Here is a 47,765-nt window from a genome sequence, read left to right as displayed (position 1 = left end):
ACCCGGGACAGGTCGTTACCACCCGCGATCCGCAGCGCCTCCAGAACCCGCAGCACCCCCATACCCGTCGTCTCCCCCGTCAGCTCCGCCTGCTTCCAGGACAGCCCGACGAACGAGATCGCGCCCAGGTTGTACACCTCGTCAGGCTGGGAGATCTCCACCGCNCCGATCAACGACGGAAGATCCGTCAGGTCACCCTCCAACAACACGACCCCCGGCACCAGCCGCTCCACGGTCGCCACCTTCGGGTTCGACTGCCCGCGCACCAGCCCGAACACCTCATAACCCCGCCCAACCAGCAACTCCCCCAGGTACAACCCGTCCTGGCCGGTGATTCCCGTAATCAGCGCGCGAGGCACGATCATCCCCCTGTCTGCGCCCGGTTCGACCGGGACGCTCTCCTCCGTCCGGAGGAGTCGGTTGGCCGTGTGATCCGCCCGGACGTCAGGAGGGTCAGGGTCGTCCGGGCGGGTGGATGGCGGTACGCGGTACGCGGGCGGCGTGTCAGCCCTGGCCCGTGCCCTGGCCCGTGCCCGGTCCCGAGCCCTGGTCCGTCTCCTCGAGCCAGGGCACGGGACCGGGCTCGCGTGGCGCCGGCACCCCCACGCCGCCGCGCGGATCATCGTCACCCGCACCCCCCGCCTGGTGCGCGGCCCCGGTGCCCAGGCTCGCGGCGGCGGCCAGCACCGCCCGGGACGACATGATCAGTTCGGTCGTCACGTCGTCCCGGCCGCCGCGGCACATCTGCAGGAAGGCGCGCGCCGCCGCCCGGTGGCCCTTGTCCTGCGTGCCCTTCCAGACCGGTTCGCCGTCGACGAGCAGCTCCCGGAAGTCGTCGATCCGCAGGTGACGCCGGCCGGCGAGCGCCTCGACCGCCTCCTTGCGGCACTCGCGCGGCCGGGCCGAGCTGTAGGCGATGGTCGACAGCGTGCCGTCGACGTGCCGCAGCGTCACGGCCAGGTCCTCGGCGAGCAGCGCCTCGCCTGCCCGGCCGGGCAGGGCGGTCACCGCCTCGACCCGGCTGCCCGCCAGCGCGGCGCAGGTGTCGACGAAGTGGCAGACCTCGCCGAGCAGCCGCCCGCCCTCGGCCCGGTCCCCGTACCAGTGGTCGGCCGGCACCGGGCCGGCCGCGATCCGGTAGACGATGCTCAGTGGGCCGTCGCGTTCGGCGGTGCGCCGCCGGGCCTCGACGACCGCCGGCGAGAACCGGCGGTTGAGGCCCACCATCAGCACCCCGCCGCCGGACGCCGCCGCCTGTTCGACCGCCCGCAGCTCGGCCGGGTCGAGGGCCAGCGGTTTCTCGCACCACACGTGCCGGCCGCGTTCGAGCGCGGCGACCGCCAGGCGGGCGTGGGTCGAGTGCGGGGTCGCGATCACCACCACGTCGATGTCGTCGTCGTCGAGCAGCTGGTCGACCCCGGCCGCCGTCCCGGTGAAGCCGTGCCGGTGCGCGAAGGCCCCGGCCGAGCGGCCGCTGGCGGAGGTGACGCTGATGAACCGCTCGAAGCCGGCGGCCCGGAAGGCCGGCAGCAGCACGGAGGCGGAGAAGTTGCCCGCGCCGATCCAGCCGACCCGGTCACCGCGACGGGCGCGCGGGCGATCCGGCCGGCGACCCGGCGCCGCGCCGGCCGGATCGGCCCCGGCCCCGGCCCCGGCCCCGGCCAGTGTCTCGGCCGGATGCGCCCGCGGGCGGGGGTAGTCGAAGCGGATGGCCAGGTACGGCTCCCGCCGGGACGCGACGAGGTCGTAGGCGGCCGGGGCCTGCTCGATGGGAAAGGCGTGCGTCACCAGGTCGGCGACCCGCAGCCGCCCGGAGCCGAGCAGGTCCAGCACGGCCTCCTGGTTGCGGCCCTCCGTCCAGCGAACCTGCCCGGCCGGATAGTCGACCCCCCACTGCTCGTAGCCGCGCTCGTACCGGCCCGGCCCGTAGGAGCGGGCGACCCGCAGCGTGAGCTCCTTGTCGTAGAACGGCCCGCGTTCGAGTTTCAACGGGACGTCGCCGACGACGACGAGACGGCCGCGGTCCCGGGCCAGCTCCGTCGCGCGCATCACCGGGTCGCCGGCGCCGCCGGCCGCGCAGACCAGCACGGCGTCCGCGCCGCGGCCCCGACTCCACTCCCGCGCCGCCGCCGTCGTCGCGGCGCCGGACTCCCGCAGGGCGAGCACGCCGGTGGCCCCGGCGGTGCGCAGCGGCAGGTCGGCGAGGTCGACGCCGGCCACGTCGCAGCCGCTGGCCTGGGCGAGGCGGGCGGCGAGCTGGCCGACGAGGCCGAGCCCGATGACCACGACCTTCGCGCCGGGACCGACCTCGGCGAGGCGCAGCCCGTGCAGCGCGATCGAGGCGATGGTCGCGAAGGCGGCGTCGGCGGCGCCGACCCCCTCGGGCACCCGGGCGCACAGCAGGCCGGGTACCGCCTGGTACTCGGCGTGGTTCGCCCAGCCGCCGCCACCGGTCGCGACCAGATCCCCGGGACGGATGCCGTCCACGGCCAGCCCGACCTCGACGACCCGGCCGCTGCCGCTGTAGCCCAACGGCATGTCCGTGGCCAGCCGGGTACGCACCCCTCGCACGGCGTCCAGGACACCGTCGGTGCGGGCCTTGTCCACCACCCGGCGGACCAGGTCGGGGCGGGCCCGGGCCTTCGCGAGCAGCCCGGCCTGCGCCAGCTTCGTCACCGCGCGTTCCGTGCCGGCCGAGACGACGGTGGCCGCGGTCTCGACCAGGACCTCGGTCGGGCCGATGGACGGACGCGGCACATCGACGACCCGGACCTCGCCACCCCCGGCTGACTGCACCGCCTGCCTCATCGGACCTCCGCATCGTCGGTGACCGGGAAACGGGTCCTCCCGCTACCGATCACAGCGTGACAACACGGAGTGTAATTGAAGCATTACGTTAAGCCCGCAAGGTCGCTCACACTGTGTTCTCGCGGCGGGACGACCCGAGAACACCCCGAGCTCCCGGGAACCCGCCCCACCGGGGTGGTCAGGAGCCGCCGGGCGCCGACCCGGCCAGCGGCGAGCGGGGTCGGGCGGGCACCCCCACGGCGACCACCTCGGCGGGCAGGTCGCGCACCACGACCGCCCCGGCACCGACGACGGCGCCCGGCCCGATCCCGAGCCCCTGGATCACGGTCGCCCCGGTCCCGACGGTGACCCGATCGCCCAGGGTGACGGTCCCGCTGAGCCGGGCGCCGGGGGCGAGCGTGACGTAGTCGCCGAGCCGGCAGTCGTGCGCGACGGTCGCCGCGACGTTGAGGTGGACGTGCCGACCGGTGCGCACGTTGGTGGTGACGCTCGCCAGCGCGCAGACCACGCTGCCCGGCCCGAGCGTGACGGCCCGGCCCACCACGGCCCGCGGGTGGACGAGCGTCGCCGGGTGCCGGCCCCACCCGGTCGCGGCGAGGTCGATCGCCCGGCGCGCGTTCGGGGAGCCGATCCCCACCACGTACTCGGCGTCCAGCTCACACAGCAGGCCCACCGGGCCCAGATGGGACGTCCCGGCGGCGGCGAGGAGGTCCGGGTCGGGCCGGGCGTCGTCCAGCACGCCGAGCAGGCGGTACCGGGGTCGCCCCGCGTTCACCGCCCCGACCAGTTCCACCAGCTCCCGGCCGTGCCCGCCACCTCCGACGACGACGAGATCCCGCACCCCCGCTCACCTCCCGTTCCCGTGTCGCTACAAGACCCTTCAACTACTCTCTGTAACACTGCGCAGCGTGAAAGCGATCGATGATCTCACTCCTTCGGACGAGAGATACGGCCGATCGGACGTCGCCGCGGACCCGCCCGGACCCGGCGGCGACAGCGTCGCACCGCCAGCCTGGTCCGTCCCGCGGCAGCGCGGGGACGACCCGCCGCGGACACCGGCGAGGCCCGGTCCGGGCGGGTCGATCCGGGCGCGGTACCGGCGCGCCCGGGCCGAGCTCGATCCCGAGTCGGCCCGCTGCGGCCGCTGCGAGCACCGCCACCGCCGGGTGAAGCGCACCGTCGACGTCTCCGGGGCACTGCTGGGCCTGGCCGTGGGATCACCGCTGTTCCTGGCGGCCGCGGTGGCGATCCGGGCGGAGGACGGCGGGCCCGTCCTGTTCCGCCAGGAACGCATCGGCGAGCACGGCAGGCCCTTCACCATTCTCAAGTACCGGACGATGGTCTCCGGCGCCGAGAACAGGGGCACCGGGCTGGTCACCTACCGCGGTGACCCACGGATCACCCGGGTCGGCGGTCTGCTCCGCAGGACCAGCCTGGACGAGTTGCCCCAGCTGCTCAACGTGCTGCGCGGCGACATGAGCCTCGTCGGGCCCCGGCCCACCGTGCGCCGCCAGGTGGAGCGTTACACGCCGTTCCAGCTGCGTCGGTTGTCCGTTCCCCCCGGAATCGCCGGCTGGGCGCAGGTGAACGGCCGGAACAGCATTCCCTGGTCCCGCCGGATCGAACTCGACGTCTGGTATGTCGAGCACCGGTCCACCCGGCTGGATCTCGCTATCCTTCTTCGCACCGCCCACATCATGCTGCTCGGTGGCGGAACCTACGGCGTGGGCGGCGTGAACCACGATCTCGACGGCGCCGACCAGGAACTCCCGCCGGTGGCGGTGCCGGAGACCGCGCCGCCCTGAACCGACAACTCTTCCCTGAACCGAAACCGTCCTGGGCCAAGGCGACTTCTTTGGGAGATTCGTTGCCATCTCGGCTTCACATGTCCGGCCTGCTCGCGGTCGACGGCGGAATTCCGGTCCGGTCGACTCCCTTCGCCCCCTGGCCGAGTTTCTCCACCGGCGAGATCGACGCCGTCGGGGAGGTGCTGCGCGGCGGCCGGGTCAACTACTGGACCGGTGAGCAGGGCCGCGCCTTCGAGCGCGAGTACGCGGCCGCGGTGCGGGCCGACCACGGGATCGCGCTCGCCAACGGCACCGTCGCCCTCGAGCTCGCGCTGCGCGCGCTCGGCGTCGGGCCCGGCGACGAGGTGGTGGTGCCCAGCCGTACCTTCCTGGCGTCGGCGAGCTGCGCGGTCGCCGTCGGCGCCCGGCCGGTCTTCGCCGACGTCGACCGGGAGTCGGGGAACCTGACCGCGGACACCGTCCACGCGGCGATCACCGGGCGCACCCGGGCGGTCGTCGCCGTCCACCTGGGTGGCTGGCCGGTCGACATGGACCCGCTGACCCGGCTGGCGGCGCGGGTGGGCCTCGCCGTGGTCGAGGACTGTGCGCAGGCCCACGGCGCGCTCTACCGGGGCCGCCCGGTGGGCGGCTTCGGGGACGTCGCCGCCTGGTCCTTCTGCCAGGACAAGATCCTCACCACCGCCGGCGAGGGCGGGTTCGTGGCCACCGACGACCGGGCGCTCTGGAAGCGGGTCTGGTCGTACAAGGACCACGGCAAGGACCCGGACCTCCTGGCCACTCCGCACGACGCGGCCGGGTTCCGGTGGGTCCACACGTCCGTCGGGACGAACGCGCGGATGCACGAACTCGCCGCCGCGGCCGGCCGCGTGGCACTGCGCGGCCTGCCAGCCTGGGTCGCCCGGCGCCGTGAGAACGCCGCGGCGCTGCTCGAACGGCTCGCCCGCCTGCCCCAGCTCCGGGTGCCCACTCCCTCGGCGGACCCGACCCTGCGGGCCTCCTACTACCGCGCGTACGCCTACGTCCGGCCGGACGCGCTGCGTCCCGGCTGGGACCGGGACCGGGTCCTGCGCGCGATCCGCGCCGAGGGGGTGCCCTGCTCGGTCGGCAGCTGCGGCGAGGTCTACCGCGAGCGGGCGTTCGCCGCCGGCCCGCTCCCACCGGGCCGGCTCCCCGTCGCCGCCGAGCTCGCGGACACCTCGCTCGCCTTCCTGGTCCATCCCACCCTCACCGGCGACGACATGCGGGACACCGCCGACGCGGTGGAGCGGGTCCTCACCGCCGCGGCGGCCTGACCAGCCAGGTCGGCCCGACCAGCCAGGTCGGCGGGGAGCCGGCTGGCGGCAGCCGGCTCCCCGCCGACGGGCGTCAGCTCCGGGACAGGCCGTCGAGCAGCTCCTGCAGGCGGCCGCCGAGCGCGGTCCGTGACCTGGTGCGCGTCATGTAGTCCCGCCCCGCGGCCGACCACCGGGCCCGCTGCTCCGGCCCGGCGGCCACCAGCTCGCGCACCGCGTCGGCGATGCCGGCCGGCTCGCAGCACACCCCCGCGCCGGCGTCGGCCACGATGCCCGACACCTCGCCGGGCGTGTTGGTGATCACCGGGAGCCCCGCGGCCAGGTAGTCGAACAGCTTGTTCGGGCTCACCCCGTACCGGAACAGCTCGACGTCGGCGAGCACGTGCAGGCCCACGTCGACCGCCCCGAGGAGCGCGGCCATCCGGTCCTTGGCGACCGGGTCCCGGAAGACGACGTTGTCGAGGTGCCTCGCCCGCGCCTGCTCGACCAGCTTCGCCTTCACCCCGCCGTCGCCGACCAGCAGGAAGCACACCTCCGGGAGCTCGTTCGCCAGTTTCTCCGCCGCGTCCAGGACCAGGTCGAGGCCGTTCGCCGGGCCGTGCGCGCCCGTGTAGGCGACCACGAACCCGGTGAGGCCGAGCTCTCGGCGCAGCTCCTCCCGCGACGCCGGCGGATCGAAGTCGGCGGGATCGGCGCCGTTCGGGACGCAGACGATCCGGCCGGCCGGCACCGACTCCTCGGTCTCCAGCACCCGGCGCACCCCGTCGGCCAGCACCACGACGGCGTCGGCGTGGCGGTAGAGGAAGGTTTCGACGGCGCGCAGCAGCCGGTGCGTCAGCGAGCCCGCGCGGAGCTGGCCCATGTCCACGAGTACCCGGGGCCACAGGTCGCGGATCTCCAGGACGAAGGCGGCGCGGCGCAGCCGGGCGAGCGCCCAGCCGGTGAGGCCGGTCAGCAGGTGCGGGGACGAGGCGTAGACGACGTCCGGGCGCGCGCCGCCCAGCCCGGCCACGAACGCGCCGGCCGCGTAGCTGGCCCAGTTGAGGATCCGGGTCAGGCCGCTGCCGCTGTAGGGGGCCGTCCGGACCGTCCGGTACCGGGTCGACGTGGGGCGCGCGCCGTCCCGGGGCTGGACCTCCCGGGTGGGCTGGACCTCCCGGGTGAAGTAGTTCCGGTCCGCGGCCACGATGGTGCACCGCCAGCCGGTCAGGCGGTCGGCGAGCTCGACGTGCCGGGTCCCGCCGGGGGCGCCCCGGGGCGCCGCGAAGTGGTTGAGCACCAGCAGGGTTCTCATGCCCCCTCCTCCACCCGGACCCGGACCCGGGCCGGCCGGCGCCGGCGTGCCGGCAGCCGTGGGCCCGGCCACTCCCCCGCGCCCGGCCGGGGCCGCGGCCGGGGGATCGAGCTCGGCGCGGGCCGCGCGGACACCGCCTGCTCGTGCTCGCCACGCGCCACCAGCCGCACCCGGTCGACGCCCCACTCGACCCGCAGGACCGTCGAGCCGAGCGTCAGCTCCCCGTCGACGCACGCCGCCGGCGGCCGCGGACCGGTGTGCGCCGCCCAGAGCACCGGCCCGGGAACCGGCCCCGGGACCCGCCCGGCGAGGCACACCCAGGTGGCCGGCCGCACGGTGCCGTACGTGCGGCTCCACCACCCGGCCCACGGCTCCCGCTCCCCGCGGACCGCCGCGGCGCGCGCCCCCTCCGGCAGGATGAGCCGCAGGACGGCGCCGCCACCGGTCCGCAGCGTCGCGGCGGTCAGGTCCACCTCCGCCGTCGGCGCCAGCGGGAGCGTCAGCCGCCAGTCCACGCCGGGCGGGCCCTCGACGAAGTCGGCGCAGGCGACGCCGTCCGGGCCGGTGACGACGACCCGGGCGACCCGCCGCGCCGGCCGCAGGCGGGTGTAGGCGTCGTGGAAGCCCCAGCTCACCACGGCGTCACCGATCCGCAGCGGGGGGCCCACGTGCCCGTGGGCGGTGTGCGCCCAGCGGAAGACCCGGTGCGGGACGAGCTGGTCCTGCCCGGCCAGCCGCAGGACGCTGTGCGCGGCCGAGGAGCGCAGACCGTTGCGCTGCTCCAGCGCGCCGTTGTAGGTGCCGGTGCCCGGGTCGCCCACCACCCAGTGGCCGTCGTGCAGCACACAGGTCGAGCCGAGGTCGGCGTGCCCGTGCGACGGGCCGGAGCCCACCTTCAGCCACGACGTCCACAGCCCGCGCGCGGCCCGGGCGATCCCCCCGCCGACCTCATGGCCGTCCGGCTCGGCACGCTCGGGCGGAACGGGGATGCCGGGCCCGGCGTACCAGGCGCACTCGTCGTGCCCGGCCCGCCAGTCCACCGGCGCGCCGGTGCCGGCGAGGGCCAGCGCCACGGCCACCGAGCCGCCGATCTCGCCCGGATCGCCCGCGGTGCACAGCAGACGTCCCTCGTCCCAGTCGCCGAGCTGGGGAACCGGGCCCTCCAGCGCGCCGAGCCGGCTCAGGAACTGGGCCGCGCGGACGAGGGCCTCCCGCACCGGCTCGGTCGGGTCCGCCAGCATCCGGACGGCCAGCATCTCCAGCACGAAGCGGTGGTAGGAGAGCGAATCCTCGATCATGGAGCCGTCCGGCCGCAGCTGCCGGCGCAGCTGCGCGTCGAACAGGGCGCGGGCCAGCCGTCGGCACGGCGCGGAGAGCCGGTCCTCCGGCAGCACCCGGTCGAGGACCAGCAGCCCGAGGCTGTCACCGAGCCAGTGGTTGTTGCGCATGCTGCTCGCCGTGTAGGGAAGATCGGCGAGCAGGTGGCGCCGAGAGTGGCGCAGCTCCCGCTCGGTGCGCGAGCGTAGCCGGTGCCCGAGTGCCTCGCCGGCCAGTTCGTGCACCTGGGCGAACGCGAAGGCGCGCAACGCGATCTCCAGATTGGAGTACCAGTGGATCCCCCGCTCCGGGGGGTTCTGGTCGAACCACGACTCCAGCTCCGAGCGCAGCCGCTCCAGGGCGGCCTGGTCCCCGCTCTGGCGGACCGCCCGCGCGAGGAGCACCAGGTGCCGCATCCGCCCCAGCTCCCAGGCCCACTTGACGTCCCCGGGCCGGGCGTCGCCGCGGATGTCGACCCGCCACCAGTGCCCGGCCGGCCACCGGTGCGGCCCGTCCAGGACGGCGTGCCAGTCGGTGCGCGGCCCGAGATCCACCCGCCGGCCGAACAGGCGTACCAGGCCCTTCGTCGCGTCGGCGGCGTACTCCACGCTCGGGGTCGGGGCCGGGCGGGGCAGGCCGAGGGTGCGCAGCCCACCGGTCCGGTGCGGGAGGAGCTCGATCGCGCCGAAGACCAGCGCGTGCCCGCCCATCCGCTTGGCGGCCTCGTAGGCGGCGCGGGGCACCGCGCCGCGGCCCAGCGCGGCGGCGTCGGCGACGGCCGTGTTCAGCATCCGCCCCGCGGAGTTCCGCCCGCCCGCCCGCCGCCGGTCGGTCGGCCGGCCGGCGGTGCCGCCGCGGCCGGAACCAACCGGCACAGTCATCACACTCTTCAGATTCACATGACTACTTTAAGTGACGAACGTCGCGGGCCGGCGCTCCGTCGAACGTGGCGCCGGAAGGTCCCGGGCCGGGCCGGGGACGCCGGAGTGGCCCGCGGGGTGCCGGGCGGATCCCGGCGCCGGCCCGGCCACGGCGAGGCGGGCGGCGGCGGCGTGGACAGCCGCGTCCGCGCCGGCACCGGCCCGGCCGCTCGCGGTGAGCACCAGCAACCCGATCAGGATCCACAGGAGAAGCCCGACGCGGTTCGCGGTGAACGTGGGGATGCCGGCCGTCGCGCCCACGGCGAGGGCGATCACGGCACCGGCGAACGGCCGCTCCGGCGACGCCCGGTCCGGGCTTCCCCGCAGCCACGCCACGACGATCACGGTGACGGCCAGCGCGAGCAGCAGCACGCCGACGAGCCCGCCGACGACCAGGGCCTCCGTCCACGAGCTGTCGTAGGGCAACGTGAGGCCGCCCGCCCCGTAGCCGAACCACGGATGGGTGTCCAGGACGAGGTTCCAGCCCACCTTGAGGATCCCGGACTGGCCGAACCGTTGCGCCGTGTACCGGGTGGCCAGGTCACCGCCGTCGCCGCCGCCACCGTTCGGGAGCAGGGCCGAGAGCATCCACCCGCCGCGCCACTGGGACAGGCCGGCCTGCATCGCGATCACATAGCCGACGCCCAGCACGGCACAGATCGCCACCAGCCGCCGGACCAGGCGGCCCTGCCGGCTCGTTTGCCAGAGCGCGAGCGGCACCCCCAGGAGGAGGAACACCTTGGAGACGCAGAGCACGCCGCCGGTCACCATCAGGGCCACCGCGATCCCGAGCAGGATCGGGCGGTCCCGGCCGGGCCGCGCGAACAGGTACACCGCCGAGAAAAGACCCAGGGAATAGGCGATCCCGGCCTCGGCCGGCTGATTGAAGATTCCACTGAGCCGGCCGTTCCCGAAGGCGAGTACGGCCACCGTGTCGGTACCCGCCGCCCCGCCGTCCCAGAATCTCTGGAGTATCGGGGAGAGATCGAACAGAACCTGGGCCGCCGCGATCAGGCTGTTGACGCAGAGCGCGGCGACCATTGTCCGGCAGACGAGCTCGAGCAGCGCGGTCCGGTTGTAGCCGGCCGATCTCCAGCCGGCCACCAGGAGCAGCACCGCGACCGGATAGACGTAGTTCTCGATGCCGGCCAGGGTGCTGCCGGGCAGGTACGGCCCGACGACGAGGACGCTGCCCGCGTTGATCGTGACGAAGGCGGCCGAGACGGCCCAGATCCCGAAGACCAGGAGGAACGCCCGCCCGATCCACAGCCGTGGGCTGATCGCCGGCAGGGTGCACAGCACGGTGGTGTAGACCGCGAGCTGCTCCGTCCGGAAGCCGGCGAACAGGTAGGGCCCGAAGGCCGCGACGATCACCGTGACCACCCGGAGGCGGGCGCCACGGGGCAGCCAGGTGTCCTCGGCGCCGGCCGGAGCCGGTGTCGTCACCGGCCAGCCCGCGGCCCCCGGAGATCGGGGCGCGTTCACGCCCGGGCCGCGTACAGGGCGTCCCGGTACACCTCGACCGTCCGCTCGGCGGCGGTGGCCCAGCTGAGTTCCGCGGCCCGGCGCCGGCCCGCGTCGATCAGCCGGGTCCGGGCCACGTCGTCGCCCAGGAGCTCGAGCATGGCCTGCGCCCAGGCATCGACGTCCATCGGCTCGAGCAGGCGGCCGCCGGCACCGACGACCTCGGGCAGCGCCGTCGCGTTCGCGGCGAGGACCGGCGTGCCGAGGTTCATCGCCTCGAGCACCGGCAGCCCGAAACCCTCGTAGCGGGAGGGAAAGGTGAGCGCCACCGCGCCGCGCAGAATTCCGATCATGTCGGCCCGCGGGATCCGGCCGGTGCGCACGACCCGGCCGGCCAGCCCCAGCCGGTCGATGTCGCCGCGGACCGCGTCCTCGGTCTGGGCCGGCCCGCCGGTCAGCACCAGGCTCACCTCCGGCTCCTTCTCCGCGACCTGGGCGAAGGCCCGCAGGAGCGTGGCGTGGTTCTTGTGCGGCGCCGTGACCGCGTTGAAGGCGAACCAGCGCCCGGGCAGGCCATAGCGCCGCCCGGCCTCGGCGGCCGGCACCCCCGGCCCCGCGGCGCCGGCGCCCAGGGGGACGGTGCGCACCCGCGCCGGGTCCACGCCGAAGCGGTCGATGACGCTGCGCCGCGCGAACTCCGACGGCGTGATCACCAGCCGGGCCCGCCGGGCCGAGCCCGGGGCCACCGCGCGCAGGTAGGCGGTCTTGATCCGGGAGAAGTTGCCGGGCAGGTCGAACGGCTGGAGGTCGTAGACCGTCACCACCCCGGGGACACCGGGCACCGGTGGCAGCACGTTGCCCAGGTGGTGGAGCAGGTCGATCCCCGAGCGGCGGGCCTGGGCCGCGAGCCACGAGTTCTCGGCGAGCACCCGCAGGGACCGGGCCCGGCCGCTCACGGGCAGCGTCCGGACGTCGAAGCGGGACACGATGTCCGGATGTTCCCGGGGAAATCCGTCGAGACAGAAAAGAACATATTCGAGGTCACCGGGCCGCTGGTTCGCGAGCTCGTCCAGCAGCTCGACCGCCGCCGTCTCGGCACCGCCGACCATCCGCGGAATAACCGACAGAAGGTTGAATCCGATGCGCCTGACCGCAGCCACTGACACCACCTGGTAAAAGAAAGGAAGATCTGGGCCGCGCCGTGGCCCCGGTCCGCGCGGACAGTCGGAATTCTAGAACCGCGACGGATTTTCACTCAAGCATCTGAGACGCCGCGTCCGTTTCGTTGGCCGTTTTGACCGGAGTCGCGGATGGCGGCTCCCAGGCTCCGCCTCCGTGCGGACCGCGCTGCCGGGGCACGGCCACCGCGACGGCCGCGCCCTGCCCGCTCGCGCCCTGTCCGCTCGCGCGCCGGCGCCGGAGCAGGCCGGCGACACCGGGAGTGGCGTGCTTCAGCCGCAGCGCGGGCGCCTCGACGGCGTACCAGCTCGCTACGGAGACCGCGACGGAGAGCAGCAGGCAGGCCGAGAAGTACGCCACCACACCGTGCCGGTGCACGCCGTACACGGCCATGAGCTGCTGGATGGGAGACGTGTAGATGTACAACCCGTAGGAGAGGTCGACCCGCGAGCCGACCCGCCGGAACGGCAGCCGCAGCGCCAGCCACAGGCACAGGTAGGCCAGCGGCGGGTCGATCAGGACGTGGGGCTCGGTCAGGAAGCCGCCGGCGGCGATGACGACCACGCAGAGTCCGGCGAGCGGGCCGGAGAGCGGGATCCGGTCCCCGTACAGGTAGAGGAGGGACCCGCAGAGGAACAGCGGGCCGATCCGCAGCACGCCCCCCGCCAGGCCGCTGCCGAGAACACCGAGGACACCGGAGGCGTCCGGGACGAGCCAGTGCGCGACGAGCGCCGCCCACAGCACGGCGGCGATCGCCACGACCATCCGACGCCGCCGCGGGATGACCCCCACCAGTACCAGGAACGCGACCCCGAGATAGCACACGAACTCCCACCACAGGCTCCACAGCGAACCGTTCCAGGCGGCTGTCGGCCCGATCCGCGGGGGCGACAACGGAACCCCGGTGGGGGTGCCGAGGATGTCGTAGAAGCTGATCTTCAGGGTGCTGTTCGCCACGATGTACCGGAACGGCCCGTGCGGGGCGCCCCCGAAGTAGCCGTCCAGCGAGCCGTGGTCGTGCAGCCACGCGAGCGGGGCGATCACCAGTGCGACCACGGCCAGACACACCCAGAAGGCCGGCAGGATCCGCAGGCTCCGGTGCCAGAGGTACCGCGCGGTGGAGGGCAGCCGCACCCGGCTGTAGGTGATCAGAAAGCCACTGATCACGAAGAACAGGTCGACGGCCAGCGCACCCGGCTCGTAGCGGCCGAACCGGGTCAGCCCGAAGCCACCGGCGCTCCAGATGTGCTGCACGAAGACGACCATCGCCAGCGCGACGCGGAGGAAGTTGAAACAGTTCCCCCCGTCCGCGAAGGCCGTCCCGACGGTCGCTCGCCGTCGCTTGTGCCGCGGCGACGCCCGCCCACCGCTTGATGTCCGCCCACCGGCCGACGCCCGCCCGCCCGCGAAGCTGAGCCGGGTCATCGCGCCGCTTTTCTCCAGTAGACCCCGGTCCAGTCGATGCGGACGATCTCCTCCTCGATGCCCGCGGTCCGCCGGAAGTCGTCCACCGCGGCCCGACACCCCTCGATGGCGCCGTAGTCGTCGACGACGCAGAAGCCGCCCGGCGACAGTTTCGGATAGAGGCCGCGCAGCGCGTCGACGGTGCTCTCGTACATGTCGCCGTCGAGCCGGAGCACCGCCAGCCGGTCGATGGGCGCCGCGGGCAGGGTGTCCCGGAACCAGCCCTTGAGGAACCGCACCTGTCCGTCGAGCAGGCCGTACCGGCGGAAGTTGTCCCGGACCTCCTCCAGGGAGACGGCCAGCGCCCGGTTCTGGTGGTGGGTGTCCCCGGCGTCGGCGGCGTAGCGGGCCGGGTCGGGCGGCGGCAGGCCCTCGAACGAGTCGGCGACCCAGACCGTGCGTTCGGTGTCGCCGTAGGCCGCCAGCACCCCGCGCATCAGGATGCAGCTCCCCCCGCGCCAGACACCGGTCTCGATGAGGTCGCCCGCGACACCGTCCCGGAGCACCTGTTCGACGCAGTACTGCAGGCTCTCCATCCGTCGGACGCCGGTCATCGTGTGGGCCAGCCGCGGCCAGTCCCGCCCGTCGCCACGCTGCCCGGCGACGGTCCGGACGATCTCCACTCCGGCCCGCTGGGAGAACAGGTCCGCGAGCCGCCGCACCGCGGGCCGCGGGGCCCAGGCAGTACCGTCGCGGCCGTCCCAGAGCGAGAAGGTGAGGGTCGACCGCAACAGGTCGAGATACCGTTCACGAAGATCGTGGGGGGCGTTCCCGGGAGCTCCGGCGGCTTCTTCCGGGACTTGCGAGACGGTCATGTGTCCTCCTGGTCCAGGATCGTGGTGATCGGGCGCGTTCTGATCGACCGGTCGGCGACCGGGCGCGGGGAGTCGACGTCACGCTGGCGCTGGCGCGGAATCCGCGGGGCGCCGTCGACGGCGGACGGCACCCCGGCGGACGGCACCGCTCCGGGGCTGGTACCGGTGACGGGGCGCGCGGTGCCGCCGGTCGTCAGGCGCAGCACCGCGCTGAACAGCAGCAGCGCGGAGAAGGTGTAAGTCACCGCGGACACCGCCGCCACCCCGACCAGGTCACCGCGGCGCACCGCGGCGGCGAGCAGCAGGATCGTCAGCGCGGCGACGGGCGCCTGGACCTTGGTCACAGCCCGCGGCGCACCCAGCCCCAGCAGGGCGTGTATCAGAAGGTAGTCGGCCGCGAGCGGTATGGAGGCGAGCAGCAGCACGCGCGTCGCGCCGACGGCCGGCGCGAACTCGGCGCCGTAGATCGCTCTGATGCACAGCGGGGCGAGCAGCGCGAGCGGGACGGCGATCGCGGCGGCGACCGTGAGACTGAGTGCCGTGCCCTGGCAGACGAGACGTCGGCTGCTCTCGGGCGACGCTCCGCGCAGCCGGCTGAACATCACCATTCCGGTGGACTGCGCCACGGCCGCGCACCCGCCGGCGACCGCGGTGGCCACCCCGTAGAAGGCGACCTCCCGGCTGGCCAGGCAGACCGCGATCACCAGCACGTCGAGCCGGTAGATGACCTGGGCGCCGATCACCGAGACGTAGGCGCGCCGCGCCGTCGCCGCGAACCCGCGGGGCGGCAGCAGCCGGCGGACCCGGGTCCACGGGGAGGCCGCGGGCGCCGGCCCGAAGCCACACGTGGCCAGCTGGCCCAGCGCGATCGCCGCGCTGGTGGCGCCCAGCACCACCAGCCACAGGTTCGGGTCATGCCGACCGCCGAGCACCAGCGGAACCGTGGCGGCGGACCCGGCGAGCGCGGGGACTATCCGCACCGCCTGGAAGGCCCCGGACATCCGGCCCTGCCGCTGCGCCATGCCGGTCGCATGCGAGGTCGCCACGGTGCCGGCCGTCATGCAGGCCGCGCCGAGCACCCCGGCGGTGGTCAGCCACGGTTGCAGGCCCAACGCCACGAACAGGCCGAACAGCACCAGCCCGCCGCCCAGGGTGAGAACCGTGTGTGCGAGGAGCGGGGCGCGCAGCCGCGACGCCTCGGCACGATCGATCACGATCGCCTGGGTGATCCCGAAGGTGAGCCCGACCCCCGTCGTGGCGGCCCAGCTCTGGGACGCGATGAACTCGCCGCGCAGGGTGGGGCCCAGGCTCCGGGCGGCGACCGCCCCGTTGGCGGTGGCGATGAACAGCAGAGCCACGTTGCCCGCCGTCACGGCGAGCGTCGCGGGTATCCGCGCCGGCCGCGTGCGCCGGTGCCGCGTGTCCCGGGGCCGGACGCCCCGGTGCCGTCCGGTCATCCGAGCCGTCCGGTCATCCGAGCCGCCCTGTCACCTGAGCCGTTCCAGCTCCGCGTCCAGCCGCAGGGTGAGTTCGGCGGTGGCGGCCAGCGCCGAACTCGGGTCACCGGGATCCCCGCCGGTGACCCGGGTGCAGATGGAGCGGTACATCTCGGGATAGCTGTGCTGGCGGTTCAACCGGTGCCGGCGGAACACCCGGCGGTTGTCCTCCGCCTCGTAACGCGTCCAGTCGACGATCCGCACGGTGCGGCCGTTCGCGCGCAGTTCGGTGTACTCACGCTGCCCGTACCGGCTCCCACCGGCGCTCGTCAGAGTCAGGGAGAGCACGGAGTCGTTCACCAGCTCGACGGCCAGCGTGACGACGTCGCCGCGGGCCTGGAAGACGGACGTCCGGCGGACCGCGGCGAAGTCGTTGAGCCACAGGAAATGGTCGATCCAGTGGCACCCGTTGCTGACCACCCGGCTGCGCGAGATGGGCCAGCGGTACCAGTGCCGACGCGGCAGCGGCTCCTCGAAGACGACCGCGCTGTAGCTCAGCGGCCCGGTCCTGTCACGCAGGCGCAGATCCTGCCGGGCCCAGTCGTTGATGGGCGAGTGGCGGCGCTGGAAACACGCGAACAGCCGGCCGCCCCGGTCGACAGCCTTCACCACCTGCTCGAGATCGCTCTCGCAGGTCACCACGGGCTTCTCGACCACGGCCACCGATCCCGCGGCGAGCGCGTCGAGGGTCAGCGGCGCGTGCGTGTGGTGGTAGCCCGCGATGAGCAGGACGTCCACCCGCTCCCCGTCCCGCAGGCCGGGAGCGGTGTCCCAGCAGACGTCGCGCCGGCGCCGGTTGCCCAGCTGGGTGGGATCCAGCTCGTGGACCCGCACGACGTCCAGATGCGGCGCCACGAACGGGAGCACCTGGGTCTTGGCGTAGTTCCCGAGCCCGAACAGCGCGGCCGTCGGCCGGGCCGGCACCCGCGCGGGACGCGGCAGGCGCGGCAGCGGCAGCGGCAGGCGCTGCAGCGGCGGGCGCGGCGGGTCGACCTCGCGCACCGCGGTGCCGACCGACAGGACGCGGTCGCCACCGGCGGAGGGTGCCGCCACCTCGCCGGCGGCCCAGGCGGCGAGCCGGTCGACGGCGGCGGGCTCGACCCGGGCACCCGAACTCGGCGACCAGCCGACGAGCCCGGAGTCCACCACCGGACCCGGCGACACCGGCGACGGCCGGTAGACGACGGGTCCGCCGGCCACCCGCTCCGCCGCCGGACGCACGAGATCGCGGTGCAGCACCACCCGTTCCATACAGGCCGGATGGCAGGGCGCGACGAAGAACACCGCGTCGGACGCCCGCTCGCCGGTGCGGTCGGGCGCCCCGACGACCAGCCCGAGGCCGACACCGACGAAACGCTCGTTCCGGCTCCGCTCGCGGTACCGGCTGACCACCTTGCGCGCGGTGGAACGCACCCCGACCTGGCGGACGTAGGTGGCGAGCATCCGGGCGTCCGCCGACCGCACGAAGTAGAGGTCGTCGATGCGGTCGAGCCGGACCCAGAACACCGGCGCGATCCGAAGGTGCTCGGGCGGGAGGGCCTCGTCCAGGAAACCACCGGTCCACCGGTCGGCGATCAGGATGCGCATCGGATCTCCTCCGGAGCTGTCATCGGGCCGTCACCCCCACCGCGACCAGCGCGCGGCGCGCGGCTCGTCCGGCAGCGGCGCGTCGTCGGACGGCAGCCGGGTCAGGCCGTCGAGCAGGCCGTGGAAGACGAGGACGGACAGTGCCGTCCCCCGACGGCGCAGCAGATCCAGCGCCACCGTGCGGGGCAGCACCACCAGCCCGGACCACAGCGCGATCAGGGCCGCGCGTACCCGCCACCCGGACATCCGCGCGAACCAGAGCTGGTTGCGGGTGTAGTAGTAGCCGTACGCCTTCGCCGGCAGCGTCGCGCCGCCGGTGTGCCAGGCCCGGGCCGGGCTGAGCAGGACCCGCCAGCCCGCCCGCCGGGCGCGGCGGCAGAACTCCAGGTCCTCCCAGCCGAGGAAGAAACGGCAGTCCATCGGCACCTGCCGGTGGCACCGCGCCTTGACGAACATGACGGCGCCGGTCACCCAGTCGGCGTCGTGGACGTCGCCGGTCGGCGGTACCCGCAGCACCCTCGGCGCGCCGAGCACCCGGGTGGTGACCGCCGCCCCGGACTGCAGGCCGTCGGCGTTGACCAGCGTCGGCGCGACTATTCCGACGTCGTCTCCGGCGAGGGCCCGCAGGCATTCCGCGATGGTCGCCTCGTCCAGCCGCACGTCGTTGTTCAGCAGGATGTACGTGCTGGCGGACGGATACGCGTCGGTGCCGCACCGGAACCCTCCCCCGAAGCCGAGGTTGCGGGGCGGCACGATCCAGGCGACGCTGGCGGGGAGCTCGGCCGGGCGGCCCGTCAGGTCGTTGGCCACGGCCACGACCTGGTCGACGGCGGGGCTCGTGTCGAGACGGGCCGCGAGGCTGACGGTCGGGTCGACCCCGCCGTAGTGGACGATCACAGCCACCGTCTTGCCCGTCACCACGGGCTTGCCCGTCACCGCGAGCTCCGCGGGTCGGCCCCGGCGAAGTCGCGCGGCTGCTCGGCCGCGGTCCGCTGGACGGGTATGCGCGGGTGCTGCGCGCCGCCGCCGAGCTCGCGTCCGGTCAGCGTGCTGAACACCCGGCCGGTGTAGTCCTGTGGCCGGGTGGTGGCCTCGGCCCACTCGGCCGCCTGCCGCCCCAGCCTGGCCAGCCGCGGCCCGTCCGCGAGCAGGTCGATCAGGACGGCGCTCAGCGCCTCGGCGGACTCGTCCCGCGGGGTCACCCCCGTCAGCCCGTCCTGGTAGGCGTCGCCCGAGCCACCGCGGGCCGGGCCGACCACCGGACAGCCGGCGAGCTGGGCCTCCAGCAGCACCATCCCGTACCCTTCGCCGCCGTACGGCGGTCGGGGCCTGGTCCGGGTACAGAGCACGAACAGATCCGCCGCCGCGTAGAGCCGGGCGAGGTCGGCGTCGCCGGGAGTCTCGTGCACGATGACGTCCTCGTGCGCGCGGATCAGGGTGAGCATGTCCTCGGGCGCCGGGCCGTGGCCGGCGACGACCAGGCGCACGGCGCCGAGCGCACGGCGCACCGTCGTCAGGGCGTCCAGCAGGACGGGCAGGCCCTTGCCCTCCCAGGCGGCGAGGCGGAACGCGGTCAGCAGCGTCGGCACGCCGGACGTGCCACCCGGGGTGGCCGAGGCGGACCGACGCGCGCCCTGCGCCAGCAGCTCGGCCCGCCAGGACGGGGCGAGGCCGGGTCGGATGATCGGCCCCTGGCTGGTCGCGGCCAGGACGCCGGCCCCATAGGAGCTGATGGCGACCGGCACGAGCGCGGCGTCGCGGTGCAGCAGCGCCCGGTCCCTGCGCCGCATCGCCCAGATGTCGTCGCCGTAGCACACGACGAACGCCCGGCGGGCCACCGTCAGCCGGGCGACCGCCGCGGCGACCGGAATCAGGTTGGGATGACCCGCCACGACGACGTCGGGTCGCCACTGCCCGCGGGCGGCGGCCAGTGCTCCGATGACGAAACGGGCACGAGGAACGGGGAAAGTATCCCTGCCGGGACGGCGCATATCCAGCCGGTGGACGTCGCCGCCCCCGCCCCGGAGGCATTCCTCAATGGTCCAGAGATAGCGCTCTATTCCTCCACCGAGACCGTTGGACGGAGCGAGCAGCAGCACCCGGCACCGGTCGGTGCCAGGCAGGGCTGGCACCGACGGATGCCTCTTAATCCGATGCACGAGGCGGACCCTAGCACCGGTTCCGTATCGCCAGTTCGTTTCGCCGTCCGTGGCGTCGCTGCCTGTGGATAAAGAAGGTTCACAGCCGTAATACCGCATGTTCCGGCGACATCACCCGGGGCTTTTTTCGGGAGCCGCGAGGATCGGCCGCGGCACGGTTCTTGTCACGGTTCCGACAGGGTGCTCCTGGTCCGACGCCACCGGCACCGCCGCCGACACACCAGCGCAAACCGATACGCCGCGCGGTCGACGAAAAGCGACCATCACACGCAGGGCGTCCACCAGGAGCGACGGCGCGGGACCGGGGATTTTTCTGTCAACCGCGGGACGGCAGGATGCGACTCGCCTATCCCGCGCCAACGCCTGTGCCCACGCCCGTGCCACACCGAGACCTATCGTCTACCTCCGGCGCACAGAAAAACGATCACAGTGTGGCGGCTTTGTTCTCCCAGCGGCGGACTTCGAGCGAAAGAGATCGGCTGCCCACTGCCTGCCCAGGAGCGCGGATGATGACATCACTCGGTCGGTGGTCTCGCGACCGGAGCCACCACCGACCACCCAACCGACCGGCACCGGGCCGACGGCCGCCGGGTCGACCCTCGTGGGGCCGACGGTCACGTGGCGCGGCGGGCCGCGACGCCTCGGCCGGCCAGTCCGTGACGCTTGCCCATGCCTTCGTCGCCCCGAACAGCTTCAACGCGCTCAGGATGGGCCTCGCCTGCACAGTGATCATCGTGCACGGCATCGCGTTCGGCGGCTACTCCACCCGGATCGGGCCGGACTACGACATCGCCGCCATGGCGGTCGACGGGTTCTTCGTCATCAGCGGGTTCCTGATCGTCCGGAGCCGGATCCGGTGCCGGACGACGGCCCGGTACCTGTGGCACCGGGCCGTCCGCATCCTGCCCGCCTTCTGGGTGTGTCAGCTCGTGGTGGCATTCGTCGTCGCGCCGCTGGGCTGGCTGTACATGCGGGGCACCCTCGCCGGCTACCTGACCGCGAGCCCGCACGGCCCGATCTCGTACGTGCTGCACAACCTGACCCCGCGGATGAGCTTCTTCGACATCGCGGGAACCCCCAGCGGAGTCCCCTTTCCGCCGGCCGATTCGGGTATGCCGGCGCTCTGGAACGGAAATCTGTGGACCCTGTGGTGGGAGGTTCTCTGCTACCTCGGCGTCGCGGCACTCGCCGTCTTCTCGCTGCTCCGGGGCCGCGTGGTGCTGACCGTCCTCGGCGCGGTGCTGGCCGTACTGGCCCTCATTAGGCTTGATCCGGGTCGTACGGCCCAGCTGCTCGGCCCCGTTTTCGAGTCCGGCTATGGCCGCTTCGCGCCGCTCTTCCTCTCCGGCGCCCTGCTGTCCGTCTACGCCGAGAGAATTCCGTGTTCCCGGATCCTGGCGGCCGCCAGCGCCGTTATGGTGGGGATAGCGTATTACGATCCCGGCACCGCGCTCCGCACGATCAGTGAGCCCTCCGGGAATTACCTGCTCGGCGCGCTGCCGATGGCCTATCTCTGTGTATGGCTCGCCATCCGCCTTCCCTTCCAGGGCTTCGGCACGAAGGTCGACCTGTCCTACGGCGTGTACATCTACGGATCCCCGGTGCAGCAGCTCGCGGCCGTCTACGGCCTGTACAAGATGGGGCCGTTTCCGTATGTCATCTCCACCCTGGCCGTCACGTTTCTCCTCGCGACGGCCAGCTGGTTCGCGGTGGAGTCACGCGCGCTGTCGCTGCGGAACTGGACGCCCAGGACACCAGGGGCGATCGCCCGCGCCGGCGCCCGCGTGAGCGGCCGTGGGCCCGCGGTCACACGGCGGACCCAGGTGGCGGTCGACGGGCTGATTCCCCGGCAACGCCCCGCCCAGCCGGCCGAGATCACCCAGGTGCTCGACCGGGTCCTGCCGGCAGGCACGACCGAACCCGTCGGCACCGCTGGGCCGGCCGGCCCAGCCGGCCCGCAGGCGCTCCCATCAGCCTCGCGGCGGTCAGCTGGGGGCGGTGGCCGCCAGGAGAGCGGCGAGTAGCCGGTCCAGCGACTCAAGGGCGGCCTCGATGGCATCCGCGCACGCGCGGAAGTCGTCGAGGCCACCGCCGAGGGGATCATCAAGGTCGTCGTCAGCGGGATCGTCCGGGGGCGCCACGCCACGCGCGCCCGCGCTCGCCACCCCGAGTGCCATCCCGGCGGCGCGCAGCCGTCCGCTGGGATGACGACCGGCGACCTCGGCGGCAAGCCTGTCGATACGCGACGGTGTCACCGCCTCCGCCAGGCGCGCGAACTCCCGCAGGGTGAAGGTCCGCCGGACGGCGCGCGGCGCCATCTCGACGATGCGGACCCGATGCGCCCGCGTCGCACAGAGCACGATGTCGGCCGCCGCCACCATCGCGGGGGTGACCTGGCGCGAGCGGAACCCGGTGTCGTCCGCGCCGCGTTCGCGCAGTACCGCCGCGGCCGTCGGCTCCATGGGCCCGCCGGTGAACGCCCGCACACCCGCGCTGCGTACCAGCACCGAGGGCTCCGGTGCGCCCGGCAGGCCCGCCGCCACCGTGAGGCGACCCAGGCGAGCCCCGGCCAGGCGCTCAGCCATCGGCGAACGGCAGAGATTGCCGGTGCAGACCATCAGCACCGACCAGTCGGTCCGCTCCCCGATGCCATCCGAGCACCTGGCCATCGCGCTACCCGCCCATCCTCGCCGTGCCGCCTGCCCGCGACCCCACCAGCCGCCTACGACGTCAACTACTTACAGTGCTCGAATGGATACTATCCATCCAGGATGGGTCCGCTCGAGCGCACCACCGGCGAAGCGCACGACCAGATGCCGCGGGCCGAAGCGATCATCTCGGCTAGCCCGCCATACGCCCGTCCTGAACAGGCTGGGCCGGCCGTCGCGGGTTTCCCCGTTCACCACGCGATGACGATGACGGCGACCGGACTCCGGCCTGCCACAGCGGGCCGGTGGCGGCCGGGACGGCCAGCACCGGCCGCGGCGACGCGACGGGGGCGCCCAGCGCCGCTCGCGCTCCGCGCCGGGGCGTTGATCGTCTCCCACCCGCCGTGGTGGCGCCGCTCCCGATCGGCGCGACGGCTCCCGGTCCGGCCACCGGCGCGACGGCCCCGTGGGCGTCGGGTCTGTCACCCAGGGGCCCCTGGGTGACAGACCCGACGTTGATCGGGCCCGTCGCGGGGGCCTCGCCCGGCGAGGGCAGCCGCCGGAACCGGTCGCCCCACTCCCGCAGCCAGCTCAGCACCCGCTCGCCACCCAGCGGCCGGGAGATGAAGTACCCCTGGACCTCGTCACACTGCCATTCGGCGAGGTGGTGCCAGGACTGTGACGTCTCGACCCCCTCGGCGACGATGCGCAGCTGTAGCGCGTGCGCGAGTGAGACCGTGGAGCGCACGATCGCGGCCGCGGACGTGTCCCGGTCGATGTCGCGCAGGAATCGTTGGTCGAGCTTCACCTCGTCGGCCGGCAGCTCCCGGAGGTACGCCAGGGAACAGAGACCGGTGCCGTAGTCGTCGAGACTGACCCGCACACCATGGTCACGCAGGCCGGCGAGGGTTCGCTGCGCCTTCTCCAGCACCGTGATCAGCCCGTCCTCGGTGACCTCGACGACAAGCGCCGCCGCGGGCAGGCCGTGGCGTCGCAGCGACCTGCGGACCAGGTCGACGAAACCGGGATCGACGATGACCGACGCCGGCACGTTCACCGAGACCGCCAGCTCGGCGCCGGCGCGGTGCCAACGGGCACAGTCCGCCAGCGCGATGTCCAGCACCCGCTGGGTCAGCCGGCCCATCAGGCCGGCACGCTCCATCTCGGGCAGGAACATGTCCGGCGGACGTACCCCGTCGGTCGGATGGCGCCAGCGCACGAGCGCCTCGACACCGCTGATCCGCCCGCTGCGCATGTCGGCCTTGGGCTGGTACCGCAGCTCGATCTGGCCGTCGTCCAACGCCTCCCGCAGATCGGCCCGCAGCCCGAGGCGGGTGCGGTTGCCGAGCTGGCAGTCGGGGCCGTAGACGCGCTGGCCGCTGCGGGAACGCTTGGCCTCGTACATCGCGGCCTCGGCCCGCCCCATGAGGTCCTGCACCCCCCGGCCGTGCTCGGGCGCGTGCGCGATGCCGATGCTGACGTCGGCCTGGACCGGCAGATCGTCCAGCTCCACGGGCAGCCGGAGCGCTTCGCGGATCCGTCGGACGACTCCCTCAGCGCCGGAGAGGTCCGTGCCCGGCAGCAACAGCGCGAACTCGTCACCGTCGACCCGCGCGAGCAGGTCGGTCGGGCGGATCACCGAGGACAGCCGGGCGCTGACGCTCGCGAGCAACCGGTCTCCCTGCTCGTGACCGAGCGCTCCGTTGATGTCCCGCAGGCGGTCGAGATCGATCAGGATGAGTGCCGCGGACGGCGGGCCGCCGGCCCGGTGGCCACCACCGAGCCAGCGCGAGGCGGTCCGCACGAAGTACCGGCGGCCCGGCAGACCGGTGAGGCTGTCGGTGTCGTTGCGGTGGCGCCGGCCGAGCGCGACGGTCCGCCCGCCGAGCCCGAACGCGGGCAGCCACGCCACCGCGGCCGCCGCCAGCGACATCCGCACCATGGTGCTCGGTATCAGCGCCCGGCTGGCGAGGTACCAAACGAGGATCACGGTAAGGACGGCGACGGCGGCGGCGACGCGGCCCGAGGCCACGGCCCACGGCCCGGCGACCTCCCGGGCCGAAATCGACACCGACGCCGAATACGGAGTTGTCACCGACCGTGAATCCGGGATCACACCAGAAACAGGTCGGGGTTTTCCCTCAGTGCCGGCCGGTTTATCGACAACACCGCCGTGAGACACCGTCGCCGCCGGGGCCGATTCCCGCCGCGACGACACGGCACGCGACACGGTGAGGCGCCGGAGCCGGCCCGCACGCGCCGACGTCGTCACGGGCCCTCACCCGCCGGACCAACCAGAGAACTGACTTGCCTGACCATACGATTTGCCCCCGAAGTCGAACCTGTCCCGCCCGGAACGAAGCTCCCCTTCGCTTTGGCCGCCGCCCGATGGCGGCGGCCGGCGGATGGTTCGTTCGTCCCGCGGTGTGCGAGCGTAACCCACACGAGTCGGCAGATTATCCGACGCCCGGCATTTCCGGACCGGGAGGAACCGGACCCGGCCGCACGCTTCTCCGCGGGAGGAACACTCACCGACCGAATTTCGGACCAGCGGCCGTCGTTCGGCGACACAACGCCACGACATTGGCGTTCGTGGTCTGCTTGTAGTCTGCCCCGACCAAAGGGTGCGGAGGTGTCGGACCGCACCCATGCCACACGGAGCAACACCACCGCGCCTTCCGCGGCTAGTCGCCGACCGTTACTCTCGTAGCAGGCAGATGCGGCTCGACCGCCGGAAATACGACGAACAACAGGAACGCGACAGTCAGGAGCAGCAGGAGCCCGGCGAGCGGGATCCGAACCCTCCCGGACCCTGGCAGGTGTCGGTAGATCCAGCCGTACATTCTCGTTCCCCCTACTCGTCCGCGAGCACCGGAGGTGGTCCGTCGGTCTTGTCCGTGGTCTCGTCGAGCTCGGCGAAGACGATGAGTCTGCTCCGCGCCGAGAATCGCGGATGACAGGTCGTCAGCGTCATCATTGCGCTGGTGGGAGCAACCCCGGGGTGTTCCGGAACGGGATAGGTCACGTCCAGCCGATGTGGGTCGACGACCTCCGACCGGGTCACCCGGTAGGTGAAATACCGATCGGCGACCTCCACCACGATCGGATCGCCCATCCGCAGCTCGTCCACCCGACTGAACGGCTTTCCGTACGTTGTCCGGTGGCCGGAGACGACGAAGTTCCCCACCTCACCGGGCATCGCCGTTCCGGGGAAATGCCCTGGTCCGCGGCGCAGCGCGTCCGCTGACACGCCCTCGACGACAACCGGCGCGTAGTCCGCGCCGAAGCGCGGCACCCGTAGCACGGCGAGCCCCTCGCCGAGGTCGACCGGCGGCACGGCCGGCGGCGCCTCGGCCTTCCCTGTGGGCGCGGGGAGTGCGGGCTTGTGTGCCCAGGCCGTGGTCAGGTCCTTGCGGAGATCGCTCTGCGTCCGGGCCGCCAGCAGGTCGGTGATCCAGAGCTGATAGACGAGAAAGAGCACCACGACCACACCGGCCGTAATCATGAGTTCACCGAGACCGCGGGTGACCCGCCCGCCGACCGGACGAGCCGTTAGGGCCGCCGACGGTTTCCGCCAACGCCGCCGCGGTCCGCCCGGTCCGGGCCGGCCGCCGCGGTCGTGGCGCGGGTCCACGGTCTGCCGGGCGCGTGGCACCGCCGGGGGGGCGGCGGGCTGCCGCGGCGGCCCTACCCGCGCCGGCCACTCCGCGGAGGCACCGGTCGCGGGATCCGCGGGTGGCAGGTCGGTCGGCAGCTCCGTCGGCGGGTCAGCTGGGGGCGGGAGGGTCGGCGGGTCGGTGGGCGGCAACTCCGTGGGCGGGTCCGGCAGCGGCGGCAGCGTGCGCGGATCAGGTACCGGCAGAACGCTTCCCGTGCCGTCTTCGTGGCCTGCGGCCCGCGACCCACCACCCATGTCATCACCCTAAGGCATCAGACCAATGCTCTTAGTAATTGAGTAGCGGGGGTCGAAGCCGAACGGCAGCTCCAGCCGGTGGGAGGCCAGCAGCACCTCGTCGGCGAGCAGGTCCGCCGTCGCACCGTCGGCGGCGATCACCCCCCCGTCCAGGATCACCGACCGGGGGCAGAGCTGCAGCGCGTAGGGAAGATCGTGGGTGACCATGAGGAGGGTCAGGTCGAGGCCGGTGAGGACCTCGGCCAGTTCCCGCCGCCCGGCCGGGTCGAGGTTGGCCGACGGCTCGTCCAGGACGAGCACGTCGGGTCGCATGGCGAGCACCGTCGCGACCGCCGCCCGGCGCCGCTCCCCCAGGCTGAGATGGTGCGGAGCCCGGTCCGCGAACTCGTCGAGGCCGACGGCGGCAAGCGCCTCGCGGACCCGTTCGGCGAGGTCCACCCCGCGCACGCCGAGGTTCGCCGGGCCGAAGGCGACGTCCTGCCCGACGGTGGGCATGAACAGCTGGTCGTCGGGATCCTGGAACACCAGGCCCACCCGGCGGCGGACGTCCCGCATGTTCGGAGCCGTGACGGGGACGCCGTCGACCCGCACCGTGCCGGCCCCGGGGGTCAGGATGCCGTTGAGGTGGAGCATCAGCGTGGTCTTGCCCGCGCCGTTCGGCCCCAGGACGGCGACCCGCTCGCCGCGCGCGACCGCGAGGTCGACCCCGAAGAGCACCTGACGGCCGTCGGGGTAGGCGAAGGCGAGCCCTTCGACCTCGATCACGCGGGCGCGCCCAGGTCGAGGCGACGGCCCAGCACCGCGATGGCCGCACCGACGATGACCAGGCACAGCGCCGCACCCCACTGCGCCCGCCGCGGCATGGGGCCGGGCAGCGCGCCGGGCAGCGCGCCGGTGTAGCCCCGGGCCAGCATCGCCAGGTGCACCCGTTCGCCCCGCTCGTAGGAGCGGATGAACAGCGTGCCCAGCGACGCCGCCAACGCCCGGGTGGCGAGCAGCGACCGGGGCTCGTGCGCCCGCGAGCGGCGCGCGATGCTCATCCGGCCCATCTGGTCGAGGACGATACCGGCGTACCGGATCATGAAGGACGCCACAGCGACGATCACCGGCGGCATCCGCAGCCGCTCCAGCCCGACGAGCAGCTCCCGCGCCGGAGTGGTCGCGGCGAGCACGATGACCGTCATCAGCCCCAGGGTAGCCCGCGCGACCAGCCCGAACGCCTGTTCCAGGCCGGGCCGGGAGAGCGCCACGCCGAGCACCTCCGTCCGCTCCCCCGGCACGACGAACGGCAGGGCCACCGCGAACGCGACGAAGGGCAGCTCGACCGCGAGCCTGCGCAGGACGAGCCCGGGCGGAAGGTGGGCGAGCGCGCACAGCCCGCCGACGACGGCCAGATGCGCCCCGAACGCCCAGCCCGCGGTGATGGGCGTGAGCACGACGCAGACGACATACCCGAACGTCGCCACGATCTTGCACTGGGCGGGCAGTCGGTGCAGAACGCTTCCGCCCGGATGGTAGGGATCAAGGACGTGGGCGCCACCCATGACGCGACCGCTCCCGCTCGTCCTGGTCAGACGACGGGCGCCGCGCCGGCACCCGCAGCACCGTCAGGACCGTCAGGACCGTCAGGACCGGGATCGTCCGGACCGTGGTGACCGGGCGGAGCCGCCGGGCGGCCGGCGCCGCGGGACCGCAGCCGGACCACCCCGAAGACGAGCAGGCCACCGACGACGAAGGCGATCGACACTCCGATGACGCCGGCGACGCCGCCGGCGAGGCGTTCGTTGCCGATGCCGGATACGGCGTAGTCGGCAAGCGGCCAGTTCGCGAAGGCGTGGTCGTCGGCCTGGCCGAGGAAGCCCTTCTCCGCGGCGACCTTCTCCAGGCCGTCCGGCCGTGAGCTGGCGTAGCCAGACACGAAACCGGCGAGCACGAAGGCCACGAACAGCCCCGCGACGACGAAACGGGTGTTGCCGCGACGTGCCCCGTCGGCGGTCACGCCTCGCTCCCCGCGGCCGCCCCGCCCCCGGGACCGGCGGGCACGGCCGCGGCCCGCGGGCGGATCTCCAGCCGCCGGGCCTCGAGGAGCTTCCGGGCGCCGTAGACGAGGTCGGGCCGGGTGCTCATGACCAGGCTCACCGTCGCCGCCGTGATGACGGCCTCCCCTATGCCGATCAACGCGTGCACGCCGAGCATCGCGCCGGCGACGCCGCCGAGCGGCAGGTCCACCGTCCCGCCGAGCGCGAACTCGATCACGAACGCCCCGGCGGCGAGCGGCACGGTGATCAGCGCGGCCACGGCGGCGGCGGTGGCGACCGACGGCGCACGGGCCGGCAGGAGCCGCAGGAACAGCGCGAACAGGGCGTACCCGCCGAGCGCGCCGACCACGGCCATGTTCGTGATGTTGAGGCCGAGTGCCGTCAGCCCGCCGTCGGCGAACAGCGACTGGACGCCGAGCACCACGGCGATCGCGATCGCCCCCAGCCAGGGCCCGACCAGTACGGCCGCCAGGACGCCGCCGAGCAGGTGCCCGCTCGTGCCCATGGCCACCGGGAAGTTGAGCATCTGGGCCGCGAAGACGAAGGCGGCGCACAGCCCGGCGAGCGGGACCACCTGGTCGGAGGCCTCCTCGCCTGCACGCTTCACCGCGTACCCGACGCCCGCGACGGCGACCGCCCCGAACGCGGCCGACGTCGGCGCGTCCACGAATCCGTCCGGGATATGCATGATCTCTCCTCGACCGCGGTGCCCGAACCAGGCGGCGACGCCCGACCGGTCCTCGGTCGCTAAGGATACGCAGCTGCGAATGATTTGCAGTACCAAACGGAAGACTCGGCCGAGCTCGGACAGCCGGCTGGTACGCCACGCACCCGCACCCCGGCTCGCCACCCAGCACTTTCAGTAATCTCTTCGCTACTCTTAGCCTGAAGGTAAGGGGCCGGTGCCCCGACGGCACCGGAGTCGACAGGCACCGGGGTCGGCATCAGCACCCACCAGCGCCCGTCCACGCCAGCCCGCGCAGGTCCGCCCGAGGTGAGTTCATGAAGACCGTCGCGGTGATAGTCCACTGGGGAACGCCCGATCCGACGACCGAGCTCGCGACCCGGCTGGACGCCTCCGCCCAGATCGACCAGGTCGCCGTCGTCGCCAACGACCGGTCCCGGCGGCCGGCCCAGCTCCCGCCCGGGGTCAGCTGGCTCCTCCCGCCGCGCGACCTCGGAGTCGGGGGCGGCTTCCGGCACGCGGCGGACGCCTTCCCCGCCGCGTCGGCCTACCTGCTGGTCACCAACGACGTGGTGATCGACGAGGACACCATCGCGACCTGTCTCGCCCTGCTGACCGGTACCAACATCGGCATCGTCGCGCCGACCCTCGTCGTGGCGGAGGGCGTGCGGGCGGCCGCGGCCCGGCTCACCAGGTTCCTCGTCGCGTCGAAGGTGCTGGGACGGGCCCCGACCAGCCGCCCGAGCGAGGCCGACTGGGTCTCCGGCGCGGCGATGTTCATCAAGGCCGAGTGCCACCAGCGGGTCCCGATGGACGGCCGTTTCTTCCTCGGTTTCGAGGACATCGACTTCTGCCACCGGGCCCGCAGCGCCGGCTGGAGCGTGGTGGTCAGCCCCGCGCGCGCCTGGCGGGCCGGTGGTGGCCTGAGCGCGCCGGCCCACCGCGATTACTACTGCTACTACGAGGTGCGCAACCGGTTGTGGTTCACCCGGGTCCGCCGTTGGCACGGGCGCACGGCCCTCGTGACGGCGTGGACGGTGCTGGTGACGCTGCCCCGCGCCGCCGTCCTCGACCTGTTCCGCTCCGGGGCGCGCGCGAGCTCGGCGCTCGTCCTGCACGGGTTGGTGGACGGGCTCGGCGCGCTCCCGCCGAGCGGTGATCCCAGCCCGGACGAGCCACGGGTCACCCGCTGGACGACTCCCGGCTGACCGGGCTGGACGAGGCCGCCGGCACCAGCCGGGCGGACTCCCGGGCGGACTCCCCGGCGCGCCGCCCGACGGCCGACACCGGCCCGCCCGCCGGGACGGTGAGGAACACCGCCTGCCAGGCGAAGAGGTTCGGCCGGTTCGCCAGGGCCCAGCGGTCGGCGCGGGCGACCAGCTCCCGTGGGAACAGCCGCCGACTCCGCCACCAGGGCAGGCCGCCGCTGGCGTCGGAGGCGAGGATGGCCAGGCCGTTCGTCTCCAGCAGCCGGCGGGCGGTGTCGACGGTGAAGAACCGGACGTGGGTGGAGTCCATCACTCCGGTCTTGGTGTACTCGAACCGGCCGAGCAGATGCTCGGCCCGCTGCCGGAAGTGCGCGACGTTCGGCAGGGCGATCGCGATGCGCCCCCCGGGCGCGAGCACCCGGCGCGCCTCCGCGATCAGCGCGGCCGGATCGACGAGGTGCTCCAGGATGTGCGACAGCAGCACCAGGTCGAACGAGCCGTCGGCCGCGAACGGCAGCCCGGCCGAAAGGTCGGCGAGCTCGGTGGCCACGCACTCCGCGGTGGCGGCCACCAGCTCCGCCGGGTCGAGTGTCACCCCGGTGACCTGCCAGCCCTGGCGCCGCAGCAGCCGCGCGTTGTCGCCGGCACCGCAGCCGCAGTCGAGGACCCGGCCGGGTGGGATGTCGAGCAGGTCGAGCAGGGCCCGATTTCCCGGATTGCGGTACTGCAGGTCCATGGGCATCGACGGCTCCCTGTGGTCCACGCTCGGAAATGCGCCAGCCAGCTACACCAAGATCAAATAAACCGATCAACTACATCAAAAGATCGTCACAATAGGAGATTGCCTCACTACAAACAGTAGCAGTAGCGGTTGGTGGCATCGCACAGGCCGCCACCCGCCACACGGAGCCACACCCGGCCGGGCGGAACACGATAACTACCAGGAGACTCACTAGTATCACGCTCCGTGTCACACTTTCGCAGATCACCCCGTCCACCGACCCAGGATGCGGGCGGCCCGCGAGTACTCCTGCTCAGCCCGTCACCAGGCCGCCAGAACCCGGACGCGGCACGCAACCTCGCGGTGATCGCGGCGCGACTGCGCGCCGGCGGTGCCGAGCTCCTGCGGATCGAGCCACCCGAGACGCCCGCTCTCACCGGCGCCAGGCTCACCGGCGCGCAGCTCTCCGGCTTCGGCCGCTCGCTGTGGCGCACCGCCCTCGGCACCCGGGCCCTCGGCGCGCTTGACGGCGTCGTCGTCGGGCAGCCCGACCTCATCCCGGCGGGCGTGCTGGCGGCCCGTCTCACCGGCGCGCGCCGGGTCCCGGTCCTGTTCCACGGCACCGACATGTGGACGATGCGCCCCCACCCGCGCTGGCTGCTCCGCCGCGACCCCCTGCTCTACCCGGTGACGACGAGCTCGTTCGGCGCCGGCGCGCTCGGGGCGGTCAGATTGGGGGCGGTCCTCACCCCCGGCCTCGAGCAGCGGTGGCGGGACATGCTGATCACCGAGGCCGGCCGGCGGCGCCCGCTGCCACCGGTACCCACCGTGCTCAGCGTGTTCCGCCTCGACGAATGGGAGGCCAAGGGCCTGCCCGCCCTCGTCGAGGCCGTGGCCGAGGCCCGCCGCGTCCTGGGCGCGGTGCGTCTGGTGGTCGCCGGACCGGGGCCCGCGCCCGGCGCCCTGCGCGAGCTCGTCGCCGCCAGCGAGCACACCGAGCTGTCCGAGAACCCCGGTGACGAGGCGCTGGCCCGGCTGTACGCCACGGCGGACCTGTTCGCCCTGTGCACCCGGACGCGGACGTCGCCGCCGGTGAGCGGCGAGACGTACGGCATCGCCCTGCTCGAGGCGCAGCTCGCCGGGTGCGCGGTGATCGGCCCGGCGCGGGGCGGCGCCCGCGACGCCTACCGCAACGGCGACACCGGGTGGACGCCGTCCGACGAGTCCCCGCGGGCGCTCGCGCGCGTCCTGCTGGACCTGCTCACCGACCGGGCCCGGCTGGCTCGCGCCGGCCGGCAGGCCGCGGAGTGGGCGAGCGCCTGCACCGAGCCGCGGGCACACACCCGCGCCGTGTTCAACGCCCTGCTGGGCTGCGAGCCCGCGGTCGCGGCCACCGCCGAGGACGGGCTCGCGACGGGCCAGCCGTCCCGGGCGAACGGAGCGCCGGCCATCCGCTAGCGAACCGCGGAAACCGGGAACGGGCCGGCGTCACGGCGGTCGGCCGGCGCGTCGAGCGGGCGCCGCGCCACCAGCAGCCGCCGGAGCGCACCGTCGTCGTCCAGGGCCTCGGTGCTCCCGGCCCCCTCAGGGCTCTCGATCCCGGGCACCGTGGTCGTGACGATCTCGACCTGGGTGAAGCCGGCCCACTCGACCAGCCGCACCGCCTGCGCCCCGGTCCGGACCGCGCGGTACGGCCCGGAGCGCCGCCGCGAGTCGGGGCCCGGCCGCACCGGCCGCGCCGGCACGCCGTCCGGGCGGCCGTCCGGTTCTTCGATCGCGACCCGCATCAGCAACCGGCCGCCGGGCCGCAGGACGGCCCGGACCGAGGTCAGCATGGCCGACAGGTCCTGATCGTCGAGCTGCTCGGCGAGCGCCAGGCACACGGCGACATCCACCCGCCGGCCGGACTCGAAGAACTGCCGGGGGGTCCGGTAGTCGATGTTGAGCGCGGGATTGAGTACCCGCGCGCAGGCGAGAGCGCCCCGCGAGATGTCTATCGCCGCCACGGACCACACCCGCCCGGCCACCGCCCGGGCCAGGTAGCCGGGCCCGCAGCCGACGTCGAGCAGGTCCTGCTCGGGCGCCAGGTAGGGGGCGAGCACGTCCCGGACGAAGACCTCGCGGGAGCGGCGGCTACGCCACGCGCTCTCGTCCCGGCCGTCGGAGCCGCTCGGGCCCGGCCCGAGCAGCCACAGCGCCATGCCCGGTCGCCGGGCCGGCGGTGTCACGGCGAGCAGCATCCGGGCGCAGAAGGCTCTGAGGCTGTTACGCCTACCGGCGGGTCCGGGCGGCACGACGCGCGCCCGGTGCCCCAACGCCGGAACCGGCGTCGAACCGTCAGGGAGTCCGGGAGCCGCAGATCCTTCCGGACTGCCTGACCGCTGCGTCACAGTGCCCGACCCTGACAGGACGGACACGCTTAGTCAACGAACCGCTACAGCGAGTCCAAATACTCGCCAGGTTCGACTACTCCAGGTAGTCGCGCAGCTTCTGGGACCGCGACGGGTGCCGCAGCTTCGACAGCGTCTTCGACTCGATCTGCCGGATGCGCTCCCGGGTGACCCCGAACTCGCGGCCGACCTCCTCCAGCGTGCGCGGATGACCGTCGGTGAGGCCGAAGCGCAGCTGGATCACCTTCTTCTCACGGTCGGACAGCGTGTGCAGCACGGAGTCGAGCTGCTCCTGCAGGAGGATGAAGCTGGCGGCGTCCACCGGGACGACCGCGTCGCAGTCCTCGATGAAGTCGCCGAGGTGGGAGTCCTCCTCCTCACCGATCGGCGTCTCCAGGGAGACCGGCTCCTGCGACACCTTGAGGATCTCCCGCACCTTGTCGGGCGTGAGGTCCATCTCCTTGGCGATCTCCTCCGGGCTCGGCTCCCGGCCGAGGTCCTGCAGGAGCTGGCGCTGGATACGGATCAGCTTGTTGATCGTCTCGACCATGTGCACCGGGATACGGATCGTCCGGGCCTGGTCCGCGATGGCGCGGGTGATGGCCTGCCGGATCCACCAGGTGGCATAGGTGGAGAACTTGTAGCCCTTGGTGTAGTCGAACTTCTCGACCGCGCGGATGAGGCCGAGGTTGCCTTCCTGAATGAGGTCCAGGAAGAGCATCCCGCGCCCCACGTAGCGCTTGGCGATCGAGACGACGAGCCGCAGGTTCGCCTCGACGAGCTTCCGCTTGGCGATCTGACCGTCCCGCTCGATGGCTTCGAGATCCCGCCGCATCTGCGGGGAGGTCTTCTTCGTCGCCACCGCGAGCTTCTCGGAGGCGAACAGACCCGCCTCGATCCGCTTGGCGAGATCGACCTCCTCCTCCGCGGTGAGCAGCGGGACCTTGCCGATCTCCTTGAGGTACATCCGCACCGGGTCGGAGGTCGGCGCCTTGAGCGCCAGCTCCTCCTCCTCGCGGCGGCGACGGGCCAGCAGATCCGCCTCGTCGGCGTTCTCCCCCCCGGCCTCGAGGACTTCGATGCCCTCGTCGTTGAGCACCTGCAGGACAGTCTCGGCCTGCTCGGGGGGCAGCTCGGCCGCCTGGATCGCGACCGTGACGTCCTCGGTGGTGAGGAAACCGATCTCCTTGCCACGGGTGATGAGGTCCTTGACCTCGTCCACCTGGGCCTCGCGGGGTAGGACGGTAGGACTCATGGGCGGAATCTCGTCACTTCCTTCTCGGGATCGACCCAGGTTACGCGGCACCTACGCCCCGCTCCCGGAGTTGGAGCTTGTGCTGTTCCAAAGCAATCAGCTCACCGAACGCACGGTTGAAGGCATCGGTGTCGGACGCCGGGTTCAGTCGCTGCATCCGCGACTTGAGTTCCCGGATCCGACGGGTCGCATGCAGCTCCTGCACACGCGACATCTGATCATCGACGTAGCGGTCGTCCACATCGTGGTCGCACAGCACCCCCTCGACAGCGAGCGAGAGAACGAACCGCCGGAGCTCCTCGTCCGGCGTCGCGTCCACCACCGCCGCGACCCAGCCGGACGGGTCGCCGGCCGTGTACAGACCCGCACACACCCCGCCCGCCGTGGCGATCGACTCCCGGACGGCGCGGTGCGCGGGAACAGTGAACAGGTCCGTGGACAGCGTGTCGAACATCGGCCCGGCCAGCCCCGGGTATTGCAGGGCGAGCTTGAGGGTCTCCCGTTCGACGATGACGGTCGCGTCGTCCGGTGCCGCGCCCGACTGGCGGCGCGCGGCCGGGCGGGCCCCGCCGCCGGCCGCGTTCACCCCGGGGCGGCCCGTGCCCTCGGCCGGCCCGGGACCCGAGCGGTGCTGCGCCACCCGCTCGACCACGAACCGCTCGTCGAGGAAGCCGAGCCAGTGGTCCAGGTTCACCGCGTACCGGTGCCGCATGCCGGCGTCCTTGAGCCGGTTCACCAGCGGGGCGGCCGCGTCCAGCGCGGCGAGGCGGCCCTCGGTGGTGTTGAGGTCGTAGCGGTCGATCACGCCGCGGATGGCGAACTCGAACAGCGGCTGACGACCGGCCACCAGGTCGCGCACCGCCGCGTCACCGTGCTGCGTCCACAGGTCGCAGGGGTCGAGGCCGTCCGGCTGCACCGCGACGAAGGTCTGGGTGACGAAGCGGTCCTCGTACTCGAAGGCCCGCAGAGCGGCGGCCTGGCCGGCCTTGTCCCCGTCGAAGGTGAAGATGACCTCGCCGGTGCGGGCGTCGGAATCCATCAGCAGCCGGCGGACGATCGCGACGTGGTCGGCACCGAAGGAGGTCCCGCAGCTCGCGACGGCCGTCGGCACCCCGGCCAGGTGGCACGCCATGACGTCGGTGTAGCCCTCGACGACGACCACCTGGTAGCGGCGCGCGATCTCGCGGCGGGCCAGGTCGGCGCCGTAGAGGAGCTTCGCCTTCTTGAACAGCGGCGTCTCGGCGGTGTTGAGGTACTTGGGGCCGGCGTCGGCGCCCTCGGCGAGGCGCCGGCCGCCGAAGCCGACGACCTCGCCACCGAGATCACGGATCGGCCACAGCAGGCGGTGGTGGAACCGGTCGATGAGGCCGCCCCGACCACCCCGCTTCGCCAGCCCGCCCAGCTCCAGCTCCTCGGCGGTGAACCGGCGGGCGAGCAGGTGACGGGTCAGCGCGTCCCAGGACGACGGCGCGTAGCCGAGGCCGAACTGCTCCGCCACGGCACGGTCGAAGCCACGCGAGGCGAGGAACTCCCAGCCGGCCCTCGCCTCCGAGGCGGAGTAGAGCTGTTCGACGTAGAACTCGGCGGCCAGCCGGTGCGCCTCCAGCAGCCGCTGGCGCTGGCTCGTCACCGCGCGGCTGGTGGTGCCCCCGCCCTCGTAGGTGAGCGTGACGCCGGCCCGCCGGGCGAGCCGCTCGACCGCCTCCGGGAAGGTGAGCCCGTCGATCTTGCGGATGAAGGCGTAGACGTCCCCGCCCTCGTTGCAGCCGAAGCAGTGGAAGAACCCGACCGAGGGCCGCACGTTGAACGACGGTGACTTCTCGTCGTGGAACGGGCACAGGCCGACCAGGCTGCCACCGCCGACCGGACGGAGCTGCACGTGGTCACCGATGACGTCCGCGATGGGTGAGCGCTCCCGCACGAGAGCGATGTCAGCGTCGCGGATGCGTCCGGCCACCGATACCCTCCCTGTCACTGGATAGACGGCGCGCCCCGGTCGGGGGTTGCGCGTCGCGGGTTACTTGTGTCCGGTCACCTGATACGACGCCGCCGGTGGTGCGGCCGACCATCGGGGCGACGATGCCGCCGGTCGGCCGGTGCCACCGATGACGCCGGTGTCAACGGTCCTTTAGCGTGATGGTACTTGTCATCCGGCCGACAGTGCCGATCTTGCCGCCAGGAACTCCGTAGGCGACCGATCGACGACCCCACGGACCGCGACGACGGCACCACCACACGCGAACACCGGACGGCACCCCGCGACGCGCTCCGGTCGAACCACGGTGCGACACGAACCACAACGGACACGCCCCAGAGGCCACCGGAATCACTCCGGTATGGCGTCACAGTCACATCCCACCCCAAACGCCGCCGGCAGCGATCACAGCGTACGTCGTTTTTCGCTGGTCACAGCGCCCTCGGGAGCGGGCGGCCCGTCAGTGCCGCGTGCCGGCGCCCGGCGCTGGCGTCCGTCAGCCGGGCGACCTGGTCGATGACCACCCGCAACCGGGCCGCGTCGTCGACGGCGTGCCGGTAGGAGTCGGCCAGCGGCGCGTCCAGCGACGCCGGTGCGCCGGCCGCGAGCAGGTCGACCAGCTCGGCGATCAGCTCGCGCTGGCGGGCCCGGCGCTCGGCGGCGCCGGGCCGGCCCATCACGTACCACGCGGTCACGCCCTTGAGCGCCGCGCACTCGGCGAGTGCCCAGGCGGGCACGACCAGTTCGGCCTGGTAACGGCACAGCGGCCCGTCCCCGTGGCGTTCGCGGGTCGCCCGCACCGCGGCCATCGAGAACCTGGCGACGAGCTCACTGGTCATCGCGCGCAACGCGGCCAGGCCGGCGACCGACCCGACCTCCTCCCGGATCCACCACGGCTGGGCCCGCAGCCGGTCCAGCCCGGCCGCCGCGGCGGGCGCGGCCACGTCGGGGAACCAGACCGCCGTCCGGGCGGCCAGCTCGGCGCGCAGGTCGGGGCCGCGCAGTGCGGCGAGGTCGATGTGCCCGGCGACGACACCGTCCTCCAGGTCGTGCACGGAGTAGGCCACGTCGTCGGCCCAGTCCATGAGCTGGGCCTCGAAGCTGCGGCGTGCCCTGGGCGCGCCGCGGCGCGCCCAGGAGAGGATGTCGGCGTCGTCGGCGTAGGCCCCGAACTTCGGCGTGCCGGCCCGACGCAGCCACGGGTACTTCACGGCGGCGTCCAGGGTCGCCCGGGTCAGGTTCAGCCCCGCCCCGCCACCGCCTGCCCCGTCACCGCCGGCGGGCGCGACGATCTTCACCTCGAGCCGGGTCAGTTCGCGCAGGCTCTGGGCGTTGCCCTCGAACCCGCCGCAGGTGTGCGCCGCCTGGTCGAGCGCCGCCTCTCCGTTGTGGCCGAACGGGGGATGTCCGATGTCGTGGGCGAGGCAGGCCGCGTCCACGAGGTCGGGATCGGCGCCCAGGGAGCGGGCCAGGCCGCGCCCGATCTGCGCCGTCTCGAGCGAGTGGGTCAGCCGGGTGCGCGGGAAGTCGTCGTCGAGCGGGCCCACGACCTGCGTCTTTCCGGCAAGTCGCCGCAAGGCGCTCGAATGTAGCACTCTTGCGCGATCCCGCTCGAAAGGGGTGCGCTCCCCCGGTGTAGCCTTGTCCTGCTCTGTGACCCGTCGCTCCAGGTCGACAGCGTCATACCACTCACTGACCACGCAACCACTCACTAGACCACGCTGCCGAGCGTATCGGCGCGATTCACGTACCTACGTCGATCGCAACGACGATACTTTGGGCGCACCCCGTTCCCCCAACTCGGCCCGGAGGCCCGCCGTGGACAAGATCGTCAAGTACGGTGCGATCGCGTTTCTCATCTTCTTCGTCGTCACCGCACCGGACAGCGCCGCGAGCATCATCGACCGAGTGCTCGGCTGGCTCCAGGACATCGGGAACGGAGTGTCGGAGTTCGTGACCAACACGGCCCTGTGATGCGGTCCCGGCGGGCCCTCATGTCTGCGAAACTTCGTCCGTGGTGAGAGTGTGGTGAGACTCCAGCTTCCCGACCCCGCGCTGCGGGACACCAAGTACCTGGCCTCCCAGGAACGCCTGGTGATGATGGTCCGGCTGCACTGGGCCATCATGCTGCCGATCCTGCTGCAGACGCTGGGTGCGGTCCTGCTCGCGGTCGTCGTGAGCATCCTGTTCGCGGCACAGGGCTACGAGGCCGGCCCGATCACCACCGTGCTGTGGTACTTCGCCCTCTTCATGATCCTCCGGATGCTCTGGAAGATCGCGGACTGGCACTTCGACCACCTGATGATCACCGACAAGCGGTTGCTGAAGGTGTCCGGCATCGTCTTCCGGAAGGTCCAGACGATGCCGCTGTCGAAGATCACGGATCTCACCTACAACCGGGACCCGCTCGGGCGGCTCCTCGGCTACGGCGAGTTCGTGGTCGAGTCCGCGGGGCAGGACCAGGCCCTGTCAAAGATCAATTTCCTGCCGCGGCCGGACCGGCTCTACCTCACCCTGGTCGACATGACCTTCGGTGGCGGCCCGTCCCCGGCAGGCGACGACTGATCCCGTCTCTCTTTCCGGGCGGGGTGCACGTCAACAACCACTTCCGCCCTGCCGGTCCGGGTTCCCGGACCGGCAGGGCGGGGTGAACCACTAACGCAGCAGGCCGCGCGCCGCCTCGACGATGTGCGGCGTGGAGATGCCGGCGAAGTCCAGCAGCTCGTCCGGGGTACCGGAGCCGGGCAGCTGACCGACGGCGAGATGCGCCAGCCGCAGCGAGACGCTGCCGTCCCGCAGGACACCCGCGAGGCCCTCGAGCACCGCACTGCCGAGGCCGCCCTCGGCGTAGTGGTCCTCGGCCACGACGAGGCGCCCGCCGGTCGCCCGCGCCGCCTCCGCCAGGGTCGCGGTGTCCACCGGCTTGACCGAGTACAGGTCGATCACCCGGGCCGAGACGCCCTCACCGGCGAGCACGTCGGCGGCGGCCAGGCAGTGGTGCAGGGTGACCCCGGCGCCGATCAGCGTCACGGTGTCGGCGTCGGAGCTGCGCAGCACCTTGGAACCGCCCGGCGCGAACGTCTCGTCCGGACCGTAGAGCACCGGGTAGGCACCGCGGGTCGTCCGCATGTAGCTCACGCCGGAGATCCCGACCATCGCCTCGATCAGCTTGGCCGCGGAGGTCGCGTCGCTCGGGTAGAGCACCGTCGAGCCGCCCACGGCCCGCATCATCGCGAGATCCTCGAGCGCCATCTGGGACGGGCCGTCCGCACCGATCTCCACTCCGGCGTGCGACCCGACCAGCCGGATGTCGGCCTGCGAGATGGCCGCCATCCGGATGAAGTCGTAGGCGCGGGAGAAGAACGCGGCGAACGTCGACGCGAACGGGATGTAGCCGCGCACCGACAGGCCGACCGCCGCCGCGACGAGCTGCTGCTCGGCGATGAAGATCTCGAAGAACCGATCGGGGTGCGCCTTGGCGAAGTCCTCGGCGTAGGTCGAGTTGCTCACCTCGGCGTCGAGGGCGACGACGTCGGTGTGCGCGCCGACCGCGGCCAGCGCCTGGCCGTAGGCGCGCCGGGTGGCGACCTTGGCGCCCAGCTCGTAGGTCGGGAGCTTGATCGCCGGCTTCTGGGCCGGGGCCGGGCGGGCCAGGTCCACCGGGGGGACCGGGCCGCGCACCCGCAGGTTGCGCTCGCCGCCCAGTTCGATGATCGCCCGGGCGGCCATGTCCTCGGGCAGCGGCTTGCCGTGCCAGCCCTCGGCGTCGGCGATCTCGGAGAAGCCCTCGCCCTTGCGGGTGCGGGCCAGGATCACCGTGGGCCGGGAGGCGTCCTCGGCGTCGGCGAGCGCGGCGTCGATCGCGCCCAGGTCGTGGCCGTCGATCACGACCGCGCGGGCGCCGAACGCCTCGGCCCGGCGGGCGTAGGAGTCCATGTCCCAGCCGAACTCGGTCGGACCACGCTGGCCGAGGCGGTTGACGTCCACGATCGCGATCAGGTTGGACAGGCCGTAGAAGGCGGCCTTGTCCAGCGCCTCCCACATCGAGCCCTCGGCCATCTCGCTGTCGCCGCAGACCACCCAGACCCGGTACGGGACCTTGTCCAGGTACTTGCCGGCCAGCGCGACCCCGACCGCGTCGGGCAGGCCCTGGCCGAGTGACCCGGTGGCCACGTCGACCCACGGCAGGACCGGGGTCGGGTGGCCCTGCAGGCGGTGCCCGAACCGGCGGTAGCCGGTCATGAGCTCGTCGTCGGTGACGACGCCGACCGCCTTGAACATCGAGTAGATCAGGGGCGAGGCGTGCCCCTTGGAGAAGATCAGGTGGTCGTTCGCCGGGTCGTCCGGGGTGTCCCAGTCGTAGCGCAGGTGGCGCGTCAGCAGCACCGCCATGACGTCCGCGGCGGACATGGAGGAGGTCGGGTGACCGGATCCGGCCGAGGTGCTGCTGCGCACCGAGTCGACCCGCAGCTGCTGTGCGAGTTCCCGAACCGTCTCCAGGTCGGCGACACCGACCACTTCGGACACGGGAGTTGCCACACCAGCCTCCTTAGTCAGCATCGTGCTGATATTCGGTCGTCCTGGTCAGGGCCGGTGTGCCAGCCGGCGCGCGCCGGCGTGACAGGTGCTCTCGCGGTCCTACGGCCTGCGCAGGTCGAGTACATGGATGTGTCAAGGGCCGGCCGACCCGGGCGTTCCGTCGCCTGTCGCGGTACCCCGTCACTCCGCGATCCGAACCGTACCAGCACCTACGGCCCGCCACGCCGGGCGGATTTACGCCTTCGTCACACCGCCCCGTCCGGCGCCGGCCCGCCCGGCCCGCGGGCACCTGCCGATCGGCCCGGACGCAGGGACTACCCGGGGCGGCCCGCGACGTCCACCCGTCCCGTCCCGGCGCCGCGCCGTGGTGATCATCACGGCCGCGGTCGCGGGGCGCCACCCCGATGAGGCACCCGCCCCGGGGCCCTCGGGCGGGTCAGACGGCGGGAGTGTGCGCCGCGGACGGCGAGGCCCGGTGGAACAGCTGGTAGAAGCGGTACCCGACCCCCTCCCGCAGGATGTACCGGATCTGGGTGCCGAACCCGCGGTTGGCCGGGCCCGCCGTCGCCGGCGACGTCACCGCGTCGACGCCGAGATCCGCGGCGATCGCCCGGGAGCGCAGGCTGTGCCAGCGGTCGGTCACCACCACCGCGGAGCGCCACTGCCGGCTGTCCATCAGGCCGGCCACCGCGGTCAGCGACGACAGCGTGTCGACGCCCTGGGGCACCACCAGCACGGCGCTGGACGGGACACCGCGGTCACGCAGGTAGGACCCGGACGCCTCGGCCTCGGTGAAGCGGTCCCCCGGCTGGTTGCCGCCCACCGTGATGATCCGCGGCGCGACCCCGGCCCGGTAGAGCTCCAGGGCGTGGTCGAGGCGGGCGGCCAGGATGGCCGACGGCCGGCCGTCGTACTGCGAGGCGCCCAGGACGATCAGCGTGTCGGAGACACGCCGGTCGTCACCGCGCCCGACCCACCACACCTGCCCGAAGGTCAGCACCGACCCGAGCAGCACGATCCCGACGATGACCGCGACGATTCGGGCCGCCCAGCGCCACCAGGGCACCCTGAACCAGGACGCCGAGGGCGGACGGGGCACAAGCCGCCGGAGGGACAGGTCCACGCGATGTCACGTTAGCCGTCCGGGACCCGCCCAAACCTCCCGGGCGCACCTGGGTGCTCCGCGACGGGGGCTCAGGCGTCGGTGGCGGTACCGCTGTCGGCACCGGTGTCGGTCGGCGCGACTGGCAGCGGGCCGAGCGCGTCCCAGTCCAGCACCTCGGCGGCGACCTCACGGATCTCCGCCAGCAGCCCGAGCCGGGCCGCGCGCAGCGCGGGATCGTCGGCCATCACCAGCACCGCTTCGAAGAAGCCCTCGACGGCGTCCGGGAGCTGCCCGGCGGCGGCCACGAAGTCGTCGAGACCCGGCACGCGGCCGGCCGTGCGCGCCGCCAGCTGCCGGGACAGCTCGGTGACGGCCTGGGCGAGGCGATGGTCGGCGGGGTCGACCAGGGCGCTGATCTCGATGCCCGGCGTGACGTCGGCCGGGACGATCCGGCGGACCCGCCCCAGCGCGGCGGCCAGCCGCGCGAACGACGCGGTCTCCACCAGCGGGCGCAGTGCCTTCAGGGTCACCATCGCCTGGCCGGGCCGGCCGGTCAGCGGACGCAGCGCGCCGACCAGCCGATGGTCGACGCCGGTGTCGAGCAGGTACTGGGCGAACCGGCCGCGCACGAACGCGTCCGCCTGCTCCAGGGCCGCCTCCGGAACCGGGACCGGGACGAGCTTCGCGGCCTCGGCCAGCATGTCGGCGACGGTGACCCCGGCCAGCTCCGGCCGCTCGGCCAGGATCGCGGTGACCCCCAGCGCGGCGCGGCGCAGGCCGAACGGGTCGGAGCTGCCGGTGGGCGCGGCGTCGAGCGCGAACAGCCCGGCCAGCAGGTCGAGCCGGTCGGCCAGGGCGAGCAGGGCCCCGGGAACCGTCGCCGGCAGCGTCCCCCCGGCCCGGCGCGGCAGCTCCGTCTCGTAGAGCGCGACGGCGACCGCCTCCGGCTCGCCGGCGCGACGGGCGTACTCACGGGCCATCGTCCCGGCCAGGCCGGAGAGCTCGATCACCATCTGGGTGGCGAGGTCGAACTTGGCCAGCTCGCCGGCGCGGTCCAGGGTCCGCCGCTGCTCCGCGGACAGCGCCGCGTCCGCGGAGCTGTCGAGCCGGTCCGCGAGCAGGCCGGCCAGCCGTGCGATGCGGTCCGCGCGGTCGGCCACCGACCCGAGCCGCTGCTCGAAGGTCAGCTTCGCCAGCCCCGCGCGGAACGTCTCCAGCCCGACCTTGAGGTCGGCGCCGAAGAAGAACGCCGCGTCCTCGAACCGGGCCCGCACCACCGCCTCGTTGCCCGCGCGGACCAGCGGCACGTCCACCGCGCCGTCCGCGACCGTGACGAAGCAGGGCAGCAGCGCGCCGGCCGCGTCCCGCACCGCCAGGTAACGCTGGTGCTTGTGCATGACGGTGGTGAGGACCTCGGACGGCAGCTCGAGGTAGCGCGGGTCGAAGGACCCCAGCACCGGCCGCGGGAACTCGACCAGGTTGGTCACCTCGTCGAGGATGTCGGCCTCGGCGTCCAGGTCGATCACGCCCGCGTGCTCGGCGGCCAGCTTCGCGGCCTCGTCGACGATCAGTTCGCGGCGCGCGGCCGGGTCGAGCAGGACCGAGTGCCCGGCGAGCAGCTCCGGGTACCCGACGGCGCCGGTCACCTCGATCGGCGGGGACCCGGCGCGCCGGTGCCCGCGGCTCGTGGAGCCCGCGGCCAGCGTGGACACCGCGACCGGGACGACAGCCCCGCCCAGCAGCGCCACCACCCAGCGCACCGGACGGCTGAAGGACAGCTCCGGGTCGTTCCAGCGCATGTTCCGCTCGGCGCGCAGCCCACTCAGGACGGCGCCGAGCACCTCGGCGAGCACCTCCGTCGCGGGCCGGCCGGTGTCGGTGCGCACCAGGGCGACGTGCTCGACCCCACGGTGCTCGACGACGGTCAGCTCCGCCACGTCGCCGCCCTGCCCGCGGACGAAGCCGGTCGCGGCCTTCGTCGGCGCGCCCTGGGCGTCGTAGGCGGCGGAGCGGCGCGGGCCGCGCACGACCCGCTCGACGTCGGGCTCGCGCGGCGCGACGTCGTCGACGATCGCGACGATGCGCCGCGGGGTGCCCTGCACCCGCACCGCGCCGTGGGTGAGCCGGGTCGCCGCGAGCCGCTCGGTGAGGGCCGCCCGGACGGCGGCGGTCTGCCGGGTCACCTCGGCGGCGGGCAGCTCCTCGGTGCCGATCTCGAACAGCAGGGTGGCCGGCCCCGCCGGCACGGCCGCCTGGTCGACCGGCCGGGCGATGGCCGGGGCCGGGCGCGGGGCCTCGCCCAGCGGGTTGCCGAGCTCGTCGCGCCGGTCCCGCCAGAGCTGGGCGACCTCGCGCGACATGCCGCGCATCTGGGCGAAGGAGGTGGCCCGCTCGGTGGTGGAGACCGCGCCGCGCGAGTCCAGGATGTTGAAGGCGTGCGAGCACTTCAGCACGTAGATGTGCGCCGGCACCGGCAGCCGGGCGTCGATGAGGCGGCGGGCCTCGGCGGCGAAGTCGGCGTACATGCGGCGCACCGTGTCGATGTCGGCCTCGTCGAGGTAGTACCGCGACATCTCGTACTCGGCCTGGCCGACCACCTCGCCGTAGGAGACCCCCGGCGCGTAGGTGATCTCGGTGAAGTGCCGGGCCTCCTGCAGCACCATCAGGATCCGCTCGATCCCGTAGGTGATCTCGACGCTCACCGGATCCAGGCTCTGGCCGCCGGCCTGCTGGAAGTAGGTGAACTGGGTGATCTCCTGCCCGTCCAGCCACACCTCCCAGCCCAGCCCCCAGGCGCCGAGCGCCGGCGAGGCCCAGTTGTCCTCCACGAACCGGACGTCGTGCGCCGCGGTGTCGATGCCCAGGGCCTGCAGGCTGCCCAGGTAGAGCTCCTGCGGGTTGCCCGGGTCGGGCTTGAGGACGACCTGGAACTGGGTGTGGGTCTGCAGCCGGTTCGGGTTCTCGCCGTAGCGGGAGTCGTCCGGACGCACCGAGGGCTCGACGTAGGCCACCCGCCACGGCTCGCCGCCCAGCACCCGCAGGATCGTCGCCGGGTTGTGCGTACCGGCGCCGACCTCGGTGTTGAACGGCTGCACGATCATGCAGCCGCGCTCGGTCCAGTAGCGGGTCAACGTCAGCAGGGCGTCCTGCATGGTCAGCATCGGGTTCAGCCTCGGCAACTCGGTTTCGGCGACTCGGTCTCGGCCACTCACCGCCGAGGCTACCGGGTGGCGGCGCCGCTACCGCCCGCCCTGGTCGCGCGCGCCGGGCGCGGCCACGGCGGCGTCCGGCGCCAGCGCGGACCCGTGTGAACGCGCCGCGCCGCCGGCCTCCCGTTCGTGCAGCACCTCGAAGGCTCCGGGCGCCTCCTGGGCCCAGGCCAGCAGCGGCGTCAGCTCGCACCGCACGGCGAAGGCGGACAGCGCCCGCCGCCAGGCCCCGGGCCCGGCCCACTCGGTCACCAGCAGCCAGGCCGCCGGCTCGTCGACGGCCCGACCGAGCCGGGCCGAACGAAACCCGCGCTGGCCGGCGAGCGCCGCCACCACTCGTTCCCCGGCCGCCGCGAAGCCGGCCCGGGCCGGCTCCGGCACCTCGAAGCGCAGGACCGCCACCACCGGAGCCCCCGGTCCGTCGAACTCAGGCACGGTTGGTGATGATCCCGCCGTAGCGCCGGTCCCGGCGGGCATACTCCTCACAGGCCAGCCACAGATCCCGGCGGTCGAAGTCGGGCCACAGCGTGGGCACGAAGGAGAACTCGGCGTACGCGGCCTGCCAGAGCAGGAAGTTGCTCAGCCGCTGCTCGCCGGAGGTCCGGATGAGCAGGTCGACGTCCGGCATGTCGGGCTCGTCGAGGTACCGGGCGACGGTCTCCTCGTTGACCCGCTCCGGGCGCAGCAGGCCGGCCCGCACGTCGCGGGCGATCGCCGCGGCGGCGTCCGCCAGCTCGGCCCGCCCGCCGTAGTTCACGCACATCACGAGCGTGAGCCGGTCGTTGTCCCGGGTGCGCTGCTCCGCCGACTCCAGCCGCCGGATCACGTTGCCCCACAGCCGGGGCCGGCGGCCCGCCCAGCGGACCCGGACTCCGAGTGAGTCCATGTCGTCGATCCGCCGGCCGAACACGCCGTCGGTGAACCGCATCAGGAACGCCACCTCGTCCGGCGAGCGCTTCCAGTTCTCCGTGGAGAACGCGTACACCGACAGCCAGCGGACGCCCATCTCGATGGCGCCCTCGACGCAGTCGAACAGCGCCTCCTCGCCCGCCTCGTGCCCCTTCGTCCGGGGCAGGCCGCGCAGCTTCGCCCAGCGCCCGTTGCCGTCCATGACGATCCCGACATGCCGCGGGACCAGCGCCGGCGGCAACTGCGGCGGCTGCGCTCCGGACGGATGAGGACGCGGATCGCGGAACCGCCGGCCCACCTCTTCACGCAGGCTCACAGCCGACATCCTCTCGTCCGGGCCGACGGCGCCACGACCGACCCCCCATTTCACGTCCGTTCGAGGTGCGGAAGGGCGCGCAGCGCCCGCTCGAGATGCCACTGCAGGTAGGCCGCCACGATGCCGCCGGCCTCCCGCCGGACGCGGGCGTCGCTCGCCTCGGCGCCGTTCCAGTCACCGTGCAGGAGGTCGGCAAGCAGCCGCACCGCGGCCGGAGACGTCGACGCCGCACCCCGCGGTCGACATTCCGGGCACACTACGCCGCCGCCGGGAACGGACAGCGAGTGGTGCGGCCCCGGCTCCCCGCACCGGGCGCACGCGTCGAGGGCCATGCCGTACCCGGAGACCGCCAGTGAGCGCAGCAGGAAGGCGTCCAGGACCAGCGGCGGCGGGCGCTCACCGCCCGCCAGGGTACGCAGGCCACCGACGAGCAGCAGGAACAGCCGCAGGGCGGGCTGGCGTTCCTCGCTGGTCAGGCGCTCGGCCGTCTCCAGCATCACCGCGGCCGCCGTGTACCGCGCGTACTCCTGGGCGATCGTCGCTCCGTAGGCGCCGAGGATATCCGCCTGGGTCACCGTGTCCAGCGAGCGGCCCTCGTGCAGCTGGAGATCGACGTGGGTGCCGGGCTCCAGCCGGGCGCCGAACCGCGAGGACGTCCGCCGCACCCCCCGGGCCACCGCGCGGACCCGGCCGTTACGCCGGGTGAGCACCGTGACGACGCGGTCGGCCTCGGCGAAGGGTGCCGTCCTCAGGACGACGCCCTCATCGCGATACACCGGCACGTTCCCATGGTTGCACGCCCGTGCCCCCGAACAGGTAGGCCGCCGCCCGCGGGGCACGACGGGACGGACCCGGCGGCAGCGGACCGCTCCGTGGCGTCGGGGGGGATTCCGGCGACCGCCGCCGCCGCGGTCGCCATCATGTGTGGGTGCGGGTTGTTCGGCGGACGGCGCGAGGCATCATCATCGACGGGAACGGGCGGCTGGTGCTGTTCCGCAGAACCTTCCCCAAACGCAAGCCCTACTGGTCCACCCCGGGCGGCGGTGTGGACCCCGAGGACGCCTCGGTGGAGGACGCGCTGCACCGCGAGCTCGCCGAGGAGCTGGGCGCCGTGGTGGACCGGGTCCAGCAGGTCTACGTGACCGCCGCGCCCCGCGGCGAGGGCCTGAACCTGCAGCACTTCTTCCTCTGCCGGCTCGTCTCGATGGATCTGGACCGCCGTACCGGCGCCGAGTTCGGCAACCCGGCCA

39 protein-coding genes (1 of these 39 only partly in view) are annotated in these 47,765 nt (G+C 73.4%); 8 read left to right on the top strand and 31 right to left on the bottom strand.

Annotated features, from left to right (window positions below; genetic code table 11):
- The 3 genes from B056_RS0118715 to B056_RS37095 form a co-directional block, all read right to left on the bottom strand.
- The coding region (locus tag B056_RS0118715) for a GDP-mannose 4,6-dehydratase (RefSeq protein WP_035751566.1) at positions 1 to 359 on the bottom strand (359 nt) is incomplete at its 3' end.
- Between the two features lie 145 nt (positions 360 to 504).
- A complete protein-coding gene (locus B056_RS0118710) occupies positions 505 to 2,808 on the bottom strand; it encodes a Gfo/Idh/MocA family oxidoreductase (RefSeq protein ID WP_018503394.1) in 2,304 nt (767 codons plus the stop codon).
- A gap of 178 nt (positions 2,809 to 2,986) precedes the next feature.
- On the bottom strand, positions 2,987 to 3,649 hold the full coding sequence (locus B056_RS37095; protein ID WP_018503393.1) for a NeuD/PglB/VioB family sugar acetyltransferase: 663 nt from the start codon (positions 3,647 to 3,649) through the stop codon (positions 2,987 to 2,989).
- A gap of 67 nt (positions 3,650 to 3,716) precedes the next feature.
- Between B056_RS37095 and B056_RS37090 the strand changes: the two genes are divergently transcribed.
- Positions 3,717 to 4,613 carry a sugar transferase gene (locus B056_RS37090; protein WP_018503392.1) on the top strand — a complete coding sequence of 299 codons (897 nt, stop codon included), beginning with the start codon at positions 3,717 to 3,719 and terminating at the stop codon, positions 4,611 to 4,613.
- Between the two features lie 80 nt (positions 4,614 to 4,693).
- Complete coding sequence (locus B056_RS0118695) at positions 4,694 to 5,908, top strand: DegT/DnrJ/EryC1/StrS family aminotransferase (protein WP_018503391.1); 1,215 nt, start codon at positions 4,694 to 4,696, stop codon at positions 5,906 to 5,908.
- A 73-nt stretch (positions 5,909 to 5,981) separates the two neighbouring features.
- On the opposite strand, the gene B056_RS0118690 is transcribed toward B056_RS0118695, so the two are convergent.
- The 10 genes from B056_RS0118690 to B056_RS37070 form a co-directional block, all read right to left on the bottom strand.
- Positions 5,982 to 7,202, bottom strand: coding sequence for a glycosyltransferase family 4 protein (locus tag B056_RS0118690; protein WP_154677103.1), 1,221 nt, complete (start codon positions 7,200 to 7,202; stop codon positions 5,982 to 5,984).
- The gene (locus B056_RS0118685; RefSeq protein WP_035751838.1) at positions 7,199 to 9,400 is read right to left on the bottom strand and encodes a heparinase II/III domain-containing protein; all 2,202 of its coding nucleotides are present in this window, start codon (positions 9,398 to 9,400) and stop codon (positions 7,199 to 7,201) included. Before B056_RS0118685 ends, B056_RS0118690 begins: the two co-directional genes overlap by 4 nt.
- Before the next feature lie 27 nt (positions 9,401 to 9,427).
- Positions 9,428 to 10,885, bottom strand: coding sequence for a hypothetical protein (locus tag B056_RS0118680; RefSeq protein ID WP_018503389.1), 1,458 nt, complete (start codon positions 10,883 to 10,885; stop codon positions 9,428 to 9,430).
- 35 nt (positions 10,886 to 10,920) lie between these two features.
- Entirely contained in the window at positions 10,921 to 12,063 is a 1,143-nt protein-coding gene (locus B056_RS39550; RefSeq protein WP_154677102.1) for a glycosyltransferase family 4 protein, read from the bottom strand.
- Between the two features lie 91 nt (positions 12,064 to 12,154).
- The gene (locus B056_RS37080) at positions 12,155 to 13,507 is read right to left on the bottom strand and encodes an acyltransferase family protein (protein ID WP_018503387.1); all 1,353 of its coding nucleotides are present in this window, start codon (positions 13,505 to 13,507) and stop codon (positions 12,155 to 12,157) included.
- Positions 13,504 to 14,361 (bottom strand): TylF/MycF family methyltransferase, encoded by an 858-nt coding sequence (locus B056_RS0118665; RefSeq protein WP_018503386.1) that lies wholly within the window; start codon positions 14,359 to 14,361, stop codon positions 13,504 to 13,506. Before B056_RS0118665 ends, B056_RS37080 begins: the two co-directional genes overlap by 4 nt.
- The gene (locus B056_RS37075) at positions 14,358 to 15,818 is read right to left on the bottom strand and encodes a lipopolysaccharide biosynthesis protein (protein WP_018503385.1); all 1,461 of its coding nucleotides are present in this window, start codon (positions 15,816 to 15,818) and stop codon (positions 14,358 to 14,360) included. The genes B056_RS0118665 and B056_RS37075 overlap by 4 nt, the downstream gene beginning before the upstream one ends.
- Before the next feature lie 30 nt (positions 15,819 to 15,848).
- Complete coding sequence (locus tag B056_RS0118655) at positions 15,849 to 17,444, bottom strand: Gfo/Idh/MocA family oxidoreductase (RefSeq protein WP_026239855.1); 1,596 nt, start codon at positions 17,442 to 17,444, stop codon at positions 15,849 to 15,851.
- A 30-nt stretch (positions 17,445 to 17,474) separates the two neighbouring features.
- Positions 17,475 to 18,380: a glycosyltransferase gene (locus B056_RS0118650; protein ID WP_230203068.1), complete on the bottom strand. Its 906-nt coding sequence runs from the start codon at positions 18,378 to 18,380 to the stop codon at positions 17,475 to 17,477.
- Positions 18,377 to 19,576 (bottom strand): glycosyltransferase family 4 protein, encoded by a 1,200-nt coding sequence (locus B056_RS37070; protein WP_230203067.1) that lies wholly within the window; start codon positions 19,574 to 19,576, stop codon positions 18,377 to 18,379. The genes B056_RS0118650 and B056_RS37070 overlap by 4 nt, the downstream gene beginning before the upstream one ends.
- Before the next feature lie 683 nt (positions 19,577 to 20,259).
- Between B056_RS37070 and B056_RS37065 the strand changes: the two genes are divergently transcribed.
- A complete protein-coding gene (locus B056_RS37065; RefSeq protein WP_195905925.1) occupies positions 20,260 to 21,627 on the top strand; it encodes an acyltransferase family protein in 1,368 nt (455 codons plus the stop codon).
- On the opposite strand, the gene B056_RS0118635 is transcribed toward B056_RS37065, so the two are convergent.
- From B056_RS0118635 to B056_RS0118595, 7 genes are all read right to left on the bottom strand, one after another.
- Entirely contained in the window at positions 21,589 to 22,221 is a 633-nt protein-coding gene (locus tag B056_RS0118635) for an arsenate reductase/protein-tyrosine-phosphatase family protein (RefSeq protein WP_407672389.1), read from the bottom strand. The two genes, B056_RS37065 and B056_RS0118635, sit on opposite strands and share 39 nt — an antisense overlap.
- Positions 22,222 to 22,444: 223 nt before the next feature.
- Positions 22,445 to 24,346: a putative bifunctional diguanylate cyclase/phosphodiesterase gene (locus tag B056_RS0118630; RefSeq protein WP_230203065.1), complete on the bottom strand. Its 1,902-nt coding sequence runs from the start codon at positions 24,344 to 24,346 to the stop codon at positions 22,445 to 22,447.
- 759 nt (positions 24,347 to 25,105) lie between these two features.
- Positions 25,106 to 25,756, bottom strand: a complete 651-nt coding sequence (locus tag B056_RS46070) for a class E sortase (protein ID WP_230203064.1) — start codon at positions 25,754 to 25,756, stop codon at positions 25,106 to 25,108.
- Positions 25,757 to 26,173: 417 nt separating this feature from the next.
- Positions 26,174 to 26,929 (bottom strand): energy-coupling factor ABC transporter ATP-binding protein, encoded by a 756-nt coding sequence (locus tag B056_RS0118615; protein WP_018503377.1) that lies wholly within the window; start codon positions 26,927 to 26,929, stop codon positions 26,174 to 26,176.
- On the bottom strand, positions 26,926 to 27,708 hold the full coding sequence (cbiQ, locus tag B056_RS37055) for a cobalt ECF transporter T component CbiQ (RefSeq protein ID WP_018503376.1): 783 nt from the start codon (positions 27,706 to 27,708) through the stop codon (positions 26,926 to 26,928). Before cbiQ ends, B056_RS0118615 begins: the two co-directional genes overlap by 4 nt.
- A gap of 26 nt (positions 27,709 to 27,734) precedes the next feature.
- Positions 27,735 to 28,163, bottom strand: coding sequence for a PDGLE domain-containing protein (locus B056_RS0118600; RefSeq protein ID WP_018503375.1), 429 nt, complete (start codon positions 28,161 to 28,163; stop codon positions 27,735 to 27,737).
- Positions 28,160 to 28,891 carry an energy-coupling factor ABC transporter permease gene (locus B056_RS0118595; protein WP_035751835.1) on the bottom strand — a complete coding sequence of 244 codons (732 nt, stop codon included), beginning with the start codon at positions 28,889 to 28,891 and terminating at the stop codon, positions 28,160 to 28,162. The genes B056_RS0118600 and B056_RS0118595 overlap by 4 nt, the downstream gene beginning before the upstream one ends.
- A 314-nt stretch (positions 28,892 to 29,205) precedes the next feature.
- On the opposite strand from B056_RS0118595, the gene B056_RS0118590 reads away from it, so the two are divergent.
- Positions 29,206 to 30,096 (top strand): glycosyltransferase family 2 protein, encoded by an 891-nt coding sequence (locus tag B056_RS0118590; RefSeq protein WP_018503373.1) that lies wholly within the window; start codon positions 29,206 to 29,208, stop codon positions 30,094 to 30,096.
- Here B056_RS0118590 and B056_RS37050 read toward each other — a convergent pair.
- Complete coding sequence (locus B056_RS37050) at positions 30,071 to 30,838, bottom strand: class I SAM-dependent methyltransferase (RefSeq protein WP_154677101.1); 768 nt, start codon at positions 30,836 to 30,838, stop codon at positions 30,071 to 30,073. The two genes, B056_RS0118590 and B056_RS37050, sit on opposite strands and share 26 nt — an antisense overlap.
- Before the next feature lie 225 nt (positions 30,839 to 31,063).
- Between B056_RS37050 and B056_RS0118580 the strand changes: the two genes are divergently transcribed.
- Positions 31,064 to 32,275: a glycosyltransferase family 4 protein gene (locus B056_RS0118580; protein WP_230203063.1), complete on the top strand. Its 1,212-nt coding sequence runs from the start codon at positions 31,064 to 31,066 to the stop codon at positions 32,273 to 32,275.
- Here the strand turns inward: B056_RS0118580 and B056_RS37045 are convergent.
- The 4 genes from B056_RS37045 to B056_RS0118560 form a co-directional block, all read right to left on the bottom strand.
- Positions 32,272 to 33,057: a class I SAM-dependent methyltransferase gene (locus B056_RS37045; RefSeq protein ID WP_020572573.1), complete on the bottom strand. Its 786-nt coding sequence runs from the start codon at positions 33,055 to 33,057 to the stop codon at positions 32,272 to 32,274. The two genes, B056_RS0118580 and B056_RS37045, sit on opposite strands and share 4 nt — an antisense overlap.
- A gap of 226 nt (positions 33,058 to 33,283) precedes the next feature.
- Positions 33,284 to 34,462, bottom strand: coding sequence for an RNA polymerase sigma factor (locus B056_RS0118570; protein ID WP_006538863.1), 1,179 nt, complete (start codon positions 34,460 to 34,462; stop codon positions 33,284 to 33,286).
- 40 nt (positions 34,463 to 34,502) lie between these two features.
- A complete protein-coding gene (gene dnaG, locus B056_RS0118565) occupies positions 34,503 to 36,419 on the bottom strand; it encodes a DNA primase (RefSeq protein WP_018503368.1) in 1,917 nt (638 codons plus the stop codon).
- A gap of 449 nt (positions 36,420 to 36,868) precedes the next feature.
- Positions 36,869 to 38,137: a deoxyguanosinetriphosphate triphosphohydrolase gene (locus B056_RS0118560; RefSeq protein WP_026239853.1), complete on the bottom strand. Its 1,269-nt coding sequence runs from the start codon at positions 38,135 to 38,137 to the stop codon at positions 36,869 to 36,871.
- A 118-nt stretch (positions 38,138 to 38,255) separates the two neighbouring features.
- Between B056_RS0118560 and B056_RS43655 the strand changes: the two genes are divergently transcribed.
- Both B056_RS43655 and B056_RS0118550 read left to right on the top strand, forming a co-directional pair.
- Positions 38,256 to 38,411, top strand: a complete 156-nt coding sequence (locus tag B056_RS43655; protein WP_018503366.1) for a hypothetical protein — start codon at positions 38,256 to 38,258, stop codon at positions 38,409 to 38,411.
- A gap of 51 nt (positions 38,412 to 38,462) precedes the next feature.
- Complete coding sequence (locus B056_RS0118550) at positions 38,463 to 39,002, top strand: PH domain-containing protein (protein ID WP_018503365.1); 540 nt, start codon at positions 38,463 to 38,465, stop codon at positions 39,000 to 39,002.
- A 90-nt stretch (positions 39,003 to 39,092) separates the two neighbouring features.
- On the opposite strand, the gene B056_RS0118545 is transcribed toward B056_RS0118550, so the two are convergent.
- The 6 genes from B056_RS0118545 to recO form a co-directional block, all read right to left on the bottom strand.
- Positions 39,093 to 40,976 (bottom strand): transketolase, encoded by a 1,884-nt coding sequence (locus B056_RS0118545; RefSeq protein WP_026239852.1) that lies wholly within the window; start codon positions 40,974 to 40,976, stop codon positions 39,093 to 39,095.
- A gap of 436 nt (positions 40,977 to 41,412) precedes the next feature.
- Entirely contained in the window at positions 41,413 to 42,099 is a 687-nt protein-coding gene (locus B056_RS0118540) for a YdcF family protein (RefSeq protein ID WP_018503363.1), read from the bottom strand.
- A gap of 71 nt (positions 42,100 to 42,170) precedes the next feature.
- Positions 42,171 to 45,242, bottom strand: a complete 3,072-nt coding sequence (locus B056_RS0118535; protein ID WP_018503362.1) for a glycine--tRNA ligase — start codon at positions 45,240 to 45,242, stop codon at positions 42,171 to 42,173.
- A gap of 78 nt (positions 45,243 to 45,320) precedes the next feature.
- Positions 45,321 to 45,725, bottom strand: coding sequence for an antibiotic biosynthesis monooxygenase family protein (locus B056_RS0118530; protein ID WP_018503361.1), 405 nt, complete (start codon positions 45,723 to 45,725; stop codon positions 45,321 to 45,323).
- Complete coding sequence (locus B056_RS0118525) at positions 45,718 to 46,515, bottom strand: isoprenyl transferase (protein WP_020572572.1); 798 nt, start codon at positions 46,513 to 46,515, stop codon at positions 45,718 to 45,720. Before B056_RS0118525 ends, B056_RS0118530 begins: the two co-directional genes overlap by 8 nt.
- 50 nt (positions 46,516 to 46,565) lie before the next feature.
- Positions 46,566 to 47,297: a DNA repair protein RecO gene (gene recO / locus B056_RS0118520; protein WP_026239850.1), complete on the bottom strand. Its 732-nt coding sequence runs from the start codon at positions 47,295 to 47,297 to the stop codon at positions 46,566 to 46,568.
- Between the two features lie 146 nt (positions 47,298 to 47,443).
- Between recO and B056_RS37040 the strand changes: the two genes are divergently transcribed.
- On the top strand, positions 47,444 to 47,765 hold the start of the coding sequence (locus B056_RS37040) for an NUDIX domain-containing protein (RefSeq protein WP_051105659.1). The gene runs 353 nt beyond the window's last position; 322 of the gene's 675 nt are visible here — the first part of the coding sequence; it begins with the start codon at positions 47,444 to 47,446; its stop codon lies off the right edge, out of view.

The sequence above is a fragment of the Parafrankia discariae genome (assembly GCF_000373365.1).
GTDB classification, from domain to species: Bacteria; Actinomycetota; Actinomycetes; order Frankiales; family Frankiaceae; genus Parafrankia; species Parafrankia discariae.
Note: the sequence above shows the minus strand (reverse complement) of the source record. Positions and strands in the feature narration are given on the sequence as shown.

Excerpts from the sequence above, each read along its gene's own strand:
- B056_RS0118595 (WP_035751835.1), bottom strand. The coding sequence starts at position 28,891 with ATGCATATCCCGGACGGATTCGTGGACGCGCCGACGTCGGCCGCGTTC.
- B056_RS37050 (WP_154677101.1), bottom strand. The coding sequence starts at position 30,838 with ATGCCCATGGACCTGCAGTACCGCAATCCGGGAAATCGGGCCCTGCTC.
- B056_RS37080 (WP_018503387.1), bottom strand. The coding sequence starts at position 13,507 with ATGACCCGGCTCAGCTTCGCGGGCGGGCGGGCGTCGGCCGGTGGGCGG.
- B056_RS0118695 (WP_018503391.1), top strand. The coding sequence starts at position 4,694 with ATGTCCGGCCTGCTCGCGGTCGACGGCGGAATTCCGGTCCGGTCGACT.
- B056_RS0118690 (WP_154677103.1), bottom strand. The coding sequence starts at position 7,202 with ATGAGAACCCTGCTGGTGCTCAACCACTTCGCGGCGCCCCGGGGCGCC.
- B056_RS37045 (WP_020572573.1), bottom strand. The coding sequence starts at position 33,057 with ATGCTGCTCGCCGTGACACCGCCGGCCCGGCGACCGGGCATGGCGCTG.
- B056_RS37075 (WP_018503385.1), bottom strand. The coding sequence starts at position 15,818 with ATGACCGGACGGCACCGGGGCGTCCGGCCCCGGGACACGCGGCACCGG.
- B056_RS0118665 (WP_018503386.1), bottom strand. The coding sequence starts at position 14,361 with ATGACCGTCTCGCAAGTCCCGGAAGAAGCCGCCGGAGCTCCCGGGAAC.
- B056_RS0118685 (WP_035751838.1), bottom strand. The coding sequence starts at position 9,400 with ATGACTGTGCCGGTTGGTTCCGGCCGCGGCGGCACCGCCGGCCGGCCG.
- B056_RS0118590 (WP_018503373.1), top strand. The coding sequence starts at position 29,206 with ATGAAGACCGTCGCGGTGATAGTCCACTGGGGAACGCCCGATCCGACG.
- B056_RS0118635 (WP_407672389.1), bottom strand. The coding sequence starts at position 22,221 with ATGGTCTGCACCGGCAATCTCTGCCGTTCGCCGATGGCTGAGCGCCTG.
- B056_RS0118710 (WP_018503394.1), bottom strand. The coding sequence starts at position 2,808 with ATGAGGCAGGCGGTGCAGTCAGCCGGGGGTGGCGAGGTCCGGGTCGTC.
- B056_RS0118535 (WP_018503362.1), bottom strand. The coding sequence starts at position 45,242 with ATGCTGACCATGCAGGACGCCCTGCTGACGTTGACCCGCTACTGGACC.
- B056_RS0118570 (WP_006538863.1), bottom strand. The coding sequence starts at position 34,462 with ATGAGTCCTACCGTCCTACCCCGCGAGGCCCAGGTGGACGAGGTCAAG.
- B056_RS46070 (WP_230203064.1), bottom strand. The coding sequence starts at position 25,756 with ATGATTACGGCCGGTGTGGTCGTGGTGCTCTTTCTCGTCTATCAGCTC.
- B056_RS0118655 (WP_026239855.1), bottom strand. The coding sequence starts at position 17,444 with ATGCGCATCCTGATCGCCGACCGGTGGACCGGTGGTTTCCTGGACGAG.
- cbiQ (WP_018503376.1), bottom strand. The coding sequence starts at position 27,708 with ATGGGTGGCGCCCACGTCCTTGATCCCTACCATCCGGGCGGAAGCGTT.